We start from the raw sequence: 57671 nt of genomic DNA, 5'->3' as shown, positions 1-57671 counted from the left end.
ACATTGCGAGCGACGCGCCCCCGAGGACAGAGGTCGGAATCAAAGTCGTAATAGCAGCAATTTTCGGCAGAAAACCCAGCACTACCAATATGGAGCCTGCTGCAAAAACCGCTTGTTTCGTTTTGACACCTGTGAGCTGTACCAGACCGACGTTCTGTGAATAAGCAGTATATGGAAAAGCATTGAAGATACCGCCTAACACAATTGCAAGTCCTTCCGCCCTGTATCCTTTTTCCAGGTCCTCTCCGCTGACTTCGCGCTGGGTTATATCGCCAAGCGCCAAATAAACACCAGTCGATTCGATCAAACTGACAATCGCCACCAAGGTCATCGTCAGGATGGCTGAAATATTGAAAGTCGGGGCACCAAAGTAAAATGGGTGGATAGAATGAAACCAGGAAGCATCCCCAACCTCTGAAAAATCGACCATTCCCATCAAAGCGGCTGCAAACGTACCGGCTACCAAACCGATAAGAATCGAAATCGTGCGCAGAAATCCTTTCGCAAATTTATTCAACAATAAAATGAATACAAGAACACCGAATGCTAACAACAGATTGGCAGGATTGCCGAAATCCGCGCTACCTTCACCACCTGCCATGTCATTGAATGCGACCGGGATGAGTGTCAAACCGATGATCATCACAACAGAACCGGTGACAACCGGCGGGAAAAACCGGACCAACTTACTGAAGTACTTCGAAATCAACACGACGAACAGCCCGGAAACAAGAATCGCTCCGTAAATAGCAGAAATCCCATGCTGACTGCCTATTGCGATCATCGGCCCGACGGCGGTAAAAGTACAACCAAGCATAACGGGCAGGCCGATGCCAAAAAATTTATTTCTCCAAACTTGCAGAAGGGTGGCAATCCCACAGGCAAGCAAATCAATCGAAATCAAATAGGTGAGCTGTTCGAAGGTTAATGCTAATGCCCCTCCCACAATCAACGGAACGACAACAGCTCCTGCGTACATCGCCAATACATGCTGGAAGCCGATCGATAGTGTTTGCAGTTTCTTTTTGTTCATCTGTATTCTCCTCCGCTCGTATTATTGATAAACCGTTTCTTTTGTATCAACAAACCGGACTTCTCTGCCGGCAAGAGATCTGACCCGGGCAAGAGACTCTAAACGATAGCCTTGCTTCCGTATTTCTTCCGCACCTGGCTGAAAGGACTTTTCAATCAAAATGCCAATCCCGGAAACATTCGCTCCCGCTTGCTCGACCAACTTCGCCAACCCAATTGCAGCTTGTCCGTTGGCGAGAAAGTCATCAACGATCAGGACATTGTCTCCTTCTTCAATATACTTATGGGATACGGTAATTTCATTGGTTTCCTGCTTCGTGAAAGAGTACACTTTCGCTGTGTACACATCACTGGTCAATGTCAGTGACTTTCTTTTCCTGGCGAAAATCACCGGAACTTCAAGCTCCAGACCTGTCATGATGGCCGGCGCAATTCCTGATGATTCGATGGTCAATACTTTGGTGATTTCCTCCTCTTTAAAAAGACGGGCAAATTCCTCCCCAATTTCCTTCATCAGCTTAGGATCCATTTGATGATTGATAAAAGAGTCCACTTTCAGAACGTTCTCATTCAACACAATGCCGTCTGTCTTGATTTTCTCTTTTAATAGTCTCATAGCTGTTTCCGCTCCCTTCATCTTTATAAAAATGCCACTAAAAAAAGCAGCTTACCAGAGTAAGCTGCTTTCACAATAAAAAACACATAAACGTCCTAGACTGAAAGGACGCTATACGCTAAATGAACTGTTCGGCTTACTCGTAGTCAGGCAATTTACGGTTACCCGGTAGAAACTTGCAGGCCATATCCCTGCTATTATACGAGTTTCATCAGTACGTATATATTTTTCGATACATTGAATTATAACGAATTTTGTCAGATATGCAAATGTTTTTTTAATGGCAATTTTCTAAAAGGACGCTTTTTGGACATATGGCTGGTACTGACATAACGTCGTCCAAACCTGGTCTATCAGGATACCCTGCGCTTTCATGGATTACTGGCGAGCCGAAAAGGACCCTCTAATGGTTATTTTCTAGTCGTGACGAATCACGATTTTCCCGAAAAACTTCTGACTGGCTAAATAGTCAAATGCTTCTCTTGCTTGATCAAATGAAAACACGCTGTCGATGACTGGAGTCATCTTCTTATCTGCAATCAGCTTGTTCATGTTTTCGAAATCTTCCCGGCTGCCTACCCCAATGGTCCTGGTAGATGCCCTGCCAAAAATATCGAAGTAATCAAGCTTGTCACCTTCCTTCGTCAGAACGCCGATCATGGCCACTTCTTCTCCATTTGCCACAGCCTGCAGGGATTGTTTAATCGTAGCCGGACCGCCTACTTCGACGACCCGTTGGACACCTCCCGTCCGTTCCTTGACCACTTCTCCCCAATTAGGAGTAGATTGATAGTTAATCACGTCTTCTGCTCCGAGTTCTTTCAATTTTTCTGCCTTTTTATCGCTGGAAGTCGTGGCGATAACACGTAAGCCTAGCAGCTTAGCCAATTGAATGGCAAAAACGGACACCCCTCCGCTTCCCAGCGTAAGAACCGTGTCACCGGCAGCTAATGGGCTTGGACCGTGAAGCGCCGACCATGCCGTGACTGCAGCGCATGGAAGAGTCGCCGCCTGTTCGTACGTAAGATGATCGGGAACCGAGACCAGCAGCTCGGGGTTCAATACCTTATATTCCGTCAACCACCCATCACTATGCGAGCCATAAGGTTCCGTGTACCCAGGCCGTTTCCCACCGAACCATTCTTTTGTGAAGTTTCCCGCGACCCTGTCTCCTACCTGGAAGCGGCGGACACCTTCACCGACTGCCACGATTTCCCCAGCACCATCCGATAGCGGAATCAGGTTGTCTGCGACCCCACCCGGATAATCATTTTGGACCATCGCTAAATCGCGATAATTCAAAGAAGTCGCTTTTACTTTCACCAGCACTTCTCCCCTTTGAACCTGGGGTATTTCCTCCTGTATCCTTTCAAGTTCATCAAGAGAACCTGCCTGCTTCAGCCGATAGGACTGCATGTTACCGCTTATTTGCTGATTGGTCATTGAAAAGCCTCCTTCATTTTCCATATCTTCCTTCCTCCTTTTTATCAAGAATGGAGCACTCTGAAAAGCAATGTGTTTGGCGTGCTCGATGGGGATTTGAAACGTGAGTCAAATTTCACTAGCAAAAAACCGAACGATTCTGATACATCGTTCGGTTTTTGCCTTGGCTAAAATCTAATCTTCTTTTCCCGGCTATCAAGTAAATCGTTTTTTTCTGTGAAAATAAATGAACAAGCTCGCACCTGTGACGAACAGCAAGAAGCCAAATACCAACAGGTTGTACAAATTGGTTGCTGTATCAGCAAGCTTCCCGCCCAATAGTGTTGGAGATTCATTGGCAGGTGGTTCACTTTTGCCCTCTTTCGGATCTTCCTTACTGCCTTTATTCTTATCTTCCGGCTGGTTCTCTGGTGGAGTTTCCTCGTCTTTCCCTGGGTCCACAGGATCTGCCGGCTTATCGTCCTTGTCTCCCCCGCTGTCTGAAGGAGGCACTGGGTTTTCACCTGTACCAGGGGGTTCCGGGTCATCTACTGGATCCTCTTCGTCTTGAGGAGGTTCCGGCTCCGGTTCCTCTTTTCCTTTGACAAAGGACCAAATGTCCGACCTTGTTTCACCAGTGTACTGGTCGGTAACCAGTGTATACCAAGAGTAGGTCTCCCCTTCTTCCAGTCCGGTCCACGTTACCTCTGCTGTTTCTCCACTTGGAACATCTTCGACTGTTCCGATTTCCTTATTGGTGTAGACATTGACGGCAAACGAATCGGTTGCCACACGCTTTTGCTTCGCTTCCAAATCCAATTCCAGCGTAAATTCGTCTTTATCTGGATAAGCGTCCGTATCATAATAATTATAATCATCCAGATACGGAGAATACGTATTGACGAAGATACGGTTATTGGCGGTATCAAAATGGAGCAGGCGCATATAACCTTGGCCGCCTTCAGGTCCTGCCTGGTAATCAGCCAGCATTTGATATACCGTACGGTCTGTTGCCCCGTCTCCGTCGTCATCGAGTTCATCCACAAGCAGTTGTGCTTCGTGATAGTGCCCTGACAGAACGGCAATGACATTTTCATTCGGAACGACTACTTCGTTATACAGCTTCTCTCCCAAGGGATGCCTAGTTCCTGTCGCCTGTAAATATTCGTGGAAATTGAGAATTGCCTGTCGGTCTGGATAAGCAGCCAGCACTTCATTCATCCAGGCAATGCCTTCCTCTTCGACTCCCCAGCCAAGATACACCATGATATAATCGTTTCCGTTGGCGGAAATCAAGTCATAATGACCGCGGTTGTTCAAATAAGAGCCGCCGTAATGCGGTTTGTCCTGGAACCTGTCTGCTCCGAAATACTTATAGTACTCGGTATAGTCATTGGTTTTCTGGGCGACATCATGGTTTCCGGCCAGGACGCCATAAGGTATATCCGCATCATCAAGGGTCTTCATATAATCATCGGCATGAAGCCATTGGTATTCCTTGTCCGATTCATCAACCAGGTCGCCAGTATGCATGACGTACTGGATATTCATCGCATCTCTGTTTTCCACAATCCATTTTGTTTGTTCATCGTAGATGTATGGGTAACTTTCCGAATAATATTGCGTATCGGACATCCAGACAAACGTATAATCATATGCCTCCGGCCCGCTGGGAATTTCATCCTGTACAATGACATTGATCTTGCTGTCCTTGACAAAATCTTTTACAGAAACAGTTCCAGTCAATTCAAAATCTTCGTCACCCGCTATACGGAAGTCGACTATTTCCCACTTCGCTTCAGGATGGTTCCAGGCATACATTGTCACTTTCCTGCCTGCCAGTGAATTGCCGTTCCAGACAAGCTCGATCAAGTCATCCTCTTCCACCTGTTCATCAACGGTGACATCGAATCGATGATAAGGAAACTGTCCAGTAGAGTCCGTCACCATATACTTTCCATCCTTTTCAGAAGCAAGACCGATATCTCCCTTGCTGAATGCTGTTTCTCCATCGGGAATCGGAGTTGCCGGCGGTTCCATATCGGCTTTGTTGCTATAAGAGACGACATGGTCAAGATCAGCTGGTGTATATTGATAGGCCTGATAAAAACCCACATCCATGGCGTCGCCCATCGGATCTTCCACTTTGACACGCAAGGTGGGATCACCGTTAATTGGTTGGTTCAAATCAGCCTGCGGAGTTTGATTGACCGGACTGGATGGATGCTCGTCGACCACGGAAAACTCCAGCATTTTTTCGGATTGATTGCCGACAGTATCGATAGCTTCGATCCGTAACTCATGGTTTCCTGCCGCCAACATTCCAGAAGAAGCTGCAAAAGGAACATCGATTTCTTCTCCGTCAAGCCAGATTTTCTGTTCGTCGACACCGGCAATTTCATCGGAAACGGATACGTCAATAGAAAATTCACCCTTATATTCGTGTTCTTCCTTTATATTTGTTTCGATCTGGGGAGCTGTATTGTCGACATACACTTCGGTGTCCAATCGTTCATCCTGATCTTCTGCACTAATGATATGCCTTCCGTCCTGTACCTGCTCTGTGTCCCATAGATATGCTTTGGATGGAGCAAGTTCTTCTTCGATCGTAAAGGTGAAGTCTTCCGAAATGCGCATCGCCCCATCATCGCCCATATCCAGCACCGTTTCGGCATCGGCATGTAACGGGTCGGTCAGCACCGTGCCATCCGACAGTACCAGCCGGACATTCCGCAGGTTGTAATCATCCCGGTTTTCTCCCGGATCACCTTCCCAAGGTGTTGCTTTATTACCCGCCCGTATGGTAATCGTATTGGCGCCAACCTTCAGCTTTTCCGGCTCTATCGGGATTGTGATCGTCTGCCATTGCGCGATCCAGTCATCGAAAATATGCACAATTTCATCCCCGATGGTTACTCCGTTCTGGAAATACGTATTGACACCGCTCACTTCAAAAGCGAAATAGGCGGGATGCTCGACCGCGCGTGAAGTTTTCTCCCCTGCTTCAGTGCCGTCAATCAACAGCTTCAGCGATTCCGGCCCATCCTCTCGCGATGTCGCTTTGATGACTTTTTCGCCGGTTAAAACAGAACCGTCCTGCACATTCAATCTCAGACTGGAATCATCCAATGTGCTGGTCACTTGAATGCGATAGGTGTCGCTAATCGTTTGATTCGTTCCGTCGGATGCTGTGAAATAATATTCGACATATTCTTTCGCAATTATATCCGGCGAGTAAATACGGAAATGGAACAGCATATCATCGTAATCTTCTTGAAGAAGTGCGGATTGATACGCTTCCTGTTCATTCGTGCGATAGTGTACCCGAACGGTCTTCACTGCGATATCGTCTGTTACATCGGCGGTCAAATCGATGTCGTCCGTCTGGTTCACTTCGGTTACCTCTGTCACGTTTTCTATGGACGGAGGGGCGTCATCCACCGGCACCGTAACCGGGCTTCCAGGAACCTGATAATCTTCTACCGAACCAGGGGTTGCTTGCATCAGACCTGCGCTCACCTTCTTCATCAAGTTCGAACCGTCCCTCGGGTAAGTGTAGACAATCCCTTTATCTGGCTTGGTATCGTCTACTCCTTCCTCGTCATTATAATAAGCAATCGATAATTCTTCTCCTGCATTGGTCGCAACAATCAGCCCTCTCATACTTCCGTTAGCCATTCCTGCCGTGTGGATACGGACGATGTCCTGGTTTTCCACCAGGCCGGTACCATAGTTGGCATTGAAATCGGCCACGGACCGGCCGCCGTTTTCCCCATTTATAACCCAAAATACTAGCGTTTCACCGGATGGTATGACGACATCATCAGGAACCGACGGCCAGAGAATATCACTTTCCGGATCTGTGCCATAGCGGTATTGAAGCTTGTAATCTTGGAAATTAATGGCTTGATTGGTATTGTTGTAGACTTCGATGAATTCATAACCATCAGCGGATCCAGTGTTGGTTGAATCAGGAACCACCTCTGTCACGAGCAGGGAGGGCAGCTTTTCCGGATCCGCCTCCTGTTTATCCACTTTGACGCTAGCTTCCTTTGTCCGTACAGTATGAGTGCCGTCACTAGCTTCGATATAATAACGAAAATCCTCCCTGACATAGATACCTGGTATCTCGGCTGTGTAAGTGGCTGGATTGGCTCCGGCTGCTGACATCGCAAGCGCTGTATATTCCTCCTCACCTTCTACTTTTACATATAACGTAGCAGTAGGCACGGCCCGATCATCTGTGATAGTCGCTTCGACGGTTAATGAGGAAAAGGCGGTCGCTTCCAAAACGGGCTTATGGTTGATGACGGGCTCTGTGACATCTTCATCTGTTTCCGGTACAGGGACGGGCTGTACCGGTACTTGTTCCAGGTCAATCGCACCTGGTGTAGGTTCTGCCATGGTCCGGTACTTTTTCATGACCGTCCCTTCCCTTGGATATTGGTAATGAATGTCTGCCCCTGTATTATCATTCTCTTCTCCTAGATAATCAGCATAGATTACTTGTTCTCCAAGGTTGTCCTGCAAAATAAGCGCACGGTTTCCTCCATTGGCAAAGCCGGGAAAGCTGGAGTCCGTAACCTCGACAATCTGTTCTTCCGTCAACTCCGTGTCAAAGTTCGCATTAAATTCATCGATTGTTTTCCCGCCATTGTTATACCAGAAAACGCGTGTTTCCTGAGGCTCAAGGATGGTTTCCGGAATCTTGAAAGCTATCTCACTATCAGAATCCGTATAGTAATAAAAAAATCGATAGTTGGTCAACGATAGTGGCTGATCGGTATTGTTATAGAGTTCAAAGTACTCGTAATAGTCCGTTCCGCCTCCTTCTGAATTGGGAGACAATTCCGTAATCAACAAATGGGGATATGAAGAAAAATCCTCCAATTCGGCTTGTTGACTTACTTTCGCTGTAGCCTGTACTTCCTCTTTCTTCTCCGGCTGGATTATCTTCACTTCGACCGGCGCGTCCGCAGGATAAGTAACTTGATCATGGGCAGTTGTCACGGTCATATAATAAGTAAAGGTCTTCCCTTGCAATTGATCCGCAGTTAATTCTGCGGAAAAGCGATTCGTTTCCGTCGGTGTCATTTCGATGGTATCGAAGTATGGCTGATCACCAGTTTGGTAGAAAAGCGTTGCCACCACAGCTTGTCCATCTGTGTCGATTTCTGCTTCGACTTTTACTGCCTTTCCGCTTTCCACTTCTTTTATCACATCGTGATGAATGACAGGTTGCGCCGTATCAGCCAGCATGATTTGCTGCTCTGGAAGCTGGCCATCTTCCGTCAGCGTCGGAGTTGTATCGGAATCTGATTGAAAAAGCCTCATTTCTTTTCCGCTTTCCGGATATTGAAAATGTACTGCTTTTCCTAACTGCCTATCTTCCGTCGTAAAGCTTGCCGAAACGATTTCCTCTCCGTCCGGCATTGCCACGGAAAGCTTTTGTCCGTCAGTAAACACGGGGCCGTTAAATTCAACGATCGATTTTTGAGGTATATCTGCTTGATAGTGGTCGATAAAGTCTTGTGTATTTCGTTGTTTCTCGTTATTCCAGAAAACAAGGGTTTGATCGGGTTGGATGATTCCAGGGGCAACTTCTATGTTTGTCTGTTCTCCATCAGTTGAAATTGAAAAGTTCAGGAAATCAAGGACAAACGGCAAGTTGGAATGGTTATGTAGTTCAAAATAGCTGTAGCCGTCATCCTTCGGTTTGATCTCGGTAATCATTAAAGGTGGTAAAGCATCGATATTTATATCTTCCGCGTGTGGCGCAGGAGATTTTTCTTCTTTTAGCTGTTCCTGTGTATCTTGCTGTCGGTCAGTATCCTTTGGCTGATCAGATGTATTCTTCTGTTCTACATTAGGTGGGTTTTCTTCATTCGTTCGGGCTGTTCCGGTTTCATTCTCAGTTATTTTTTTCTGGCTATCCTCTACTTCTTCATTGGGTTCTTGAGAAGAGTCATCTGTTTCACTAGTATGTTTTTCTCCTTCCGACTTTGCTAGTTCTTCGGTTGTTTCTTCTCCACGTTGTACAGATGATTCTTCCATGGATTTCTCTTCCTTTAATTGGGGCGCAACGTCCGTAGCAGCAGAAACACTTAAACCTCCAGGCAGGGATACAGCTGCGTCCATCAGTAAAACGGTGAAAATGATGCTCAGCGACAAAAATTGACGTACTCTTTTTTGTAACGTCCTCCTCTTCATGGCTACCTCCTTATGATTTTAGTGTCACTATTAGTGTAAGGCGGCAGTATGAAGCAGGCATGAACATTATGTAAATCTATGTAAATTACTAGCAATGTGGTTGCTAGTCAAACCTGCATAGCTAGTTACCTTCAAGTATTCTATCTTTTGTTCAAAGGAAAAATTCACCAATAACGATAAGGGAAAGATTTTCTTACCTTTGCACATTTGCAACCTTGGCTACAGAAGTGTCCATTAATACTTTCCTCATAAAAACTCCTATTAATGATGCACTCTTTTTTCATTAACCACATCGATTAGTAATTAATTTGAAAAAACTATTGACCTGTACGTTAGTATTAGTGTACTATTTAACTAATACAATAATACAATGAAAACAGGAGGAATCTGTATGAATGCATTTACGAGTCTCGCGAAGAAAGAATTGCGGATGGGGATGCCTGTCTTTCTCGTTCCAATTATCATTTTTATTATTGCAGTGGCAGTCGCGGCTTATTTCGGAGGGAGATCCGGATTGGCGGCGGAAGCGATCTCTGCTGTATCGTTAGCAGCAGTCACAATGCAAATCTTTTATCTAATTTACTACATGAATTTCAGCCTGAAAGCAGAAAAGAAAAAGTTACATCTCTGGCTGCATAATCCTCTTCCAGGATCCTCATTGCTTCTGGCAAAAATGAGTGCAGGATTCATTTCCATGCTGGTCACCTTGCTCATCACTGGTGGCACCTTGATTGCTTCAGCGCAAGCATCCGGCACCATAAGCCAGCTGCAAGCCGATTTCAACCTGACTAATATCGGCTTTTTCGGCGGGCTGCATGTTGTTCTGTTTGCAATAGACTTTTCGATTTACTTTGTATTTTTCTATATGGTCTACCTGTTGTTCAACCGCTACTTTGGTGGATTTATCAGTTTTTGCTTCACCTTTGTCCTTTTCGGGACTTCCACCTACCTGTGGGGGAAATTCTCCGAAACAGCGGTTCACCGAAGCTTGACTTCTTGGGGGGAAATAGAACTGAACGGCTTTGTTTTCAATCGTAAGTTTGAGGCCGATGGCGTCGAGTTTTTCACTGAATTCGATACGGTCCATGTATTTCTTGGATCTTACTTGTTAGAAACGATTGTCGTCCTCCTATTGTTTTTTGCTGCAAGCTGGATGCTTGATAGAAAAGTCGAGGTGTAAAAAATGTCCGATACCTTTCACTCATCAACCCCTATATATAGCCAACTGGCTGAACGCATCAACAAGCAAATTTTACGGGGCGAGTTACAACCTGGTGATAAACTGCCTTCCGTCCGGGAAATGGGATTGCAGGTAAACGTCAACCCGAATACGGTACAAAGAACCTATCGTGAACTGGAAGGAATGATGATCGTGGAATCAAGACGAGGACAAGGGACGTTTGTGACCGAAAATCAAAGCATCCTGCAGGACATGAGGGAACGGCTCAAACAAGAAGAAATTTCTCAATTCGTTGCCAGCATGCATGAAATGGGCTATAAAAATGAAGAAATTGAATCAGGATTGCAAAGCTATTTGATCAAGAATAAGGAGGAGGACACCGAATGATCCAATTGGAAAAAGTAAACAAACGTTTTATGAAAAAGAGTGCTTTACAGGACATCTCCCTGGAACTGACCAAAGGAAAAATAATCGGTCTCGTCGGGGAAAACGGAAGCGGGAAATCGACGACATTGAAGTTGATTGCCGGACTTGTCCGTCCTTCCGGTGGTTCCGTGAAAGTGAACGGAAATCCTGTCGATCGCAGAATCGCCAGTCAGGTTTCTTATCTATCAGAGCTTGATGACTATTACAGTTTTTATAATGTAGGCCAGACGATCGATTTTTTTGCCGAACAGTTTGCCGATTTCAATAAGGAGAAAGCGGAGGAAATCCGTGCTTTTATGAAGCTCGACCCCGATGCTAAATTGAAACAGCTTTCCAAAGGAAATCGCGGCCGACTGAAAATTGTCCTGACGCTTGCCAGAGAGGTTCCGGTCATTTTGATGGACGAACCGCTTTCCGGACTTGATCCGATGGTACGTGACTCCATTGTCAAAGGTCTGATTTCGTTTATTGATTTAGAAAGGCAAATCGTGCTTATCACCACCCATGAAATCAAGGAAATCGAAACGATACTTGATGAAGTAATCGCTATCCGGGACGGCCGCATTATCGGCCATCACAATGTCGAACAGCTTCGCATCGAAGAAAATAAGGGCATCGTTGAATGGATGACTTCCATCTACGACAGGAGTATCAATTAAAAATACCAGTTGGCCGGGACAAAAGCATGGCCACCAAAACAAAAACGGAACGAATTCTAAAATGACCATGAATTCGTTCCGTTTTTACTTTTTATTCCTTAGTTATCCTTTGGTTTGATGCGTAGTTCGTATCTTGCCGGAGGGGAAAGACTCAAAAGAAAGGAGCACGGTTTACTTTTTCTTTATTTTGGTCACGCTGCTTTTGTCCCAGGCACATCCCCCTCTGCCCTTTGAAATGAGCAAATATACCCAATTTTATCAATTAAACCAATTTTTTGACATCTAGTGCTAACTTGTTAAAATTGCATTGAATAAAAATACATGGAAAAGAAGGGGAGTATATTGAAAGAAACATGGTATTTCGTCGATTCAGGCCACGGTACCCCATCCTTTAACATGGCATTGGATGAAGCTCTTCTGAATTGGCACAGCCAGGGGGAGATTCCACCGGTCCTCCGTTTTTATGGATGGAAACCAGCCGGGATTTCTGTAGGCTACTTTCAGAAAGTGAATGGCAAAATCGATGTGAAAGGAGCCCGGCAGCATGGTATCGAACTTGTTCGCAGACAGACTGGCGGGAGAGCGGTACTCCACGACCAGGAACTTACATACAGCGTCCTTGTTTCAGAGGACCATGAAGCGATGCCGGCTTCCGTGAAAGGAGCCTATTTGGCAATTTCCCACGGATTGCTGGAAGGTTTCAAAAATCTGGGGATCGAAGCAGAATTCGCTGTACCGGAAGGAAAGCTGGAAACGACCGACTCGGCAGTCTGCTTTGAAGAACCGTCATGGTATGAATTGATTGTAGCCGGTAAAAAAGCGGCAGGAAGCGCTCAAACAAGGAAGAAAGGCGTGATCTTGCAGCATGGTTCGATTCCCTTGCATGTGGATAAAGTTAAACTGTTCGATTTATTCGTTTTTCCAAACGATCACGTAAAAGAACGGGCAAGGCGGGCATTTGGCGACAAAGCAGTCGCCATCAACGAAGTATCCAAGCATCCCATCAATTTTGAAGAAGCCAAACAAGCGTTTAAGACAGGATTTGAGCGCGGTCTCGATATCGAATTGAAGCCGTTTAAGCTTTCGGAGGAACAAGTCGCCGAAGTACATGCACTGGAGTCCAAGTATAAGAGCGAAGAATGGAATTATTCCAGATGAAGGAGTGGTGTTTAAATGCCGAAGCAATATGAACACATACGAAAACCGGAATGGCTCAAAGTGAAAATCAACACGAACAAGTCCTATAACAGATTGAAACGCTTGATGCGCGAGAAGAATCTGCATACAGTATGCGAAGAAGCGAAGTGTCCAAATATTCACGAATGTTGGAGCGAACGTGCAACTGCCACTTTTATGATTTTAGGCGACACCTGTACACGCGGCTGCCGTTTTTGTGCAGTGAAAACCGGACTGCCGAACGAACTGGATTGGGGAGAACCGGAACGTGTCGCCGAATCAGTGGAAATCATGGGGCTCAAGCATGCAGTAGTGACCGCGGTGGCCAGGGATGATTTAAACGACGGTGGTGCCGCTGTATTTGCCGAAACAGTCCGTGCTATCAGAAGGAGAGTCCCTGGCTGCACAGTCGAAGTCCTTCCCTCTGATATGAAAGGGGATTACGAAAGCCTGCACACCTTGATGGACAGCGGACCGGACATCTTCAACCATAATATCGAAACAGTCCGCCGGCTCACAAAACGCGTCCGGGCCATCGCGATGTATGACCGCTCCTTGCAGCTGTTGGAGCGCGTCAAAGAAATAGCTCCTGAAACACCGACAAAGTCGAGCATCATGGTCGGCTTGGGAGAAACAAAAGAAGAAATCATGGAAGCGATGGACGACTTGCTAGCCCATAAGGTCGATATCATGACAATCGGCCAGTACCTCCAGCCGACGAAAAAGCATTTGAACGTCGAGCGGTATTACCATCCGGATGAATTTGAGGAGTTGAAGCAAATCGCACTGGAAAAAGGGTTCAAACATTGCGAAGCCGGTCCGATGGTACGCTCATCCTACCACGCTGACGAACAAGTCAACGAAACATCCGCCCAGCGCCGGATCAAATACATGAAGGGCTATGAATCACAAGGAGAGACGCTTGATAATGTGAAGTTTTGAAACAAGTTTACGAAACGCTCAGAAAGATTCTTCTGAGCGTTTCATGACGTCATGTTGAAACGAAGCTGGCGTAGTAACTAGCCATTGCAAATCATGATGATATTCCCATCCGGATCGCTTATGGTAAAGAAAGCAAAGTCCTCATATTCCACGATATCCGACTCTATTTTATAACCGGAAGTTTGCAGGAATTGATAGGATTGCTCTAGTTCGTCTGTATGAAAATTGAATAACGGATACGGCGATGGAGTAATTTGTTTCGTTTCTCCTGCAGGACCTGCATCCAACGTCAGGCCAGTGTACTGAGCCATAGGGAGATTGTGGACAGGTTTTGAAACGTTTGATAATTCTACTTCTTGATTGAGCAGTTTGCTATACCATTTGACGGATTCCTCTAAATCACTTACGTGCACAAAAATGGTGTTGATTCGGTTTTTAATGCAACTGTTCATTTTTCAGTGTTTCCCTCCCCTCGGGATTAAGTTACTGATTCTTTCCATGCCGGTCATGATCGGCTTGGCCCTTTTGATCAATGTTTGCGTGGTTTCCAAGGAAAGAGATGCCCGATGTGCACTTTCATTGCTCCAAACTTCATATACAAACACAGCGTTGGGTTCGTCATCGGATGTATTTACCATATAGATTTCACACGCATCAAGCTTTTCCATTTCTTTTGCAGCATCCAACAAAATTCCCGCTAAAGTGTCACGCTCCCCATCTTTTACAGTGAATTTACCGTATAAGCCAAATTTGCTCATTTTCTTCCTCCTCCATTTTTTATCAACATCCTTCTCCAAGTTGCGGATAACCAATCCTTGATAATATGATAAATTCCACTCTATGGGCGATTTTCCTTCTACTCTTTCGATATCCATTTTGCTATGTAATAAAAAAGAGGGAATTTGGATAAGCAGGAAACTGCCCGAAAAAACCGAATGCTAAACAGGAGCATTCGGTAGTTTACACAATGGACAACAGAGAAGGTGCAAATGAATATATTTCATTCTGTTGGTATCGTTTTTCTAAATATTTGCTTATGACACCAAGGGGTTATCCGTCAACAGTAATTCGATGCCTTACCTATTGTTCTTCTGCTGCCATGGCCTCTGCTTTTGTCCTATGAACAGTGCCGAATGGATGGTTCGGAGGTGCATAAATGGAATAAAGCTTTAAAGGAGTATTGCCCGTGTTCGTTAAATTATGCCATGTGCCGGCAGGTATCATGATTGCTGAATCATCGAAAACGTTTCTTACAAAACGCAAGTCATCCTTTCGTCGTCCCATTTGGACAACCCCTTGACCCTGTTCTATCCGTAGAAATTGATCCACATGAGGATGTCTTTCCAATCCGATATCCTCGCCAGGGCGGAGACTCATCAACGTAACTTGTAAATGTTCTCCCGTCCACAAAGCAGTGCGGAATGTGTTGTTTTGCTTGGATGCCTCGTTAATGTTCACCACATACGGTTTGCGTCCCTGATCTTTTAATGAATGAACCCCTTGATGAGGAGAACGGAAAGAATGATATTGTTGATTTTGTTCTCTTTCCTGGAATGCTCCTCCTTCATCGTAATAGAACGGTGCTTGCGAATAATAAGGATAATAATAATATGGGTATCTGTAAGGATCATTGTACATATTTCTCCACTCCCTCCCAGTCATAGGATCATTTTATTCATTCAGGAATAAAATGTACCTTGACTAAAAGGGAACTCTTAAACAAGGCCTCCGATATACGAAAAATGGTTTACCTTTGAGTGGGGAAGAATTGATTGAGGAGTTCCATCTAGATGGCCAAACTTTTTCATGCCTTATTTCCCTTTCCCTTCACTTTCTTCATCGCACTATTTAACTTCTATCGGAAAACCATTAATATTAATAGAACTAACGAAATATTTAATTGGCGATCCATTGAATGTGTCTATCTGGAAAATAAATAGCACAATCAAAGCAAAAGAAAATAATGATGACCAATCCTTCCGCTGATGCCTCTCAGGTTAATTGTTTGCCCCTTTCATCATAAAAACAGGTATATAGTCACATTTCGATCGCATTTATTGTCGGAATATTGGTTCTATTTTGGTATAGACAACTATAAAGGAAGCGTTTACGCTTAAGCTGTATTGATTTTTGATGAAAAAGGAGGTGGGAATTTATCGTAATATCTTAGTTCGTCCCCATCCAAGAACTGCTTTCCATAAGGTGTGCTTAGCTATACGTGCTATCAAGCTATTAAAATTTTTGGAGGCGGTTTGATGAGAAAACTAGTATTTTTCTGGCTGGCGGCAACTTTATTCTTCCTGTCACCCACCGTTAGAACCGTTGCCGAAGCAACCTCAAGCGATGAAGCAAGACAAGTTCCTGTCCGCGTCATGACCTACAACATGCATACTGGCATTGGCAGTAATGGCAACTATGACCTTGACCGCATCGTCGATACAATCCAAGCTGCAGATGCCGATGTTATCGGCCTGCAAGAAGTCGATGTACACTGGGCTGCCCGCAGCAATTTTGACGACCAGTTGGCAGAGCTTGCAGATGCATTGAACATGTATTCTTTTTTTGCCCCTATTTACGACCAAGATCCCCTCACCGAAGACGAACCCAGACGGCAATTCGGCGTCGCCGTCCTAAGTAAATATCCCATTACATCCGCAACAAATCGGGAAATCACCAGGCTCTCGACACAGGATGCCAATCCTGAACCTGCATTGGCTCCTGGCTTTGCAGATGTCCGGATCAACGCAAAAGGTGCGCGCTTTTCGTTTTTTGTCACCCATCTGGATTATCGCACCGATCCCTTTGTCAGGGAAATGCAGGTGGAAGATATGCTGCGCATCATTCCGGAAACAGGCACCTCTATCTTAGCCGGGGATATGAATGCCGGACCGGATGCTTCCGAATTGCAGCCGCTCTTGGACAGATTTCAGGACGCCTGGGGCGGAGACGGTGATGGGAACACATATCCTGCCGTTTCTCCACAAAAGCGGATTGATTTTATCCTGGCTTCGCAAAATGTTGACTTGCTCCACACGGAAGTGATTCACACAGACGCTTCCGACCATTTACCTGTAGTCAGTGACTTACTGTTGAAAAGAGGAAACTAAATTAGAAATAAGGAGTGGGCCTATTGCAAAAACAACGATTGATTGCTGCATTGTCGCTGCTGCTTACGTTACTGTTGGCATTCCCTTTAGCGGGCTTCGCGAAAGGATGGGACGATCCTTCCAAACCGGGATGGGGAAATGGCGGCAAAGCCAAACACGGCTGGATCGTCAGCAAGATGAAGCATATGACGCTGGAAGAAAAAATCGGTCAGCTTTTCATCATCCATATGTATGGACAAACCCCGACAGACTCCGACTATGAACAGACAAACCTCAACAATAATCGGGGGGCAAAGAACTTTGAAGAAGCTATTGAAAAGTACCATATCGGTGGAGTGATTTATTTTAACTGGACCGATAATATCGGCACTCCGGCTGACCTGGAACAAGTGAACGCTTTATCCAACGGTCTGCAGGAAATAGCGATGGACCAGCGCATGCCTATACCATTGTTTATTTCGACCGACCAGGAAGGCGGCATCGTTCAACGGTTGACCAGTCCAGGTACCGTCTTTCCTGGCAACATGGCTTTGGGAGCTACTCGTTCTGCTGATTTGGCAGCAGACTCTGCCTCCATCATCGGTACAGAGCTGAAAAGTCTTGGAATCAACATGAACTTTGCTCCTGTGTTCGATGTCAACGTCAACCCGGCTAACCCGGTAATCGGTGTCAGGTCTTTTGCAGAAAACCCTGACCTTGTTTCCGAACTGGGCGTGGCTCAATCGCAAGCTTATGAAGCGGAAAATGTCATTCCGACAGCCAAGCACTTCCCGGGTCACGGCGACACAGATGTCGATTCCCATTATGGTCTTCCAATCATCAATCATGACCTGGAGACCTTGCAGGAAGTGGATTTAAAACCATTCCAGGCAGGTATTGATGCTGGAATCGACGCAATCATGACCGCCCATATCGTTGTTCCTGCCCTTGATGACTCTGGGTTGCCTGCGACTCTTTCCAAGCCCATTTTGACGGACCTTTTGCGGGAACAAATGGGATTCGAAGGTCTGATTGTCACCGACAGTCTCGGTATGTCCGGTGCTAATGTGTTAGAACCAGAGGAAGTCCCGGTAGAAGCATTTAAAGCTGGAAATGATATCCTGTTGAATCCACCTGACGTAGAACTCGCTTATAATGCCATGCTGGAAGCAGTACAAAGTGGCGAAATCAGCGAAAGACGCGTCGATGAATCGGTTTACCGCATTTTAAAAGCGAAAATGGAAAAAGGACTTTTCGGAGATCCGTTCACAGACGAAGGTGCGATTGACAATATCGGCACCGAAAGTAACTTGGCAAAAGCTGACGAAATCGCCGATAAGAGCATCACCCTTGTCAAAAATGAAGAGAATGTACTGCCGCTTGCCCATGATCAAAGCGTATTCGTTACAGGACCATCGGCTGCAGAACCGGAGTACCTGGCTGAACAGCTCCGGGCACAAGGTTATGACGTAACGGCATACCCAACAAACACCAGTCCTACTCAAGCACAAATCACAGAAGCAACTGAACAGGCAGCCGCTGCAGACAGCGTGATTGCGACTACTTATACCGCAAATACCAACGCAGCACAACAACGGCTGGTGGAAGAATTGCTCGATACAGAGAAACCAGTTATTGCTTCGGCTATACGAAATCCATATGACTTGATGGCTTTCCCAGAGGTGGATGGCTATCTTGCCACCTACGGAAACAGAGACGTTTCGGTTGAAGCTCTTGCCCGTGTAATTAGCGGGGACGTCAATCCGCAGGGAAAACTTCCGGTCACAATACCTGAGTTATACGAGTATGGACACTTTTTAAGTTATTAGTAACAAAAGCACAAAAGCAGGGACAGTCCCCACAAAACGAAGGGGACTGTCCCTTTGTTTAATGAACCTACTATTAATATCTTTTACTGAGCGCTTCCAGGAGGCAACCAGGTTACTTTCCCCTTTCTTGATAATTCTTTGTGACAGTTTTTCAAACTTCTTTTCAGTTCGCTAAAAATATCGGCCAATAAAACAATGCAGCACCTAAAATGGTTAAAATCCAAAGACAAAATGAAGGTAATCCAATCCTCATCAGGTCTCTATCTGTAAAATAACCGTAAGAAAAACTGATCAAATGGACGGGAGATTGGGTAATCAAAAGAAAGCCGGGAACCCCCATTAAAAACACTGTCATGGCTGTGAGAAACGGGGAAAATCCCTCTAGGACTTCTCCGATTTCTATTGCCAAGGGAATCATGATAGTTAAAAAACCTAAAACATTTACAAAAATAATCCTTAGTAGTGCGGTAATCAAAATGAGCAGTACAATAATTAATAACGGGGATTGAAAGGAAATCATCGAAATAAAAGCACCTGCAATCGATTCAATTGTTCCGGTTTTGATTAACATGCCGGAAACCATCAAAGTACTTGAAAAAAACAACATCATATCCCAATTGATCGAATTCCTAGCAGATTGCCAATCCCAGATACCAATCCAAGGTGTCACCGTAAGTACAGCACCCAGTAATCCGATTAATGGAATGGAAAATCCATGATAGGATTGGGTTATCCATAAAAGCAAGGTTAGCCCCATAATCAAAATCACTTTCTTTTCGGCTGTAGTTACTCCGCCTAATTCATCTAGCCCTTCTTCAATCAACTGTATCATTCTTTTTCGATCGTTTTTTTCAGGCGGGAACATTACAGTAAGAAGAGCCCATAATAGCATCATAAAGAAAAGAACAGGCGGGGCAAAATATAATAGCCAGCTTATGTAATTCAATTCAGAATGAACCGACCTGAGCAATTCAAATGTATAAATGGTGGAGCTTGCTCCGGTGGCTACCAATGCTCCTGATATTGATGTTAGATAGCTGACACCGATGAACAAAGCCTTACCGAGATTCTCTATATCGTTGATTTTCCTTAGATTTTTTAGCAGCCTGTCCAGCACAGAGGCGACGAGGTTTCCCTTCCCGATATTCGAAGGGATAAGAACGGCTAATACAAACATTAATAGGAAAGAAATCAGAATCAAAGCCTTGCCTGAGCCGCCCCCTATTTTCAAAACAGTAAAAGAAATCCTGCTGGCAAGTCCGGTTTCGATAAAGGCATGGGAAATGATAAAAGTAGAAAATAACAGCCAGACTACTTCGGTGCTGAAGTAAGCAAGCGTTTCTTCATAAGCGAAAAAATGAAACGACAGCAATAGCATAAATAGCAGGGAGCTATGTGCCAGTGGAAATATTCTGCCGATCCAAAGCATCTGGATAATAACCAGGGCTGCAATTGCCTTGATCTTGATACTCCAATCGAAAACTGGAAGGAAAAAAGATAAATACAGCAACAGTGCCAACAATAAAAGAATCTTTTTGTTCATCGCTCTGATCTGCTCCTACTCATATGAAAATACGAAAAACCTGGCTGCCACATCATGAAGGACATTTCTATTTGAGGTTGTTCCCTCTTCATCCGCCTTCCCAAGTCGGAAGAGGATCAAAAAAGCAAAAGCCACCGGGATAGTGGCTTTGCTGCATAGGTGGATTAATGGACCGTTCTCGCGGCTTGAATATAGCTCACAGCTGTGTTTCCGGATAGCTTGCCGAATACCGCTCCCGACATCAGTCCAGAACCGCCGGGATAATTTCCATAAAAGATGCCGCCAACCATTTCACCAGCAGCGAACAAACCTGGAATCGGCTGTTCGTTTTCATCTAATACTTCAGCATTTGGACTTACCTTTAGTCCACCAAAAGAAAAAGTGATGCCACAGGTTACAGGAAATGCAAAGAATGGCCCTTTTTCAATCGGCAAAGCCCAGTTTGACTTCGGCGGAGTGATGCCTTGGGTTCCTTTATTATCCTTAACGGTCGGATTATAGTTCCCTTCCATCACGGCTCCATTATATTCCTCGATTGTTTCCAAAAACTGCTGTTTATTCACTGGAAGCTGATCGGCCAGTTTTCCCAGTGTATCAGCCTTATGATAAGTTGCCTCCTCCAAATTGTATTCCTTACGCAGCATCGGTCTTACTTGCTGGTCGTAAATCTGATAGGCGACATGTCCCGGCTGTTTGAGTATTTCTTTTCCATACTTAGCATACGTATAATTACGGAAATCCGCCCCCTCATCAACAAACCGATGGCCTTCTTGATTCACCATAATACTTAAAGGATAGGAATGCTTTTTAAAAATGTCTCCGGGTTTAGAAAAGTCTCCTACTCTAGGAGCCTGATAATCGGTACCGATGGCATGGCAGCCGGACCATTCACCAAAAGGCTGCGCTCCAGCAGCCAACGCCATCGTCAGTCCATCACCGGTGTTATACTCAGTCCCCCGGACAATGGCTGCTCCCCATTCTTCCCCGATATATTTTTTACGCATTCCTTCATTCGCTTCAAAGCTTCCGCAAGCCAGTACAACGGCTGACGTATTTACCTCTATCGTCTGTTCCAGCATCTCGACAATGACAGAAGAAATGCGCTGATCCTCTTTCTTCAATTCGATGGCACGGGCTTCATAGACAATATCGATTCCTATCTCTTCTGCCCTGGAGAATAAAGCAGCCATAAGGCCCATCCCAATATTTTTCGTTTTAACAGGCAGGCCACCCCAAAATTGATATTTCCCATCTTTTTCGAATGATTGGTTACTATAATTCAGTTCAAATTCGACTCCCTGTTCCTTTACCCACCGAATCGTCTGGTAGGAGAGGTTCACCAGCTGTTCTGCCAATTCAGGCTTGCTTTCACCTCCGGTCACCCTCATTAAGTCCTGATAATAATCCTCTGTTCCATACGTCGGCATGACAATTTTTCCAGCTTGTTCACCCGTTAATTCTGGTATAAGTTTTCGTATGTCATCTAAATCATTGTAGGCAAAACGGATCGCCCCGTCTGTAAAATACGAATTACCGCCACGTTTATGTTTTGGTGCTCGTTCAAGCACCAGTACCTCGGCTCCTGACTCTCTTGCAGAGATTGCCGCACAAAGAGCCGCATTTCCAGCTCCTACGACCACTACATCATAACTTTTCATCTCGCTCCTCCTTTTATAAAATAAAATCTGTACAGATGTTTAGGAAGATTTATACATCTGATCCTCGTGCTTGTTTTGGGATTTTCTTTTCATCCAATGGACTACCAGCGGATACAGCAACGAAAGCATAGTCAAGACAATCAACGCTATGCTGACGCCGGAAGAAAAAAAGATGCCGAAGCTTCCATTAGAAGACGTAAGAGCCATCCGGAAATTTTGCTCCATGTCGGATCCTACAATCAACGCCAGCACCAACGGAGCAATCGGAAAATCAAGCACTTTCATAAACAACCCGATTACGCCGAATAAAAGCAAAAAGTAAAAATCAAACGTGGCATAGCTCAATGTGTACGTTCCAATAAAGGCAAGCACCACAATCATCGGATAAAGTACTTTTGGCGGTGTGTCTAAAACTTTAACAAGCGCACCAACCAGTAAAATATTTATGATGACAAGGGCAATGTTTCCGATAAACATACTATTGATTAATGCCCAAGCCGTTTCAGGCTGCTGTTCAAATAAGAGAGGACCAGGCTGCAAACCTAGCATGATCAGGGCGCCGAGCATGACTGCGGTCGTGCCGGACCCTGGTATTCCCATTGTCAGCAGGGGGATCATGGCACCTACCGAAGCAGAGTTATTTGCTGATTCAGGAGCCGCAAGCCCTTCCACAGCTCCCTTTCCAAATTCAGAGGACCTTTTCGAAAGCTGTCTTTCCGTCGTATAGCTGATCATAGAGGCAATCGAACCGCCAGCACCAGGCAGGACACCGATGATGAAGCCCAGCGGACCACTCCGTAAAATCGGCCATTTCGAACGCCGCCATTGTTCTTTTGAAAACCAAACCTTGCCTACCTTTTTCTTTTCCTTCCGCTGCTCGTCAATCGATAATAGATTGTAGAGCACTTCGCCGATAGCATAGACACCGATAATCACGATGAGAAAGTCGATTCCTTCACTTAAATGCGAAGAACCGAATGTAAATCGGTATATGCCCGTCTGGGTATCGATTCCCACCGTACTCAAAGCCAGTCCAATTGACATTGCCAAAAAGCCTTTCACCATTTTTCCTATTGATAACGAGACAATTGCCGACAAAGTAAGCAACATCAATAAAAAATATTCGGCCGGTCCAAATTCCAAAGCAAAAGCGGCCAACGGCTCTGCAAGAAAAATGAACCCAATGACCGCAATCAAACCGCCAATAAAGGAAGCAACCGCGGATATTGCCAGTGCCTGTCCAGCCATTCCTTCCCTGGCCATTGGATAACCGTCAAAGGTTGCTGCGATAGCAGAACCATCCCCCGGTGTATTTAACAGAATCGAACTGCGCGATCCGCCATACATCGCTCCGTAGTAAATGGCCGCCATTAAAATGATGGCACTTACGGGATTCATGCCAAAAGTCATCGGGATCAATACTGCGACAGCCGTAGCAGGCCCGAGTCCAGGGAGCATTCCGACAATAGTACCAAGGAAACCACCTATGATTATCCAAACAATATTGATCGGTTCTATTGCAATCGATAAACCTTCCATGAAGCTGTTAACATCCATGCTGTAATCACCTCCTTAAGGTAAGCTCACTCCCAGCAGCTGACTAAATGCATACCATGCCAAAAAGGAAAAACTGACGGCGACGACGCAGTTTATCAGCCATTTTTTCCAACCATTGATGAGGAATAATAAACCGCCTAAGAACCCAATAGTAGAAAGTAAAAATCCAATCCGGTCAAAAACGAGTGCATAGATACCGCCTAAAATTATCGTAAACACAATTAATTTTGGTGTCCTTCCAGAAAACAATTGTCGGACTTCCATATTTTCTTCTGCTACATGCTTTATTTCCTGAAATAAGTACACGATGCTTAACAACAACATTAAAATGCTAAGACCAGCAGGAAAGTACAAGGGGGCATTCGGATTTCCCAGATTCGCTTTTGGCAACTGAAGCGAGCCGATCAAAAACAGACAGCTGAACAGCAGCAAAAATATCGGCACCCCCAGTTTGATTCCTTTCATCATCACCATCGCCTCCCTTATTCTGTATGAAACCTGCCATCGATGTAACAGGTCTCTTTCCTTATCTTTATCATCTTTTTATTGACGTAGTGGTTAACTGCGGCATCATCCCTTACTCACCTGGAGAAAATGGGAGTAATGAAATCCTGATCCCGCAGTGTAGTCACCGGTAAGAAGCAATCTTAGTTATCCAGTAAACCGGAATCATTTATTAATCGTTGATAAAGGTCATGCTGTTCTTGCAAAAACGCTTTTGTTTCTTCACTATTTTTATAAAAATCTTCCCAGTCATTGTTTTCAAGGACTTTCTGCCATTGATTTGTTTCGACCATTTTTTCCAGCTTTTTATCCCAATAAGCAATTTCGTCCTCTGTCATATCAGGCGGGCCCATCAATCCCCTCCAATGCGGGAAAACCATATCCACGCCTTCATCCTGCCAAGTGGGCACATCCTCCAGGTCTTCAAGCGGTTCGTCAGAGGAAACAGCCAATATCTTAAGTTTTCCTGCTAAATGTTGATCTTTTACTTCTGACAGTGAGGTAGTGACCGCATCAACATGTCCACCCAACAATGCGGTTACCACATCTCCCCCACCTTCGTAAACGAGGAAATTAAGCTCTGCGGGATTGATGCCGAACTCACTTGCTGCTTGGACCAGCGATAAATGATCATCATTGCCAAGACCAGGCCCGACGCCAATTTTTACTGCAGTTGGATCCTCTTTAGTAGCCTTTAAAAATTCAGACGCAGATTGATAAGGTGAATCAGCCGGAACAGCAAGTGCTTGCCATTCGGTCGCAAGCGTAGCAATCGGTGTGAATTCTTCATAGGTTAATTCACTTTGCTCCAGTAAATTATTGGTAAGCACAAGGCTAGAATTGACAGCGAGTGAGTGGGAGTCCTTTGACTTTAAATACTTCCAGCCAACTTCTCCCCCACCCCCAGGTTTGTTGACGACATTAATATTTTTATCGACCAACTCTTGTTCTGACAGCACCTTCTCAAGCGAACGGGCTGTCAAATCCCAGCCACCACCTGGCGAAGCAGGTGCGACCATTTCTATATTTTTATTCGGATAGCCATCATTTCCGGAAGCGTTTCCCGCACAAGCGGCTGTTATTAAAATCACGGACATAGTAAGAAGCACTTTGATAATTTTTTTCATAAAAACTCCCTCCTGATACTTGATTTATCTGTATCCTACTAATACAGCCCCTCAATGTAAACGTTTTCAAAATATTGTTTTTTAACGAATTAAAAAACATTTTGTGCATTAAATGCACAAAATGCGAAAAGTGACTTTCTGCAAACTCGTTTCTATTACTTTTTGATAGAATACCGCCGCTCTGGTCGTCCGACAATACCATACATTTGCTCTACAACCGCTTCATTTCTGCCCACTAGGTATTCCAAGTACCTTCGCGCAGTCGTCCGTGAAGCACCAATCTTTCCGGCAGCCTGTTCGGAAGTTATGCCATTTTGTTCGATGATAAGAATTTCTTTGACCTTTTCAAGCGTACGGTGATCGATACCTGTCGGAAGGGTAGCTGTGCTTTTTTGCTCAATTTGTGGAGAACCAAACACTTCCTGCAACAGTTCTTCGTCAACTTCTGCTCTCGATTGGATCTTTTCTTTTTTCTTTTTATATTTCTGCATCGATTGTTGAAACTGTTCCATCGTAACAGGTTTAATCAAGTAGTCCTGAACACCATAGTTTAACGACTTTTCTAAAAACACTTTGTCGGTAGCGGCAGTAATCATGATGATATCTATCTTCGGATAGTTCTCCCGAATACGCTGAAGCAAATCGGTTCCTAATTGATCCGGCATGTATACGTCCAGTAATATCAAGTCGACAGTAAATGCTTCAAGCAATTGCCAGGTTTCCTTAGCGTTGTTGGCCTTACCGACGAGTGTCATTCCCGGTATTTTCTCCAGAAACGCTTCATGAATTTGAGCTACCCGAAAATCATCCTCTGCAATAAGAACCTTTAACATGTTTTCATCCCCCTATTCTTTTGTTATGTTCCTGTATTTCCTTTGGAAGGATCACCGTAAATACCGTTCCGTTACCAGGACTGCTGCTTACTTCAATCGCTCCATTCAATGAATAAACTTCCTCTTTCACGTTCGCTAGACCATATCCTCTATTTGTTCCTTTTTTTGAGTAACCTCGATGAAATATACGGGCTTCCATATCTTTGTCCAAACCATTTCCGTTGTCGGCTATCTCACAGATGATATCGTTACCTAAATCAGTAACAAAAAAAGAAACCTCCGGAGCAACACAACCTTTCACCGCATCAAACGCATTGTTGAGCAAATTGCCTAGTATCACAATCAAGGGGGACAAAGGAATATGTTCCGGTAGAGGCGCAAGCGAGCTCTCTTCATCCACAGTAAACCGAATCTTTTTTTCTGATGCTTTTGCGTATTTTCCCAGTAATATTGCCTGTACCTTTTCATCACGAATTTGCGAAAAGAACATTTCAGAAACCTGTTCCTGTATATTCGCTTCCCTTTGAATCAATTCGATTGCTTCTTTTGTTTTGCCTAGTTGGATGAATCCTAAAATAACATATAATTTGCCGGTAAACTCATGTGCCTGGGCACGAAGATCTTCTGAATACTGCCTGACCTCCGAGAGGGCGTCCACCATTTTTTTTATCTCGGTTTTATCCCGAAAACTTGCGACAGTCCCTGTCTTTCGGCCATTCTCTTTTATCGGTCTTGTATTGACGATAATGATTTTTTCTTTGTACTCCAGTTCCTTATTGACAATTTTAGTTGGTGACTGAATCATTGTGACCAATTCCTCGGATGGGAGAACATCAAGAATATGCTGTTCAATTACCTCCTCTCTTCGAATATCCAGCAAATCTTTGGCTGATATATTCATGGTGGTAATCATCCCATGGTGATCTGTAGCGATAATTCCTTCTTTTACAGACTGCAAGACGGCATCTCGTTCTCTGTACAGAGAGGAAATCTCAAATGGTTCCAAGCCCAATGTATCTTTGCGAATGCTTTTGGCCAACAGAAAGCTTCCGACAATGCCCAGCAGGAAAACCAATCCTGCAGCAAGGATGATTTTATAAATATCGGCCAAAATCTCGCTGTAAATCACGTTCTTCGGAAAATCTACCGTAACGACGCCCTCTACCTTTTTATAATCGTGATAATCGAGCGTTACAGGTGCAACCCCCTTCAGGATACCCTCCTTCCTGCTCCCCGTCTCCATCACGTAACTGCTTCCAAAAACAACTGCTTTATATACCTCATCTCCGGAAGCGGTTACATATTCTTCTTTAGAAGCCGTTTCATCCTGGGCCATTCCGATAATTCTTCCTGAACGGTCAAATATCGTGATGGTTGATGCACCTGCTTCTTCTCTTATTTGTTCTGTCAACTGCTTCATTTCCTCCAAAGTAGCCCTCGAACGGAAGGCATCCTGAACTCCGGGCATGTAAGAAATTGTTTTGGCCGTCTGCAAGGCCAAGCTCTCAGCGTTGGATACGTCCTCCCTTGATTCCATATACCCCACCATAAAAGTAATCAGGCTAATGACGAGCAACAGAAGCGTACCGACCAAACCCAGGATTTTAGTATGAAGTGGCACGGGCCATCGAATCTTCATTTATTCCGCCCCCCCTTCTATGTAAACTGGCTTTTTTAGATTATTGGTTTCCCCTATTAAATCATATTTCTTCTCACTTTCCACCCAGACTTCGGCACTAATTTACATAAACCGCGTTTTTTCTTAGAAGAAGAAGTTTGAAGGAGAAGAAGAAGGGGAACTTCTAAGTAACTTTGAGAAGTGTTCGGTATATAAAACACTTCTCCTACATCGCATCATTAAAAGGGAGAGGACAACAAATGAAAAAGTGGTTGATGATTGTATGCGCCGGCTTGCTGGCTGTTCTGTCTGCCTGCAGCTCCGGAAGCGCGGATAACACGAACGCAGAAGGAAAAGTAGAGCTTGATTTTTGGACATTTTGGGGATCGGAGACAAGGCGACCGATGATCGAAAAACTGATCGAGGATTTCAACAACTCCCAGGATGAAATTGTAGTCAAACATACATATGTACCGTGGGGAGATATTTGGACGAAAAACCTGGCTGCCATCGCTGCAGGTGATCCGCCTGATGTCATCGTCAACGATATCAGAACGGTAAAAATCAGAGCCTCCAACAATCAGGTAGAAGATTTAAGCGAGTGGGTCGATGACGATTTAAAAGACAGTTTCTATCCGCATCTATGGGATGCCGTGACATATAACGACAAAGCATATGCCCTGCCTTTCACTACCGATACCAGAATGCTTTTTTATAACAAGGACGCTTTCCGTGAAGCCGGATTAGATCCAGAAAAACCACCACGCACATGGGAAGAGCTCAAAGAATACTCCGACAAACTGACCGTCAAAAACGATGATGGCGGATATGAACAAGTCGGTTACTACCCGAACTGGGGAAATTTCACTACCCACGATTGGATGATAAACGCCGATAATGGAAAAGGGCTAATGGAAGATGGAAAACCGACTATCAACACTCCCGCCAAAAAGGAAGCAATCCAATGGATGTATGATTGGAAGCAAGAACTAGGGGCGGAAGCTGTGCAAAACATGAAAGCCGAATTCGGCAATGAACAGCAGGATCCTTTCATTTCAGGTAAAGTTGCGATGTGGGCAGAAATCGGCACCTTCTATAAGCAATTACAAGAGTTCGGCGGCGACCTGGACTACGGTGTAGCGACAATGCCTGCTTATAACGAAAATACGGAACCATGGAGCACTGGCGGTGGATTTGTCATGGAAATACCGAAAGGCGCTAAAAATCCAGAGGCTTCCATGAAATTCATCAAATATCTGACAGATGTCGAAGCACAAACCTACTGGGGTGAAAATAACTTCGACAACATCGCCAACAAAAAAGCTACCGAACAAATTACAGAGAATCTTGATGGAAAAGGAGAGGAGATTTTCCAGAAATCAATGGAAAGCCTGGAACATACTTATTTGTCCATCACACCGCCTGAATATCCGGAATATGAAAACCTGGTCAATCCTCTGATCGACGATGCGCTCAATGGAAAAATTTCCGTTGAAGAAGCACTTGATCAGGCTCAAAAAGATGTAGAAAATTCCAAGCAATAGTTGGAAATATCTTGAGGAAAAGCGGTTATGAACCGCTTTTCCATTCTCTTTTCCATAACAGCTCTCTGATGGGGGAAAATCCACAGACTTACTACAACACAAGTTAGGAGGCGAGGAAGTTGAGCGGAATGAAAGAACATCCAATCCAGTTGGGGACAACACAGAAGAATAAGGTACATAATGGCAAGAGTCGCGACAGGGCAATAAGAAAACCGAAAATGAGCAAATTGTCACTAAAAGAGAATATTTGGGGCTATATCTTTATCGCTCCATGGATTATCGGTTTTCTCGGACTTACACTAGGACCTTTGGTGTTTTCGTTAATAACTAGTTTCACTGATTATAACGTCACTTCCCAAATGCATTTTACCGGTTTTGACAATTACAAACGGATGTTCACGATTGACCCGTTATTTTGGACTTCCCTGTACAATACAGTCTACTTTGTCGTTTTCTCTGTTCCATTGACCACGGCAGGGGCTGTAATTGTGGCCATGCTGCTTAATCAAAAAATGAAGGGCATCAAAATATTCCGCACCATATACTACTTGCCCGCCGTTTTGTCAGGAGTTGCCGTTTATTTTTTATGGATGCAGCTGCTCAGTCCTTCTACAGGTCTGGTAAATACCGTTCTTGCCTGGTTCGGGATCGACGGGCCTGCCTGGCTGTTCGAACCGGAATGGACCAAACCGGCGCTCGTCATGATGAAAATGTGGAGTGTCGGCGGCGGCATGCTGCTTTATTTGGCAGTCATGCAAGGCGTGCCAAAAGCTATGTACGAGGCGGCAGAGTTGGATGGGGCCGGCTCGATCCGCAAGTTTTTCCATATCACCCTTCCGATGATTACCCCGATTATTTTCTTCGATATGGTGACATCGACGATCGGCGCTTTCCAAATTTTCCAGGAAGCTTATGTCATGACTGACAGTGGCGAAGGCGGACCTTCCAATTCCTTGTTATTCTATAACCTTCATATGTGGAACAACGCGTTTGAAATCTTTGATATGGGCTATGCATCGGCTATGGCTTGGGTATTGTTTGTAATTGTCATGATTCTGACCTTCCTTCATTTCAAATTGAGCAAGAAGTGGGTTTACTATGAAAGCGGGGATGAAAAGTGAGTAATTCTGTTATTGGCAGCAAGAAAAAATGGATAACCAAGAAAACGTTGATTTATTTGATTTTAATCGGCGGCAGCCTTGTCATCCTGTCGCCAGTATGGTGGATGATTGCGACTTCTTTGAAAACACCTCAGGAAATCGCCCAATATCCCCCCAGCTTCTGGCCGGATAGCTTCAAGTTCAGTAACTACCTGGAAGCATGGCAGACAGCTCCTTTCACCCGTTGGACATTGAATACCCTGCTGATTTCGGGTCTGTCGACAATAGGGAGTGTACTTGCCAATGCGTTTATCGCTTATGGATTTGCCGTGATAAAATTCAAAGGGAAAAATTTGTTGTTTGGCATCGTCATGGCAACGATGCTGATCCCCGGCTTTGTCACATTGGTTCCGCAATATATCATTTTCGCTAAAATCGGCTGGGTAAACACCTACCTGCCGCTGATCGTGCCGTCTTTCCTGGGTAGCGCATTCTTCATTTTCCTGATCAGGCAATTTATGCGCACCATCCCGAAGGATATGGTGGAAGCAGCAAAAATGGATGGCGCCAACCATTTTCAAATTTGGTGGCGGATTATCCTGCCGCAAATCAAACCGGCGTTAATTACCGTAGCCATTTTTTCCTTCAATGGTTCCTGGAATGATTTACTTGGTCCGCTGCTCTACCTTAATGATGAAAATTTGTACACCCTGCAAATTGGTCTGCAAACATTCAAAGGTACAGTCTCTACCCAGTGGAACTACTTGATGGCGATGTCGACCACCGTGTTATTGCCGATCATTCTATTGTTCTTTTATTTTCAACGGTATTTTATAGAAGGCTCGAATCTTACCGGTGGGCAGAAGTTTTAATACGGAACATTGTCAGTAATTGGTGTTGATGACTTCCAAAGAAATTGCGCCTCCACGATAAAGCAGTGAAATCTCGATCAACTGCTCCAATTGACATACTAAATAACAGTACGGTTGGATAAGATAATAACCAAGCGTACTGTTATTTATTGTTATTAAACTGACAGACAACCTCTATAATTATTGATTGTACGAATAATACTATTTGGGTTATGTTATATCTTAATTGTGCAAGATTCTGATTACATCTTATGATTCATTTACTTCTTTATAATATAATTTCATTAAATACTCTTCCGTGATTACTAAGTCGCTTTCTAAAAACTTACTTTTTTCTATTATCCACTTGTTTTTCTTACTATCTAAGCTTATGTTATATACTTGATTATCACCGGAATGTTTTTTCCTTACTAATACGCCTTCTGAGTGATTAACAAATGCAACAGGCATTACATCGCCATTCTCCCCATCATCGTAAATTTTATTGAAACTTTCCTCATCATATTCAAGTTCATCATACATATAGGCGCTATATCCAACTAAGTTTCTACTACTAGTTAATTTTAGATCCCTCTTTACTTCATTCTTTAAAATATCCATATAAATTTCATAATTGATTTCGTCGCTTTCTTTGTTTATATCTTCTGTTGTTTTTTTGGAATTTGCCGAACAACCTACAATAAAAAATAATATTAGTAATACGTACCATATTCTAGCCAACTATATTCTCACCCCTTCTATGTACGTACTAAATCAGTCAATATATGTAATTTTATTTTTAAATAAGAAGGCAGCCACAAGGCTGCCTTCTTATTTAAGAGATGACAAATTAATGATAGGCACGTACATACATTTGAGCACTGTCTTGATCCGATTCGTTTCCACCGTAATTAAAGTAAGCAGTTCCGAAAGAAACCATTTTCCATAATGTAGAGGTATTTGAATACTCATAATTACTTAAAGTAGCTGAATATGTTGAAGAATTCGTAGTTCCTTCTTTTTTACCTTTTTCTATTCCTTTTCGATATAATGTAAACCTATATTTCACTTTGTCTACTTCATCTGCCCTTCCCCCTACAAATCCACCACTCCCTCTTACACCTGTATCACCACCGGCATTAAAAGTCGTAATAGAAGCATTAGCCGTAGGTGCTGCACTAGTTTCTATCGTACTAAATCCCATCAAGCTTATTAGTACTACCGAAAAAGTAATCAAAACCTTCTTCATTTTCATAATTTTCCCTCCCTTGTAAAATTATCTTAATAATATTTGTAGTTAGTATATAAGTCAATAGTTTATTACATATTTACAAAATATTTACATATTATATCAAAAAGCGACATTACTATCTTAGAATAAACATAGTTTCCCGAAAACTTGCATACTTTGAGCTTTATTTTTGATTGGAGAGCATACTGCATCCTCAGTCAAAAGAAGACAGCCGTAATAAATTTACGACTGTCTGTGTGAAAGTGAATTTTTATCCTCTTATATATAGTTGTAGTTACTTTTATACTTCCTGTTTTTAAGAACGCAAATTGATATGTTCCGTTGCGTCGTCTATTCTTTCTTCCAACTATATGCCCCCAAGATACTACACAAATAACAAAATCAAAAAGAGACTGGGACAAAAGCATGGTCACCAAAACAAAAGCCGAGTGAATTGGAATCGTTCGGTTTTTGTTGCTTTTATTCCAGTCTCTTCCGTTATCTATAACTTTACCCGATCAGAATATTTACCAATCAAGTGCTGATTATGCGCATCTGCTCCTTCTATGTTACCGCTTAAAAAGACGGGCGGCTGAAAACCAGCTTCCGCCATCAGTTTAATGGCTTGCGCAAAGATTCCATTAATGATTGCGGCTCCGATTACGGTCGAACTCGGCGCAAAGCTCACCTGTACTTCCGGATGGCTAAGCAGCGCATCTCCGACCGGTGCATGATTATCGACCACGAGATCAACTGCATCAAACAAATGCATCCCGCTTGAATGTCGTGATGACTGGCTTTGTGAATATTGAATCGAGGTTATCCCGATGACAAAGGCGCCTTTTTCTTTGGCAATCCGCGCCACATCGACAGGTACCGGGTTACGTCCAGATGTAGACAACACCACCATGATATCCCCTTGGCGAATATCCTGATCTTCCATAAATTGTCCAGCATAGTCATTCTTTCTTTCCAAAGTCGAAGAACGGACCGCTCCTTCATGCAACATCAATGGTTCATGAAGAATCGGGTGCACAGGGACTAATCCGCCTGCACGATAATAAACCTCTTCCGTCAAAATATGTGAATGGCCGCAGCCAAACAAGTGGATCACTCCGTCATTTTGCAGCGAGGCAGAAATTTTTCCAGCAGCCTCGCGCAAAGCAGGAAACTCTTTTTCTTCGATAACGCGGAGCAACGCATGCACCTTCTCAAAGTAGTTCGTTAACATCCAAACCCTCCTAGTTTTGTTCTGTCTCTTGTTTAGCGGCTTCTATTAATTGAACCATGTTTTTTAATGCAATATCAATTATATAAATGCCCTTATCCTCTGTCGCCAGGGTGGCGTCCCCTAAAACAGCGGTTTCCGTGAATTCCTCCCAAGGGGTAGGTGTGACATCCGCACTCAATGGAATATCAGGAATATCATTGATCGCCTTCTCCATTTCCACCAACTCCGGCGCAAGATACAGCATATAGGAAGTCTCTATTTCACAGGCATGAAAATAGGTGGCATGGGTAGATGGCGTTTCCCTCACTTCTTCTGCCGCCTTATTCATGCCAGGATAAAATAAATACAGCACTTTCATTTTCGGACATGTTTCATACAATTCACGCGCAGCTTCCTTCAAAGCTGTTCCATTGCCCAAATGCCCGTTCACCATGGCGAATACTTCGATACCCTGGCGATAAAGACTCTCGCCGATATCGACAATATAACTGATCAGGGAACGATTGCTGACGGTGATGCTTCCAGGAAAATGCCGCAAGCTCCATACCTGTCCGTAGGGCAACGTCGGCAATACCAAACCATCGACCATTTCAGCAAGCTTGTCCGACAACCGTTCAGCCAGGAAGTTATCTGTACCGAGGGGCAAATGCGGACCGTGTGCTTCCACTGCTCCCACAGGAAGAATTGCGACTTTGGAACGCTGGATTTCTTCTTTAATATTATAGGAGTTTTGATATTGAAACTTCACAACAGCACCCCTTCTCTATTTTTTGAAAGTAAAACACCGGGCCGGATTTTCCACGAAAAATTTAGTTATCAGTTTCTCCCCGTCAAACCCGAGACTGTCTGCCTCTGCTTTGAAGCGGGGAACCCACTTGGCAATGATGTTTTCCAGCCCGAGTCCGTAATCATAGTGTTTATAATAAGACTTTCTGGCAGTGTCTCCACTGACTAAAATTTGGTCCTCATAGCCTTTGCGCACCAGCTCCAAAATACAGTGAATCCGGGTGCTTTCTGGTGCATACTTAATTTTGGAAATACCATCAAACGAAAGAAAAGCGCCAGTTTTCGCCACTTGTTCGTGATAGAAAGGATCCGGATTTCGATCCATATGCCCGAAACTGACATGCTCCAGGTTGATCCCTTCTTCCTTTAGCAGCTCGATTTGTTCCAGTACCATCGTGCCGGCTTCTGTATGCGTATGAATCGGGGCTTTCGTTTCATGATGTGCCCTCGCAACCGCCCGCAGCGTTTTTTCCTCTAATGGAGTGATCCGGTTATAACCCGTTCCAAACTTCACCTGCCCGCCTCTCCACTTTGTTCCTTCCAACCCTTGTTCTACTTCCTGAATGACGAAATCTGCAAGCTGGTTGGCCGTTTTATCTTCAATCCATTGGTGATATGTTTCGTAGTCACCGACAATTTTTTTTACGTTGTCCCGCATCGGCGCATCCCACAAAAAGCTTTTGTTAAAACCGGCTGTTCCGATGATGGTGATCCCGGTCTCTTCGGATATTTGCTGAACGGCGGCCACGTCCCTGCCATAATCCACAGCGGTGGCATCGACAATCGTTCGGCCGCCGCGCCTTTTAAAATCCAGCACATCTAATTGCGATTTTTCCTTGTCGTCCAACAAAAGATCATCAGCCCCCTGTTCCACCCAATAAGGCGGACGGCAGACAATGTGCTCATGTGAATAGGTGAAACCCAATTTGTCAGGGGAAACATCCCCCGCGAAGGTGCGTACAAAACTCATTTTATCCCCTCCAGAGTAAGTGGAAAAAGGGCAAAACTGCTGCCCTTTTCCTCCTTTGTATTTTCATTAGAACAGTAATTGCGCAAGAAACCGGATGATCGGGCCGAGGATGAACATGTCAGAATCGGCAGCCCACATGGCTGTATCCGGTATCGTATCTGCCAAAAGCATTTTCACCGTGATATATTGTCCCCAGGCAACGACCGTGGAGGTGATGAATCCGGCAATCAACGCACCGCGTACACCACCAGTGACATTACCAAACACACCTGCTGTCGCTGAATGGAAAAACAAGACAATCATGGTAGGGACAAAAATATACCCCACTGTGTTTCCAAGTATGAACAACCATAGCAAAGCGCCGACGAATGAACCTAAGAATCCGAGAATTACGGCGTTCGGCGCATAGGGGAAGACGACCGGACTGTCCAGTGCAGGTTTGGCCCCCGGCACAATTCTTGTCGCAATCCCTTTGAAGGCTGGAACCATTTCCCCGATAAACATACGGACCCCCATTAAAACAACTGCGATACCGGCAGTGAATGTAAACGACTGGATGATCGCATAGATGACGAAATTTTGACTGCCCGCACTTGCCACAAGCTCTTCTGCGCCCGGCGTGTCTTTAAAGGAAATAATGACCGCACCGACCAGGAACAGCAGACCCATGGTCAAGGCTGTGATGACGTTAGAATCGCGAAGGAATTCCAACCCTTTTGGAAGTTTGATTTTTTCCGAATCATTGTCTTTGTTACCGAGCACCTTTCCTGCCAGTGCTCCAAGCAAAGCAACAGACGCTGACGTATGACCCAGAGCGATGTTGTCGTTCCCCGTGATTTTTCTCATGAATGGCTGTGTCAAAGCAGGCTGTACCGTCCAATAAATCCCCATGATGACAGCAAGGAAAATAACCAGTTTACCAAAGGAAACATCCCCGACTGCATGCACGACAATCCCGGCAAAAATGGTCGTCGTCCAAAACATCATATGACCGGTTAAATAAATGTATTTTAATTTTGTAAACCTGGCCAGCAAAACGTTGATCAAAAAACCAATCGTCATGGCCAGCGTGACTGCGCTTCCATATTCGGCGTTAAAGGCATTCTGGCCCATAAATTCGCCAAGTGGCTGCTCCGATAGATTGAAAACCTCTTTCCATAATGGTTCAAATACCGTCAGGGCGCTGACAATGATGTCCGAACCAGCACTGATGATCAAAAAACCGATGATTGCTTTAAATGTACCACTGACTCGCTGACTTGCGGTCTTATCCTGCAACAGTAAACCGACCAGTACGATAAAACCTAATAAAATCGCAGGTGTTCCAAAGACATTGTCGGCTATCCAATAAATGACTTCCACTTTGTTTCCCCCTTCGTCTGCTTTCTATATTGTTTCGACAATCTTTATGCCTTGGCTATATGTTCGTCAATCGCCTGGTTGATCTCATCCATATCAAAATAGTTGTTGACGATGATCACCTTGGCGCTATGTCCCTCCAATCCTTCTGCCAGTTCGTTGCTTGTGATAATATAATCGGCACTCATGCTTGATGCCGAAGATACATCGGTATGCTCGACATCAGCCCGGATTCCTTTCTCGCTGAGTGCCTGCTCCACATTCATCTTCAAAATCAAACTGGTTCCCTGTCCTAGTCCACAAACCGATAGTACTTTAATCATTTGCTTTCCCCCGTTTCAATGATTGTTTTAATATCGCGGTAACTTGCTGCCGTTCTCAACTGATTAACGTTTTCTTCCTTGTTGAGAAGCATCGTCAGCTTCTTTAATAAATCAACATGTTCTTCACTTGATGAAGCCCCAAGTCCGAAAATCAATTGGACAGGGTCATTGGATGAATGCCCGAACGTGACAGGATCCTTCAATTGCAACAGGGAAACAGATGCTTCCTTCACCCCGTCCTCCGGTCTTGCATGGGGAATGGCTATGTGTGGCGCGAGGACGAAATATGGTCCATTGTCTTGAAAAGACTGTACCATCGCCTCGATATACACATCCTCCACCGCCTCCGCGTCTGCCAGTAAAACGCCCGCCTGTTTGATGGCATCCTCCGCATCAGCAGCTTTTGCTCCGACTTTGACTAATCCCTCTTCTAAAAACTTCATGATCAAACTCCTTATCTTGATGAATAGGTTGTAATGATTTTGCAGATTTGCTCCTTGTTTTTTGCATCCAGTATTGCACGTTTGTCATGGGAAAACATTTTGGTTAGCTGAGCCAAAGCTTTTAAGTGCTTTTCGTTATTTTCCGGAGCCAAAACCATGAAGATTCTGACTTTTTTGCCCAGCATTTCTACTGGTTCCTGCAAATGCAACAAGCTGATTCCCAATTGATTCACACCATCTTCCGCACGACCATGCGGCATCGCAACCAAGGGAGAAATCACGACATACGGACCTTGCTCCTCGATATTGTCGACCATCGATTCGATATAATCTTCCGTGATGCATCCTTTTTCCAAAAGAGGTCTGGCTGCCAGCTCTACCGCTTCCTGCCAGCTACCCGCGTCAGCTGCAAACAGAATGTTGTCCTCGTTCACTAACTCTTTCAATGCAGGCTTCAATCTGGCTTCTGATGTCACTGCGGGATGGTAAAGATACTTTCTCAATTCCTGCTGTAGCTCTCCTTCTTCCTTCACATCTGCATAACGTCTCACAATGTCCATAAGAGTATCGACCGAGTATGGTTGATAACCATTATTTTCTGTGAACAACGCATTTACCTGCTTCAACAGTTTTTCCTTGTCATGGTTATCAAGCAACGGATTGACTAAACAAACGGGAATTCCCCGATCCGGCAAAGGAACCGTCGAGACGATGAAATCGACCGCTAGTTCCATCTCGCGATACTCACGCAAAGAAGCAATCCCGGTGATAACGACTTCAGAAAACAATCCTTCGAGCTGGCTCTTCAGTAAACGGGAAGTACCGAGTCCATTAGTACAAACAATCAGCATTTTTCGGCGTGTCTGGATGGACAGTCCTTCTTTATGCAGCCATCCACTAAAATGGATTGCAATATAGGCTATCTCGCTTTGGTTGATTTTTTTCCCGACAAAACGCTCAAAATGATGGACCACTTTTTTGGTCAATTGATAGATTTCCGGGAAATTGTCTTCCACAGAGTCATAGGGCAACTCTCCCATATCAATGCCATACTTGATTCGGTAGTATGCTGGTTTTAAGTGTAAAAGCAAGTTGGTTTCCATTCCTGCCCGATCTGTAAAAGAAACCACTGCAACCAACTGAAAATCTTCAATCATCTGTTTGACTACTTCCCGCAATCCGATAATTTCCCCGTTTTCATCCTCGAAGCTTGGATGATAATTCACTTTGGAACCCAATAAATGCTTGGCAAGGTAATACCCTTCTGTTGCCGGTATTTCTTCCTGCCATCTACTTTCCACTTCGGTGATAAAATCTTTTGCTGCGTTAAATTCTCCAGTTTGTTCAATGACATTCTGTTCAACCGGATCAATATCTGCATACTGCTTTTGCTTGACTCGCTGCAAAAACAAGTAAAAACGAATGACAAGAATGTTGAGGACATCATCCGTAAACTGAATGCCCAAACGCTGCTCACAGCGGCTCAATTCGCGATAAATCCTTTTTAATTCAGATTGGTTGAAAATCACATAGTTGCTGTCCTCTTCTTTATCCGCTTCAAAAGCCTGCTCATGAATCAAAGAGTACCAGCCGTGTTGCGGTTTGATCATGGCTATATAGTTGACCAGCGCTCTCCTGATGTCTGTCTCCTTGCCGACAACCTGATATCCAAGTTTTCTCCGGGAAGTAAGCTCCAATCGATAGCTGGCGAGTTCTTCCCGCAAACCTTTCAAATCCTCCAGGACTGTGTTCCTGCTAACCCTGGTAATTGCTATCAAATCTTTCAGGAATAGATGCTTTGCACTGGCCAGAAAGTAAGTGACCAGCCATGCTTTTCTTTCTTCAGGGGACAGTTCGTAATAATAAACCGGGAACACGAGCAGCCTGCTCCTGATTTCCTGTTTCGCCTGCTTTTCCAAGTATAACCCTGCTGCTCTGACTTGCTGTATTTCACTTATCCTGTTTTCCTTCAGCCAAAAGTTGATCTTATCCAGGTCGTTATAGACCGTCCTTCTAGAAACATTAAATTGCTCGGCTAGTTTTTCGACAGGAATATATAGCTCACTATGAACAATTTGAGTTAACATGGCAGTACTGCGCTTATCCAAACTCATTGTTTTCCCCCCTTGGGCAAAACTTTTTATCGGCCTTAATTTAACTATATGCCAAGCCCGCCGGAATCAAAAGACCAAATCATTCACAGACTTTTGTGCAAAAACAAATGGTTCAAATTCCCAACCCAAAAAAACTCGCCGAGTGGCGAGCCATACATTGTGGCACTATTGTCACAGAGATCTTCTTTTTACCAAAAACAAAATACATGACTATCTTATCGGGTTATTTGATGAAACTTCAAACGTTCGCAAAAAGAAATTCAACTAATAAAAATGGATTGGATTGATGAAATAACAAGGAGTTCATGCTCTAAAAGTGGGTTGACGAAGTATGTCTTTGAAATGATTCATTTCAAATAATCATGCTCCCAAAAAATCCAGGACGTTTTCGGGAGTGTTAAAAGATTACTTATCTGTAACCTTAACAAAAACTCTTTATTTGATTTTCCGTGATCCCTTTAATTAATCTCAGTTCACTAATTAAAAATCCATGTGCGTTATCCAGCATTTTTTTCTCACTTGTATTAAGTGCCTTCTCTTTCTTTATACGCAATAAATCACGTACAACTTCCGCACCTTCTTGTATGTTGCCTGTTTTTATTTTGTCTGTGTTGACTTTATACCTTTGTTTCCAGGGTAATAATTTTTCCGATTCTCCATACTGAAAAATGTGTATGATGTGTTTTAATGCAATTATGTCAGTAACCGGCCGTATACTCGAACTCAATATTTTACCCGTAGGAATCATGACTTGCATATTACTGATTAACATTTTTATGACGTAATATTGTTGTTTTTTCCCTAAGATTTCCTTTTCTTCTATGGCTTTAATTATACCTGCTCCATGCATTGGATAAACAATGCTATCGCCAATTTCAAACAAATCGTCCACCTCCATATATGGTAACCTTCTTCAGTTTAACACATATATGTTTTTTATCAAAATTTCCATGATATCATAATTTATTTTTTATAGTCAACTACTTTTTTCTTTCCTCTTCTTTGACCATGGGGGTCCTTTATTATTTGGAAATTGGACTATCGCATAAAAAGGATAAAGAAGTACTCCTGGTTTCCATGCGGGCTTCGCTTTCTATCCGTAATGACAATAACGAAAAACACACCCAAAGAGAAGGTATCTCCATCTAACGGAGGCAAGGTATGCAGACTCCAGCGGGAAGAGCGCAGACTGAAGATCCACATGACAAAGCGGTATCCTTTGCCAAGTTAGCTGAAGCAGTGCCCGCGGAAAGCGAAGTACCTTGCCGGAGTGGAAAGTTGCATTTTTCATAGGATTGAACGTTTGCTTTTACAACACAGAGGGTGGAATTAAGACCCGAGAGGATAGGCGCTGGAGCTGGCCGTGGCTGTTTCTGCCAATATTTTTCCACAGACAGTTAAATTTGTCATTTTCTATACAAAAATAAAGCGCCATCCCTTATTAAAGGATAACGCCCGATTATGAAAATCGTTTGTTTGTATAAATAACCGCACTCTCAACGACCCTTACTCTTTTCCCATTCCATCAAAAATTCTTCCTCAGAAGTCTGTTCATCTACTGTTTCTTCTTTTATTACAAAGCCATTTTTTAAATAGAAATCAACGGCTTTTTTATTTTTCTTGTACACCTTCAATTGTATATTTTCCCTTTTCGTTTTTATAAAATCCAATAATCCCTTTCCATATCCCTCACCCTGATGCTTGACATCGATAAATAACGCAGCTAAATAATTATCCATCATGGATACGAAACCGACAACAGCTTTCTCGTTACTTACAACATAGGTTTCAGACATCGGGATATACTTTTCTGCCATCTCCCTTTGCTGTGAGGTCCAATAATTCTTATCAATAAAATCGTGTGCTATTAAAGAACCTTTATACCATATCTCTACTAATCTATCGACCTCTGTATTCTCGTTTGGTCTAATATTCACCTTGCCACCCCCAGAAATGTTTCACTGCTTTTTATCCAATTGAACAGCCCAATTTTGATGTTATCTAACAATCAATACTGATCCCCCGATACGCCCTCTCTGTTTTGTAGATCATCCAAGTGACAGGGACTGCGTTTATGGGCAAAAGAGATAGTTAAATCATCCGTCTTTAAACCCCTTATCCAATATTCCTCAACTCTGGCCAGCCTGCGCCTTCTTTTCTTTTATAGAGAAAACATGTTTCCAACTGATCATAGCGGCAATAATTACTAGTACCAGATAACCAAGCACTCCGTAAGGCAACAGGGTGGCCAGGTAATGAATCCCTCCAAACAGGCCGACGATGATCATTAAAATGATATTTTTGGCGGTGTCCATATCGGAAGCAAATTCAAAGGACCGGGAAAAAGGATATGTCTGATTGTTTAATAGTTTATAAGATAACAAGGCATGCAGTACGCCTGTCACTAAAATCACAAGCAAATCCGGTACAATCCGGAACGAAAACATGGACAAAAAGAAAACACTAAGGACGAGCATGAGCGGTAAATAAAGTTTGGTCAAAAAAGCTTTTAAAGCCGCCCGGTAGAAAATGGATTCATCACGCATCGGTGTTGCCCTGAAGATCCATGCCCCCTTATAATTGCTGGAAAACTTGAGCATGTGAACGACAGCGGGAATCATGATGTTTCCAAAATAAATGGTCAGGAAATACTTGCTTCCCGGCAACCCGCCGAACCCATTCCTGCTTATTTCGTTGAACAAAAAAATAAACGGAAACACAAAAGCAAATCCAAGCGAAGGATAAACTTTCAACTTAAACTCTCGCTCCTGCTTCATCATCAGCGCTGAAAAACGATAGAATGTCCGCTCTTCCTTGCTCTTACAAACGATTTTAGCAAAGAAGCGATCGACTCGGTGCGCCCTTCGCTTGTTGTCCCCACTATATTGCAGCAGCTTTTGCAAATTTTGTTCAAATGACGGGACGAGTCTGCTGTAGATAATAATGGCCACAATCGGCACCACGACGGACAGGATGGAATAGGCAACAATGTAGCCCGCAGGATTGCCGTTCAATATCCATTCGAATGGCGCACTATACCAAATCGGCGGAAGCAGTAGATGCCACCATTGAAAGGTAAACTCGATGTTCAAACCGGAAAAATCGAATACCCGCACCAACACCTGGTAACCCGCTACGATACCGACCGAAAGCAGGATCTGCACATAATTGATGACATCTTTCAGGCGTTCCCCATCGAAAAATCGCAAAATAAATATGTAAATGAGTGCCGTCAACACAACAATCAGCATGCCAGTCAACAAAATTTCAATTAAAAATATAACAGTAAACAGAACTCCGTTGACAAACAAACCGACAAGCAGCGGGACTACGGCAAAGGCACCGGTCACCTGGGTCATATAGATGCAGACGTGAACCACCTTGGCCATACTTACTGTCCGCTGGTTGACAGGTTTTGTATTGAGAATGTTTTTGTCTCTTACATCAAGCAGGACTGCAGAGAAATCGGCGATCATCGTTGTCATGAGAATAAACATCATCATGGAGAAAACGAGACTCATCTGAAACAGATAGTAATCACCAAATACAATGAACGGTATGAGGATCAATCCATAAAAAGCGTAAAGGCCGAGCGATTTGATGAATTGATTGCCTTCCTTGGTTTTCGACTGTTCAAAGATTGTCGGAACACGCCGCTGGTCCATCGTCAGTTTCACCTGCAAAATCCGCCGCATTACCGGATAATCAACACCCAGCATGGCAAACAAACGCCGGAAATAATCCAGCATCCGCAAGGAAAAGAAATTTTTCATCAGCTTCCACCTTCCCGGACGATCGACACAAACGATTCAGCAATTTCACGGTGTTCGTTAAAGCCTGTCAGTTGGTTGAAGATTTCTTCCAATGTCCCTTCCTCATTTTTTGCCTGCAATTCAGCAAAGGTCCCATCGGCAACGATTTTGCCGTCTGCCAACAGAACGATCCGGCTGCTGATTTTTTCCACGACTTCCATGATATGAGACGAATAAAAGATCGTTTTCCCTTCTGCAGCAAGCTGGGCAAGGATTTCTTTGATAATCATGACGCTGTTTGCATCCAACCCGCTAAGCGGTTCGTCGAGGAACAGCAAATCAGGGTCATGCAGTAAACTGGAGATGATCAGTACTTTTTGTCTCATCCCCTTGGAAAAAGACGAGATTTTCGTGTGGAATACACCGCGCATCTCAAATTTGTCTAGCAGAAGCAAGGCTTTTCGTTCCGCTTCGTCGGCATCCATCCCATACATTTCGCCCGTGAATGTAAGGTATTCGCAGGCAGTCAAGTTGTCATAAATCTCGGCGTTCTCCGGGACATAACCGATCTTCCGCTTATAGGAAGGATCTCCATTTGCGATGTCCTGTCCGAAAACTTCCACCGTTCCGTTATAGCCGTCCAAAAGTCCGAGCATGATTTTCACTGTGGTGCTTTTCCCCGCACCATTCGGTCCTATGTATCCGATGATTTGGCCAGGATACACGTCCAAATCGATCCATTTGAGTACCGGATCCCCACCGTAACTCATCGATAAATTATTCAGGGAAAGGATTTTTTCATCCTGATTTACCACCTTTTCATCACCTTCTTCATTAGTATGTACTCTTACCTTAACATAATTTTCCTTTCTGTGAGGTAGTGATTTTCAAGAGAAAAAGTGTAAGTATCTTGCCATGACTGCACTTAATAAAAACCAAACCATAGAAGGACAGAAAGCAGGAAAGAGCCAACATTAAAAGAATAGTAAGGGCTTTTGGCCTTGGTGTTAGATGCGGGCTTCGTATCGCTGCGGCAAGATTTTCATGTTCTGAATTCCAGTGATCAAGACAGCATGAATATAATATTCTCTTCTATTGGCTGGGAGGCTATTTACAAAGTAATATAAACAGCGGTGACAGACTTTTTTTGACGAATAAGAAAAAACAGAAGGGGGAGTTCCTTTCTTATTCAGCAATTGAAGTAAGCAAAAGCCGACAGTACAAATAAAGTAGCACTCCCGGTTTCCATATGGCTTGCACTACTACTAAGAGAAAGTTAGAATAATTTACTTTTTCCTGAGTTAATTCGGAGGTTATTGAAAATATAAAAACCGAACGAATCGTTCGGTTTTTGTTGTGGTCGCTTTGCTTCTGCTCCAGTCCCGCCTGTTTGTAATATTGCCGTCTCTTGCTCTGGAAAGGAGGTAAAAATCTTTATAAATTATATCCCAGCTAACAGCTTCTCCTATCAAACATGTTTCACAAAGCTCGCTTTTGTTTCTTCCAGCACTTCTTCACCTGGGCGATCCCAAATGGCCTGGTTGATGATTTCCACTTCGATCGGTCCATGGTAGCCGGCCGCTTCGACTGCATGGCGGATCCGGTTGATTTCAATCACTCCTTCGCCCATCATCCTCCTACCTTTGAACATGTCAGGCATGGGCACGGCCCAGTCAGAAACGTGAAAACCGAAAATACGACCAGACGCGCGATCTATCTGTTGATAAAGTTCGGGATCCCACCAGACGTGAAAGACATCGACAATCACACCTACCTCGTCAGGCCGGAACTGCTCGGCGATTGTATTCGCCTGATTCAGAGTCGAAATGACCGATCGATCTGCCGCGTACATGGGATGCAATGGTTCAATACCCAGCTTTATCCCATAGGATCGGGCAAACGGAACCAGCTTAACGATCCCTTCTTCCACATGCCTTCTGGCCGTAGCAATATCGCGGTCAGGTCCCGGTCCGCACACGAGCACAAGTGTATCCGTCCCGAGCTCGGCAGCTTGCTCCACAGCCCGACGGTTATCATCGAGACGCCGCTCTCTTTCCGTTGCAGTCGATGCAGGAAACATGCCGCCACGGCAGAGACTCGACACATGCAAGCCAGCATTGCGAATCAAGTTCCTGCTTGCCTGCAAGCCTGTTTCTTCCACTTTGTGCCGCCACAAAGCAATATGTCCGATTTCCGCTTCTGCACAGCCACGGGCGACTTCTTCCAAGCTCCATTTTCCCGTTGTAATTTGGTTCAAACTCAGCCTGTTTAACCATGCAGCTTGTGTCATCCTCTTCCCCCCTGGGCGATTCCTGCCTGTTCCAGCATAAGCTTCATCCTAAATGCGGCAAGCTCCGGGCTTTCCAATAATCCCGCCTGATCGGCCAAGATAAATAAATCGGCCAGATGCGTAATCGACCGGGCACTTTCTTTTCCGCCAAGCAGTCGGAAATGCGTTTGATGCCCATTCAAATACGCCATGAAAACCACACCGGTTTTATAAGAAAACGTCGGTTTTTGAAAAATATGCCGGGCAAGCGGTACCGTTTTTTCAAATATCGCATCATAAGTAACTTCATCCCCTTCATCCAGGGCGTGTAAAGCTGCTGCTGCTGCAGGAGCGATCGCATCAAAGATGCCGAGCAATGCATGGCTGTATCCTTGCCCGTCCCCCTTTATCAAATCCGGGTAATGGAAATCATCGCCGGTGTACATCCGCACACTGTCCGGAAGGAGCCGGCGCATTTTGATTTCCCGCTCAGCATCCAGCAAGGAAACTTTTATCCCATCCACTTTGCTTTCATTATCCTGGATAATCGCCAAGCAGACATCCATCGCTTCGTCAATGGATTCATGTCCCCAGTATCCTTGTAGTGCCGGATCGAACATATCGCCAAGCCAGTGCAAAATCACCGGCTCGGAAACATTTTCAAGGAGACGGTTGTAAACGTGCCTATAATCATCCGGTCCTGCGGCACAAGCAGCTAGAGCCCTGCTGGCCATCAGAATGATCTGGCTTCCTTCCCCTTCGATAAATGCACATTGTTCCAGATAGGCGTTTTCCACCTCGTCCAATGTTACAGACAGGCGTGGTGCGAGTTGATCGGTCCCTGCTCCACTGGCGATTCTGCCGCCGACCGCTTTCGCTTCTTTCGCCGATCGACGGATCAATTGTTTGGCATTATCCCAATTCAATCCCATGCCGCGTTGGGCGGTATCCATTGCTTCTGCTACGGCCAATCCGAGTGACCATAAGTGATGTCGGTATGCAAGCGTCGCATTCCAATCGACACTGGCATCGAAAACTGGTTCAGCATCTGCCAACGGATCGGCAACAACATGGGCAGCGGAAAAAGCCGTCCGACTGGAAAAGCTGTTTCCCGACGGAACGGAAAACGGGGAATAACCCTTCATTTGGTAGGTGTAGAGCTTTCGGTCTTTAGCAGGTAAAATCAATTCAATGCTCATTTCTTCCCCTCCTATACAGTCAGTTCCGGGACATCCATCCAGCATCTTTCTTTCCATGACTTCAATGCTAAATCGGATAACTGGGTTCCTTTTGCCCCCTCAAGCAGGTCCCATGGGAAAGGTTCATCGACAGCAACATGTTTCAGGAATAATTCCCATTGCACTTTGAAGCCATTGTCGAACGCTTGGTTATCGGGCACCTTTTCCCATTGGGAGAGAAAATCATGTTGGTTGGGGATATCCGGATTCCAAACCGGCTTTGGAGTGTTGACGCGATGCTGCGTTTTGCAATCCCGAAGTCCTGCCACTGCACTGCCTTCCGTCCCGTCGACCTGGATGGTCAGTAAGTCGTCCCGATTCACCCGGACTGCCCAAGAAGAATTAGCCTGTACAATCATGCCATTTTCCAGCTCGAACGTGCCATAAGCTGCATCGTCAGCCGTACATCTGTATTTCTCTCCACGTTCGTCCAGCCGTTCCGGGATATGGGTTGCGCCAACACAAGTAACCGAACGGATACCGCCGAACAGGTTGTCGATCACATAGCGCCAGTGGGCAAACATATCGACAATGATCCCGCCACCAGCTTCTTCCCGGTAATTCCAGGACGGCCGCTGCCCCTCCTGCCAGTCTCCTTCAAACACCCAGTAACCAAATTCGATACGGGCAGACAACATCTTCCCGAAAAAATCAGCACTGATCAACCTTTGGAGCTTCAACAAACCGGGCAGAAACAATTTATCCTGTACGACACCATTTTTCACCCCCGCCTGTTTGGCGAGTCTGGCCAATTCGAGCGATTCCTCCAAATTCGTTGCAGTCGGTTTTTCACAATAAATATGTTTGCCGGCATTTATTGCCATGCGGATACTATCTGCCCTCTTCACCGTTGTCTGGGAATCAAAATATATTTCATTCTGTTCATCGGCAAGCGTCTCTTCGAGATTTGTGCTCCAACGCTTGATGTTATGCTGTTCAGCCAATTTTTCCAGCTTTTCCTGGTTTCTTCCTACTAAAATGGGATCAGGCATCAAGGTGTCGCCATTGCTTAAAACTACGCCGCCTTGATTTCTGATGGCGGCAATAGAGCGAATCAGGTGCTGGTTTGTTCCCATCCGACCCGTTACTCCGTTCATAATGATCCCGATTTTTCGCTGCATGTATGTAACCCCTTTCCTCGTTATGAATCTATCATAAGGGCATGAAAAAAATCCGTCTTACTAATCTAAGAACGGATTTCTAAAAATCGGAAACAGAATTCGAACGGCTGCTTTATTTTTGAAGTAACTCCTGGTTATAGGCGGTACGGTATTTCTTCGGGGATATTTCCACAGCATTTTTAAAGGTTCGATAGAAGGTGGATAGCGACTCAAAACCAGCTTCAAAGCAAATCGATGCAATATCTTTGTTTGTGCTTGCCAACAGTTTTTTTGCGAGATCGATCCGTACCTCGGTCAAATATTGCATCGGAGTGACCTGATAGCGTTCTTTGAAAATATTGTTCAGATGGCGGGTACTTATTCCCAATTTATTCGACAGGTCCGCCGAACTCAGAATTTCGAAATAATGGGTATCGATATATTGCTGTAAGCGCTCTGCGCGTAACACGTTGGCATCGAAAACGTCTGTATCCTTCTGTGACCTGGCAAATTTCAACAGCAGTTCAGAGAGAAAAATCCGCATTGCCACGTAATTGAGCTTTCTGCCTTGGGACTGCTCATACAGCATTTTACGAAGCAGTTGCCTGACGTTGCTTCCTTCAAATGGATTCAGTTCGACAAACTGCGTTTCAGCAAACGATCGCTCAAGCAATTCCTTTTTTACGGAGTTCTCCAATATCGTTTGCTCAAACGCAAGAACAAGTACCGTCAGCTTGGAATCGGAAATGATGGAATGATTGGAATAAGGGGAAATGACAGCCACATTATCCTGTATAAAGGAATAACTCCTTCCGTTCAGCACAATCCGGCCGTCTCCTTCCAGAGCATATAAAATTTCGTAAACCTGGTGATAATGCTCGCTGACTGAGTCCCCTGTCAGATGATTGCTTTCATAAAGCCGAATCCCTTCCTCGGATAAATGCAGATCCACATGGTTTATTTTCACCAGCTCCCCGTTCTATTATTTCGATTCTATTAGTTATATATTAGCATAGGAAAGGTTTCATGACTCCGACAGCCGGTCATGTTTTACGCATGAAATTTCCGCTGTCTTTGATAAGTCCATTTCCATTCGTATTGTTGACCTTGTAGCGGACAGGTTGTTTCGGGTTGAGCGGGATTTTGTGGTGTTGCTCAAGCTTTTCTGTATTGATTTCTCCCCGGACTTTCCCTGAGTCAGCCTGAACTACGGTGTCCTCCTTTCCTAGGAGATCACCCATCGTTAGAAGGTCTTCAGGGAGATAACCAGAGCTTTTTTCTGCTTGTAACTTTTCAACCTGCACTTTTTTTGGCATTTCATGTGGAAAAGAGGTTATACCATCATCTTCAAATGCGCATATTCCATTGTTTTCCGTTTTAATATCGGATTTTGGTTGACCTGCCGCTCTTTCTGATTTTTCATCTTTTCCCTCTGGTATTTGAGATGGATTTTGATAAGCTGGTTGTTCCATGACGTTTGTTTGATTTTGCTCGTTCAGATTAACAGGTTCCTTCCTTTCTTTTTCCTCAGGAAAATCAGGCAACAGGGAATAACCCATGATTTGCTGGGCATTTATATAGGTCCTCCGTTTATACCTATCCTCTCCGAACAAACAATGGGCAGAAGAATGTTTTATATTTTTCAAAAACATGGAATTGCCATGTGTGAAAATGATCTGAAACACCTGTGAAGGATGCGGATTTTCCCCGTTTAATTTGGAGAGCAGTTTTTTCATCGGCCGTCCCTCCTTATAACCTTACCTTCCATTCTCCGGATCTTTAGAAGAAACCGATTGTATCACTTCTTCAAACATTCTCCGATTCTCACTGGTATGCTCATTCAGTTTGCTCAAGATATCTTCTAAATCAATATCTGTTTTATATTGCTCTGCCATAAAATGATAGAAAAACAATGCCAGTGCATATGCGATGCCAGTGTTGTCTACATACACGATGCCATTTCCGCTTTGTTTCACACTGGAATTTCCATTTTCATTCGTCATTTCCGTCGAGTAATGTTTCGCGATATCAGCCAAGTGATTTTTCATGTAGGATTCCACTTCTTCCTGGATGATCGAGCGCAGTTTTACATCGTTCCCCATTTTTCTTCCTCCATTCTAGTAGTAGTAAGTAAGGGAAAAGAGGACCCTTTGGGGCTCCTCTCCTCCCTCTAGTTGTTACATTCCAAGGCTGCTGGTCTTTAAGCAAAGTCTCCGAACAGAAGTACGAATATAAGAAAAACTAATTCGGCCTCCGATTCGCTTCTGCTATTCCCGCTATTTTTCACATAGGAATTTCCGTTAAAAACTTTGAACTTTGCTTCCTGCTCCTGATCGTTTTCCTGATCGTTTTCCTGGTCTAATCTCTGCTTGTTTTCATTTTCCAATCGTTGATCTTGCAATACTGCCGCAAGTGCCTTTGCTTTAGATGCAGCCTCTGGACTCAAAATATCCAGCAATGCATCGGTGTTATTTCCATTGCTCATTTTCATTCCTCCTTTTTTTGTGATCACTAACAAGATATTGAAAAGCTCCTTGGAGAGAATGTACACTTTCATTAATCTATGACTAAATGTGCCAGGAAACTAGAAAAAGACAATAAACACACTAAAAAAAGCCTGGTTTTAACCCAAGCTCCTTTTCCCGCAAATACTTCTATTAAGTTAACTTTTATCATTTTGAAACGTGAAAATTCCCCATCAACGCCGTGGCGTCCTCTCGAGATTCAAGGAATAGATAATTCAGGATTGCACAAATTTACACGGGATTAAATGTTTCAACCGCCATTTACCTTTCTCATTTGCTCTTTTATGTACTGATGGTAATTTTCTTCTTCTACATTTAAATTGGTAGATTTCTTCTTAAGAATAATCACGAAGACATCTGACACATATAAAAAGAAGTACTCGTCATCTTCTGAAATTTTTTCAAAAGTATTCCAATCAAAATAATCATGGAAGTTATCAGTATTTCGTTCCACTCCTAAGTCCGTGATGTTCACGCTGTTAGAGCCTAACATTGGATGCTGCTTGGCTCCTCTGTATACTCGTCTGATACTTAACAATGTCAGTTTGTCGTAAACATGGTTGAAAATCAAAAAATAACTGAGCGTCAGGACAATCGCCAGCAGGAGTTCATTGACAAGGGGAGCCCTCCCTAACGATAACAGCATGAAAACAAAGATACAGATAGACGTTATAACTCTTGCATATTTTTCTCCTGTTATGCAGCTTTGTATGGGTTAGAGAGTTCTTTTGCAAAGCCATTACATCTTCAAGTGTTAACCGATACCTCACCTCTACCATAACCTTTTCCTTTCTGGTGGTTTTCTCCTCTTATACTTTTATCAGATGTCTTATTCAAACGTTTCCAAGTTTTCTATTTTCCATCTCGTTTTTTCAAAGTCCGGTTCATTCCACAAGTGAGCGTAAAACATGAAATCATCTTCAATGGAAACCACTTCGAATGTTACCTGGAGATAAGCATTTTCTTCCGGTTCCAATTCCAAATTCGAAGTGTTCATGTTGGGAAGCAATTCCCCTTCATAAGATACGCCTGTTTTTTCATTCCGCAATTCAAAACCGATCGTTCCAGCGTTCAACGTCTTATCCTCCGTCACATTTCTCACCCGTACAACTGCTTGCACAACATAAGGCTTAGCGGTCTGAGAATCTCTAAACGCATTCATTTCCGAATAAGCGGTATTCAATGTGATACCATACTCCCCACTTTTTTGCCCTTCTCCGTAAAGAAGGATTCCGCTCTCTATCCTTTTTGCACGCTCTTCCGGACTTTCCTCTGTTTGATTTTCCTTTTTCTTCGCTTCCGCCTGGTTCTGTCCTTTCTCCGATTCATCGCTTTGACAAGCCGATAGAGAAAGCACAAGAAGAATGACTACTATTATGAAGATAGAATCTCCTTTTTTCATACAACCCCTCTTCCTGTTCTATTACAATATTCCATAATATGTTATTATGTTGGTGAATTTTTTTCTTGCTTCTACATTCTTCCACTTTCCACAACATCCCTTCTCCTGGACTGAAATAAATCTATTAAAAGGCTGCCCCAAAAGTTTCAAATACTTATGGGACAGCCTCTTTCACACCATACACTTAATCTCCATCAAATGGTAGGAAGGTTAATTTATAGTATTGTTCTGGTACAGTTGTTCCACTTCCCCCCCGCTCAATACCTCCTTATATATTTTCACTTCGTCGATGCTGCCTTTCATTTGTAAAGAGCTAGGATTCCATGGAGCGCCTCCAATGATCAGGTCATTTTCATTGTTAGCAACTGGACTGTTTCCAGCTGTCGATTCCGCCGTTTTTTCTCCATTTATATAGGCGGTTAACTGCTCGTTTTTTTCCCAGGTCAGTACAAGATGGGTCCATTCCTGCGATGGAATCGAGCCTTCTTTCAGAGATAGTCTTCCTGTCTCCGTCCACAACTCCGGATAAATTCCTTCTTCGACGCCGACCACGTAACCGTCGCCGATCGAGGTTTTCCCGATAATTTTCTGGTCCATGCCAGCATCATCAAGCTTTACCCACAAACTGATCGACAACCGGTCACCTCCATTCAGCAATGCAGAATGAGGAATTTCTGCCCAACCGCCATCCAAGCGTAAAGCTTGGCCGGATTTCCCTTCTGTAACAGAGGCATTTCCCCCGACAGACGCTTCATGGCCATAGGCTGATCCATCCGCGATACTGTCGATATTGTCCTCCTCGAATCCCAATTCCAGAACAGGCTTTCCAGCATAAAGAACATGAAGGTCTGCAGACAAGCCGTTGATTTCAACTTTGTGGATACCCGCTGGTACACCCGAAATCGTAAAGGTGACCGTTTCGGTTTCCTCTGGCGCCAGATTTACCGTTTTTGATTCGAGCAGTTCGCCATCAAAGGAAAGGCCGATTTGTTTTTCTCCTTCCATCAACCCGATATTTTTCACCTTGACGGATACCTCTGCATCTTCTCCCGGTTCGACAGCATTCGCTTTCAAGTTGTCAAACTCGAAAATCGGTGTCTGTTCGACCTCCCCGCGATATTTCCATTTCCCCTTGCCAGGCGCGGGTTCATGATCTACAAAGTTTGAGACCGTTTCTTTAAGGACGGTAGCGTCCGCTTTCAGTTGTTGTTTTGCTTCCTTTGTAATATCGGACGATTTTTTATTCAACTTTTTAATAAAATCATCCAGCTTCTTGAGCGACTGCTTTATGTGGTATTTATCAAACTGGCTGCGGGACTGATCGAGCTTTTTCTGTAGTTGTTTTTCCAGCTTTTTCGCAATATCTCCTGATGCGGCAAAGTCGCTTACTTCCTTGGCGGCATCAGCGAATTTTGCTCCTGTATCCCCATAACCGAGCAGCTCCAGTTCTCCAATCGCCGTCTCATCTGCTCCTGCATTATCTTTGATGATAAGGCGGTAAAATTGATAGTTCCCTGGATTTTCGATCGAGAACGGACGAGTATAGTTGCGCCATTGAAAACGTTCATCTTCCCTTCGATCCAGCACGGTCCAATTTTTTCCGTCATTCGAACCGATCAGCGTCCACTTCTCCGGATCCTGTGGCTGATTGGAACCGGAGGTAACCGTGTACATGAGCGCATGTTTTGCACCGTCGGCAAAATTGTATTGTACCCAAGGTTCTTCGTTCTCAAGTGTCAGCTCTGTGGTCGAAGTATTGTCGAACAGCTTATCAGCCGTTCCCTGGTCCGAATGATACGTGGTTCCTTCATCGTCATCCGTTAAATCGTGAAGGGAATCAACCGATAACTCGGAACCATCGGTTTTTGGATCCGTAATCGAATCCGGAAGTGCCTCTTCCCCTGTTCCCCAATCCGATGGAGAATCTCCCATTTCAAAGTCGAGAACAGCCCCATCGGCTATTGTCTCATGATCGATGGTGAGTTTTTCATACGGTTTTCCATTTACTTTCAGGCTTTGCACATACTTGTTGTTGTCACTCACATCAGGGGCGTTGATGACAATGTCCTTTCCGTTCTCCAGATGAATGGTCATCTTTTCGAAATAGGGAGCACCAACCGCATATTCCGGCGACCCCATTTGCAATGGATAGAAACCGGCAGCACTGAATAAGTACCAGGCAGACATTTCCCCATTATCCTCATCGCCTGGGTAGCCCTGACCAATTTCACTTCCTAAATACAGACGTGATAATACTTCACGGACTTTTTCCTGTGTTTTATCCGGCTGGCCGGCATAGTTGTACATATATGGAATGTGATGTGCCGGTTGATTGCTGTGACCGTACATCCCCATACGTACATCCCTGGCCTCCCGCATTTCATGAATCAATCCGCCGTAGTGTCCCGGATGCTCGGCAGTTTCCGGGGTGGCGAAAAATTCGTCCAATTTCTCAGCAAGTCCGTCTCTTCCTCCATAAAGGTTCGCCAATCCCTGTCCGTCTTGAGGCACATGGAAGGCCATATTCCAGGCATTCGTTTCTGTGTAGTCACCGCCCCACTCAGCCGGATTGAACGATTCCGCATCGGTCCGCCAGTCACCTGATGGGTTGCGGCCCATAAAGAAACCGGCCTCTTGATTGAACATTTCTTCATAATTGCCGGCCCGCTCTTTATAGTAGGCGGCATCTGTTTCATAGCTTTCCTTCCCAGTTTCCTCTGCCAGTTTATCGGCAATGTTGGCAATGGCATAGTCGTTGATATACCCATCCATCGCCCAGGACATGCCCTCGCCGGTAGTCGTATTGGTATAGCGGTCAAAAATTGACGAAGCCAGCCCTTTACGGCCGACACTGTCGTCATCGCTTCGGACGGCTGCATTTTTAATCGCCGATTCATAGAAGGCATCGACATCAAAATTGGTTACCCCTTTTAGATAGGCATCAGCAAAAGCTACGTCAGAGCTGGTTCCGACCATCAAGTTCGCATAACCTGGAGACGACCACCTGGAAATCCAGCCGCCATCTTTATACTGCTGAACGAAGCCGTCGATCATTTCTCCAGCCTGGGTCGGCGTCAATAAGGAGTATGCCGGCCAAGAAGTCCGGTATGTGTCCCAAAAGCCATTGTTGACATATACCTTGCCATTGACGATGTTCGCCCCTGTTTCTGTTGCCGTATTGTCTCCTGCCGGGTCGGAAAAAGAACTGGCATATTGATATCTCGGTTCTTCTGTAGTGCCTGTATTTTCATATCCGACATTTGGATACAGGAACAGACGATACATGTTGGAGTACAACGTAGTCAACTCATCTTTGCTGGCACCTTCCACTTCGATGATATCGAGCTTGTCTTCCCATGCCTGCTTGGCAGACCGTTGTAAGCTGTCAAAGGTATCATCCGGCTGAATGTCCTGTTCCAGGTTCTTTTTGGCCTGGTCTACGCTCAGTAAAGAGGTCGCAACTTTCATGGTCACCGTTTTGCCAGCGGATGTATCGAACGTGTAGTACCCTGCTACATTATCTCGACCTTCGCCTGTCAACTTCCCGCTGTCGATGACATCCTGATCAAATTCCGCATAGACGAACATACGGGTTGCACCTGTCGAAAGACCACTCTTCACATCGGTATAACCGCTGAGTGTTTGTTCCTCCGGATTCAGTGTCAGCCCTCCATTATTATTGACGTTGTCAAAAATCAGCTTGCTGCTGTCTCCGGTAAAGGTAAAACGAAGCATGGCTGCCCGGTTTGTCGGCGTCATTTCGGTGTGAATACCATTTTCAAATTGTACGCTGTAATAATGCGGCTTGGCAATTTCATTTTCATGCCTGAAAGCAAGCGCCCGCTCTTCACGCTCTGCACTTGGCTCTTCGGCAGCGGACGGCATTACTTGGAACGTCTGGCGGTCACCCATCCATGGACTTGTCTCATGACTGAGTGAAAAAGCCTCCAACTCGGGCAGATTATCATCGTTATTTGCCTGTTGATACGTGTACAGCCAGCTGGTCGATCCGGCATCAGTGACCGGTGCCCAAAAGTTAAAACCGTGTGGTACAGCGACTGCAGGGAAATTGTTGCCCCGTGAAAAGGTGGAATTGGAATTCGTTCCTCGCAAAATATTTACATAATCAACCGGACTGTCATAGACAGGCTCTTCCGGGTTACGCTCAATATGGATATCATCAATGCTTCCTTTAAACACGCCCGGGCCCTCCGGATTGTCGTAAGCTACAAGGATACGGTCGATCGTTTTTCCTTCCGCCACTTCACCAATATCAGATGATTTGAAGTTCCACTGATTGGCATAAAGTGTTTTGGATTCTCCCTGAGCTTGCGGAGTCAACTCTACGCCATGCTGGTCTTTCGCTCCGAGTTCGCTTAAATACGTCCCATCAGTAAAAGCTAGATCCACGGAGACATAGGTACTGGAATAATCCAAGTGTTCTTCGTCCGCGAACTGCGGATGCAAATAATAGGAGAGCTTGGTTTCAGCTGTTACTGCTATATCTACATCAAACACTTTGTTATAAGAATATCCCCTGTCTTCTGCTGTGTGGGTCCCTTGATAAGTCAACGCACTTTGCCCTGACCATCCGACATTTGTTTTTCCAGTGTAACTGCTATTCGGTCCATCCCCTACCAAGGTCTTCATGCCGCCTGTCGTTTCTACAGGCGGGGCATCTTCACCGTTGGAAAGGGCGATCTCCGCTAACTGTGTCAGTCCTTCACCGGCATTTGAGGTGATTTCAAACCGATAATATTGATAGGCTTGATCATTGCTGAACTCATAAATTTTCCGCTGATAACGTTCATCGAATTCCTGATCGGACTGTTGATCGAGCTCCGTCCAATCCTGTTTATCATTGGAACCATAAAGCGTCCAATTTTTCGGGTCTCTTCCAGGTGCATCGTTGGCCGACGTGAACGCATATTTTATCACTTGCTCTGGTTCGGAAAAATCGAGTTCTATCCAAGCGTTCGGCTCAAATGCCAGCCATTTCGACTGACTTGTCTGATCTATGAGCTTATCTGCGACTTCATTAGGAGGATTCTCAGCGCTGGCCGTTATCGTTTCAACGCGTTGGGTGATATCTCCCTGAATCCCTTCATAGAGAATCTGTCCCTGAACACCAGAGGTTTTTTCCTTTCCATCTGCCGTTTCAACGGTATTCTCCCAATCCGGCAATCGATCTTCCGCTTCGAAAGATGTTGAAAAATCGATTTCATCCCCTGCTTCTGCATAGGTCCGATGGACTCCCAATACCGACAAAGTTTGCAGGATCAATAGTAAAATAAGTAAAACGGAAGTATTTCTCGATATAACATTTCTTTTCACAAACTTCCCTCCCCATGGTTTAAAAGTGTCTTGTTGGCACAGACTGTCATTCCGGGTTACCCACCTCCTCTTTTAAAGCGCTTACATATAACGTGTCCATTATAAAAGACTCGACAAAACTTCCTCAACTTTTGTTATACGAATTTTCAGAAAACAGTAAAAAGGTAGCACGTCAAGGAGATAAATGTATGGGGGGCAGGACTTATCGCCTACTGCTCAGAGGGATTTAAATGGAAGAAAAATAACCAAAAGCGGCCGGCACAAAAACACAACCACCAAAGCAAGAATCGAACGGATTTGAAATATAAATCAAATTCGTTTGGTTTCCAAATTTTCTGTGCCTTGGATTGACTTCTTTATCCTGTTGTTCGATGTTTGCTTCGCATCGCTACGGCAAGATACTACACGTTCCACGGACACGGCTTCCACTTCCTCCGAAAGCACCAACCGCTTTCCTGCGGAATTTTCAGCTCGTGCTGTTCCCGTAGGAGTCTCGGTATCTTGCCTCCGCTACGTTTTCGTGGCCGATTTCTACTTTACCAAGACAAGATGAACAGAACGGTATTCTTATATTGGCTGATAGGTATCTAAACAGAGAAGAAGACAAAAAACAAGCACGGAGATTCCTTTATTCTTTGGAAATGGGACAATAGCATAATAAGGATAAAGAAGTACTCCTGG

Annotated in this window: 47 protein-coding genes and 1 riboswitch (1 of these 48 only partly in view); of the genes, 10 read left to right on the top strand and 37 right to left on the bottom strand. The window is 44.4% G+C overall.

The genetic code is table 11. The annotated features are described in order from the left end of the window. The 4 genes from ABVF09_RS08700 to ABVF09_RS08685 form a co-directional block, all read right to left on the bottom strand. Positions 1–1033, bottom strand: the 5' portion of a protein-coding gene (locus ABVF09_RS08700) for a nucleobase:cation symporter-2 family protein (protein WP_026572068.1). The gene continues 281 nt to the left of window position 1, outside the view; only the first 1033 of its 1314 coding nucleotides appear in the window; it begins with the start codon at positions 1031–1033; its stop codon lies beyond the left edge, outside the window. A 21-nt stretch (positions 1034–1054) separates the two neighbouring features. Next, positions 1055–1648 carry a xanthine phosphoribosyltransferase gene (locus ABVF09_RS08695; RefSeq protein WP_026572067.1) on the bottom strand — a complete coding sequence of 198 codons (594 nt, stop codon included), beginning with the start codon at positions 1646–1648 and terminating at the stop codon, positions 1055–1057. A 123-nt stretch (positions 1649–1771) separates the two neighbouring features. After that, positions 1772–1873: riboswitch (purine riboswitch) on the bottom strand. A gap of 192 nt (positions 1874–2065) precedes the next feature. Further along, on the bottom strand, positions 2066–3091 hold the full coding sequence (locus ABVF09_RS08690; protein ID WP_371069008.1) for a zinc-dependent alcohol dehydrogenase family protein: 1026 nt from the start codon (positions 3089–3091) through the stop codon (positions 2066–2068). Between the two features lie 195 nt (positions 3092–3286). Beyond that, complete coding sequence (locus tag ABVF09_RS08685; protein WP_371069007.1) at positions 3287–9280, bottom strand: lamin tail domain-containing metallophosphoesterase family protein; 5994 nt, start codon at positions 9278–9280, stop codon at positions 3287–3289. Positions 9281–9671: 391 nt separating this feature from the next. Between ABVF09_RS08685 and ABVF09_RS08680 the strand changes: the two genes are divergently transcribed. The 5 genes from ABVF09_RS08680 to lipA all read left to right on the top strand — a co-directional run bounded on the left by ABVF09_RS08680 (position 9672) and on the right by lipA (position 13663). Further along, on the top strand, positions 9672–10460 hold the full coding sequence (locus ABVF09_RS08680) for a hypothetical protein (RefSeq protein ID WP_026572064.1): 789 nt from the start codon (positions 9672–9674) through the stop codon (positions 10458–10460). Positions 10461–10463: 3 nt separating this feature from the next. Next, a complete protein-coding gene (locus ABVF09_RS08675; protein ID WP_371069006.1) occupies positions 10464–10847 on the top strand; it encodes a GntR family transcriptional regulator in 384 nt (127 codons plus the stop codon). After that, positions 10844–11545 (top strand): ABC transporter ATP-binding protein, encoded by a 702-nt coding sequence (locus tag ABVF09_RS08670; protein WP_026572062.1) that lies wholly within the window; start codon positions 10844–10846, stop codon positions 11543–11545. Before ABVF09_RS08675 ends, ABVF09_RS08670 begins: the two co-directional genes overlap by 4 nt. Positions 11546–11884: 339 nt before the next feature. Then, complete coding sequence (locus tag ABVF09_RS08665) at positions 11885–12703, top strand: lipoate--protein ligase family protein (RefSeq protein WP_153463323.1); 819 nt, start codon at positions 11885–11887, stop codon at positions 12701–12703. Between the two features lie 15 nt (positions 12704–12718). Beyond that, positions 12719–13663 carry a lipoyl synthase gene (gene lipA / locus ABVF09_RS08660; RefSeq protein ID WP_026572060.1) on the top strand — a complete coding sequence of 315 codons (945 nt, stop codon included), beginning with the start codon at positions 12719–12721 and terminating at the stop codon, positions 13661–13663. 77 nt (positions 13664–13740) lie between these two features. Here lipA and ABVF09_RS08655 read toward each other — a convergent pair whose 3' ends face one another. From ABVF09_RS08655 to ABVF09_RS08645, 3 genes are all read right to left on the bottom strand, one after another. Continuing rightward, positions 13741–14115 (bottom strand): VOC family protein, encoded by a 375-nt coding sequence (locus ABVF09_RS08655; protein ID WP_026572059.1) that lies wholly within the window; start codon positions 14113–14115, stop codon positions 13741–13743. A gap of 3 nt (positions 14116–14118) precedes the next feature. Continuing rightward, positions 14119–14421, bottom strand: coding sequence for a putative quinol monooxygenase (locus ABVF09_RS08650; protein WP_026572058.1), 303 nt, complete (start codon positions 14419–14421; stop codon positions 14119–14121). Positions 14422–14743: 322 nt separating this feature from the next. Continuing rightward, the gene (locus ABVF09_RS08645; protein ID WP_153462924.1) at positions 14744–15301 is read right to left on the bottom strand and encodes a cupin domain-containing protein; all 558 of its coding nucleotides are present in this window, start codon (positions 15299–15301) and stop codon (positions 14744–14746) included. A gap of 617 nt (positions 15302–15918) precedes the next feature. On the opposite strand from ABVF09_RS08645, the gene ABVF09_RS08640 reads away from it, so the two are divergent. Continuing rightward, positions 15919–16770, top strand: coding sequence for an endonuclease/exonuclease/phosphatase family protein (locus ABVF09_RS08640; RefSeq protein WP_081704634.1), 852 nt, complete (start codon positions 15919–15921; stop codon positions 16768–16770). A 14-nt stretch (positions 16771–16784) separates the two neighbouring features. Continuing rightward, the gene (locus ABVF09_RS08635) at positions 16785–18578 is read left to right on the top strand and encodes a glycoside hydrolase family 3 protein (protein ID WP_371069005.1); all 1794 of its coding nucleotides are present in this window, start codon (positions 16785–16787) and stop codon (positions 18576–18578) included. 163 nt (positions 18579–18741) lie between these two features. Here ABVF09_RS08635 and ABVF09_RS08630 read toward each other — a convergent pair whose 3' ends face one another. The 7 genes from ABVF09_RS08630 to ABVF09_RS08600 form a co-directional block, all read right to left on the bottom strand. Continuing rightward, positions 18742–20121 carry an SLC13 family permease gene (locus tag ABVF09_RS08630; RefSeq protein ID WP_371069004.1) on the bottom strand — a complete coding sequence of 460 codons (1380 nt, stop codon included), beginning with the start codon at positions 20119–20121 and terminating at the stop codon, positions 18742–18744. A 164-nt stretch (positions 20122–20285) separates the two neighbouring features. Beyond that, complete coding sequence (gene tcuA, locus ABVF09_RS08625) at positions 20286–21779, bottom strand: FAD-dependent tricarballylate dehydrogenase TcuA (RefSeq protein ID WP_371069003.1); 1494 nt, start codon at positions 21777–21779, stop codon at positions 20286–20288. Between the two features lie 39 nt (positions 21780–21818). Beyond that, positions 21819–23336: a tripartite tricarboxylate transporter permease gene (locus ABVF09_RS08620; protein ID WP_371069002.1), complete on the bottom strand. Its 1518-nt coding sequence runs from the start codon at positions 23334–23336 to the stop codon at positions 21819–21821. 15 nt (positions 23337–23351) lie between these two features. Continuing rightward, entirely contained in the window at positions 23352–23804 is a 453-nt protein-coding gene (locus tag ABVF09_RS08615; protein WP_337189827.1) for a tripartite tricarboxylate transporter TctB family protein, read from the bottom strand. 179 nt (positions 23805–23983) lie between these two features. After that, the gene (locus ABVF09_RS08610; protein WP_026572049.1) at positions 23984–24967 is read right to left on the bottom strand and encodes a tripartite tricarboxylate transporter substrate binding protein; all 984 of its coding nucleotides are present in this window, start codon (positions 24965–24967) and stop codon (positions 23984–23986) included. A 155-nt stretch (positions 24968–25122) separates the two neighbouring features. Next, positions 25123–25800: a response regulator gene (locus ABVF09_RS08605; RefSeq protein WP_153462916.1), complete on the bottom strand. Its 678-nt coding sequence runs from the start codon at positions 25798–25800 to the stop codon at positions 25123–25125. A 4-nt stretch (positions 25801–25804) separates the two neighbouring features. Continuing rightward, positions 25805–27439 carry a sensor histidine kinase gene (locus tag ABVF09_RS08600; RefSeq protein ID WP_371069001.1) on the bottom strand — a complete coding sequence of 545 codons (1635 nt, stop codon included), beginning with the start codon at positions 27437–27439 and terminating at the stop codon, positions 25805–25807. A 239-nt stretch (positions 27440–27678) separates the two neighbouring features. Here ABVF09_RS08600 and ABVF09_RS08595 point away from each other — a divergent pair, with 239 nt between their 5' ends. From ABVF09_RS08595 to ABVF09_RS08585, 3 genes are all read left to right on the top strand, one after another. Beyond that, positions 27679–28962, top strand: a complete 1284-nt coding sequence (locus ABVF09_RS08595; RefSeq protein WP_371069000.1) for an ABC transporter substrate-binding protein — start codon at positions 27679–27681, stop codon at positions 28960–28962. A gap of 218 nt (positions 28963–29180) precedes the next feature. Then, positions 29181–30083 carry a carbohydrate ABC transporter permease gene (locus ABVF09_RS08590; protein WP_026572047.1) on the top strand — a complete coding sequence of 301 codons (903 nt, stop codon included), beginning with the start codon at positions 29181–29183 and terminating at the stop codon, positions 30081–30083. Further along, the gene (locus ABVF09_RS08585; protein WP_202616127.1) at positions 30080–30934 is read left to right on the top strand and encodes a carbohydrate ABC transporter permease; all 855 of its coding nucleotides are present in this window, start codon (positions 30080–30082) and stop codon (positions 30932–30934) included. Before ABVF09_RS08590 ends, ABVF09_RS08585 begins: the two co-directional genes overlap by 4 nt. A 249-nt stretch (positions 30935–31183) precedes the next feature. On the opposite strand, the gene ABVF09_RS08580 is transcribed toward ABVF09_RS08585, so the two are convergent. From ABVF09_RS08580 to ABVF09_RS08470, 23 genes are all read right to left on the bottom strand, one after another. After that, positions 31184–31654 (bottom strand): hypothetical protein, encoded by a 471-nt coding sequence (locus tag ABVF09_RS08580; RefSeq protein ID WP_371068999.1) that lies wholly within the window; start codon positions 31652–31654, stop codon positions 31184–31186. A 109-nt stretch (positions 31655–31763) separates the two neighbouring features. Then, complete coding sequence (locus ABVF09_RS08575; RefSeq protein ID WP_026572044.1) at positions 31764–32168, bottom strand: hypothetical protein; 405 nt, start codon at positions 32166–32168, stop codon at positions 31764–31766. Between the two features lie 478 nt (positions 32169–32646). After that, positions 32647–33375, bottom strand: coding sequence for an SIS domain-containing protein (locus ABVF09_RS08570; RefSeq protein ID WP_371068998.1), 729 nt, complete (start codon positions 33373–33375; stop codon positions 32647–32649). A gap of 10 nt (positions 33376–33385) precedes the next feature. Then, on the bottom strand, positions 33386–34123 hold the full coding sequence (locus ABVF09_RS08565; RefSeq protein ID WP_026572042.1) for a creatininase family protein: 738 nt from the start codon (positions 34121–34123) through the stop codon (positions 33386–33388). 15 nt (positions 34124–34138) lie between these two features. Beyond that, positions 34139–35131, bottom strand: a complete 993-nt coding sequence (locus ABVF09_RS08560) for a phosphotriesterase family protein (RefSeq protein WP_371068997.1) — start codon at positions 35129–35131, stop codon at positions 34139–34141. Between the two features lie 66 nt (positions 35132–35197). Beyond that, on the bottom strand, positions 35198–36493 hold the full coding sequence (locus tag ABVF09_RS08555; protein WP_371068996.1) for a PTS ascorbate transporter subunit IIC: 1296 nt from the start codon (positions 36491–36493) through the stop codon (positions 35198–35200). A gap of 44 nt (positions 36494–36537) precedes the next feature. Continuing rightward, positions 36538–36810: a PTS sugar transporter subunit IIB gene (locus tag ABVF09_RS08550; protein ID WP_026572039.1), complete on the bottom strand. Its 273-nt coding sequence runs from the start codon at positions 36808–36810 to the stop codon at positions 36538–36540. Then, positions 36810–37256 carry a PTS sugar transporter subunit IIA gene (locus ABVF09_RS08545; protein ID WP_026572038.1) on the bottom strand — a complete coding sequence of 149 codons (447 nt, stop codon included), beginning with the start codon at positions 37254–37256 and terminating at the stop codon, positions 36810–36812. The genes ABVF09_RS08550 and ABVF09_RS08545 overlap by 1 nt, the downstream gene beginning before the upstream one ends. 11 nt (positions 37257–37267) lie before the next feature. After that, a complete protein-coding gene (locus tag ABVF09_RS08540; RefSeq protein ID WP_371068995.1) occupies positions 37268–39370 on the bottom strand; it encodes a BglG family transcription antiterminator in 2103 nt (700 codons plus the stop codon). Positions 39371–39791: 421 nt separating this feature from the next. Continuing rightward, positions 39792–40268 (bottom strand): CarD family transcriptional regulator, encoded by a 477-nt coding sequence (locus ABVF09_RS08535; RefSeq protein WP_153462898.1) that lies wholly within the window; start codon positions 40266–40268, stop codon positions 39792–39794. Between the two features lie 598 nt (positions 40269–40866). After that, positions 40867–41307: an N-acetyltransferase gene (locus ABVF09_RS08530; RefSeq protein WP_371068994.1), complete on the bottom strand. Its 441-nt coding sequence runs from the start codon at positions 41305–41307 to the stop codon at positions 40867–40869. Positions 41308–41499: 192 nt separating this feature from the next. Continuing rightward, positions 41500–43143: a hypothetical protein gene (locus ABVF09_RS08525; RefSeq protein ID WP_371068993.1), complete on the bottom strand. Its 1644-nt coding sequence runs from the start codon at positions 43141–43143 to the stop codon at positions 41500–41502. Beyond that, positions 43143–43892 carry an ABC transporter ATP-binding protein gene (locus tag ABVF09_RS08520; protein WP_051382228.1) on the bottom strand — a complete coding sequence of 250 codons (750 nt, stop codon included), beginning with the start codon at positions 43890–43892 and terminating at the stop codon, positions 43143–43145. The genes ABVF09_RS08525 and ABVF09_RS08520 overlap by 1 nt, the downstream gene beginning before the upstream one ends. A 698-nt stretch (positions 43893–44590) precedes the next feature. Beyond that, entirely contained in the window at positions 44591–45412 is an 822-nt protein-coding gene (locus ABVF09_RS08515) for a sugar phosphate isomerase/epimerase family protein (RefSeq protein WP_371068992.1), read from the bottom strand. Further along, complete coding sequence (locus ABVF09_RS08510; RefSeq protein WP_371068991.1) at positions 45409–46590, bottom strand: dihydrodipicolinate synthase family protein; 1182 nt, start codon at positions 46588–46590, stop codon at positions 45409–45411. The genes ABVF09_RS08515 and ABVF09_RS08510 overlap by 4 nt, the downstream gene beginning before the upstream one ends. Before the next feature lie 11 nt (positions 46591–46601). After that, positions 46602–47750 (bottom strand): Gfo/Idh/MocA family protein, encoded by a 1149-nt coding sequence (locus tag ABVF09_RS08505; protein WP_371068990.1) that lies wholly within the window; start codon positions 47748–47750, stop codon positions 46602–46604. A gap of 112 nt (positions 47751–47862) precedes the next feature. Further along, a complete protein-coding gene (locus ABVF09_RS08500) occupies positions 47863–48696 on the bottom strand; it encodes a helix-turn-helix domain-containing protein (RefSeq protein ID WP_371068989.1) in 834 nt (277 codons plus the stop codon). Positions 48697–48772: 76 nt separating this feature from the next. After that, on the bottom strand, positions 48773–49465 hold the full coding sequence (locus ABVF09_RS08495; RefSeq protein WP_371068988.1) for a hypothetical protein: 693 nt from the start codon (positions 49463–49465) through the stop codon (positions 48773–48775). Between the two features lie 21 nt (positions 49466–49486). After that, entirely contained in the window at positions 49487–49831 is a 345-nt protein-coding gene (locus tag ABVF09_RS08490; protein WP_026572028.1) for a hypothetical protein, read from the bottom strand. 98 nt (positions 49832–49929) lie between these two features. Further along, positions 49930–50214, bottom strand: a complete 285-nt coding sequence (locus tag ABVF09_RS08485) for a hypothetical protein (protein WP_371068987.1) — start codon at positions 50212–50214, stop codon at positions 49930–49932. A gap of 290 nt (positions 50215–50504) precedes the next feature. Then, positions 50505–50900, bottom strand: coding sequence for a YcxB family protein (locus ABVF09_RS08480; protein ID WP_371068986.1), 396 nt, complete (start codon positions 50898–50900; stop codon positions 50505–50507). A gap of 183 nt (positions 50901–51083) precedes the next feature. Continuing rightward, positions 51084–51656, bottom strand: coding sequence for a hypothetical protein (locus ABVF09_RS08475; protein WP_371068985.1), 573 nt, complete (start codon positions 51654–51656; stop codon positions 51084–51086). A gap of 210 nt (positions 51657–51866) precedes the next feature. Then, positions 51867–56990: a GH92 family glycosyl hydrolase gene (locus ABVF09_RS08470; protein ID WP_371068984.1), complete on the bottom strand. Its 5124-nt coding sequence runs from the start codon at positions 56988–56990 to the stop codon at positions 51867–51869. Positions 56991–57671: the final 681 nt, after the last annotated feature.

It is taken from the genome of Sediminibacillus sp. JSM 1682029, from assembly GCF_041366435.1.
GTDB lineage: Bacteria > Bacillota > Bacilli > Bacillales > Amphibacillaceae > Sediminibacillus > Sediminibacillus terrae.
The sequence above is the reverse complement of the archived record's forward strand: the minus strand, read 5'-3'. Positions and strand labels throughout refer to the sequence as shown.

Excerpts from the sequence above, each read along its gene's own strand:
- ABVF09_RS08685 (WP_371069007.1), bottom strand. The coding sequence starts at position 9,280 with ATGAAGAGGAGGACGTTACAAAAAAGAGTACGTCAATTTTTGTCGCTG.
- tcuA (WP_371069003.1), bottom strand. The coding sequence starts at position 21,779 with ATGAAAAGTTATGATGTAGTGGTCGTAGGAGCTGGAAATGCGGCTCTT.
- ABVF09_RS08540 (WP_371068995.1), bottom strand. The coding sequence starts at position 39,370 with ATGAGTTTGGATAAGCGCAGTACTGCCATGTTAACTCAAATTGTTCAT.
- ABVF09_RS08545 (WP_026572038.1), bottom strand. The coding sequence starts at position 37,256 with ATGAAGTTTTTAGAAGAGGGATTAGTCAAAGTCGGAGCAAAAGCTGCT.
- ABVF09_RS08680 (WP_026572064.1), top strand. The coding sequence starts at position 9,672 with ATGAATGCATTTACGAGTCTCGCGAAGAAAGAATTGCGGATGGGGATG.
- ABVF09_RS08480 (WP_371068986.1), bottom strand. The coding sequence starts at position 50,900 with ATGCTGTTATCGTTAGGGAGGGCTCCCCTTGTCAATGAACTCCTGCTG.
- ABVF09_RS08485 (WP_371068987.1), bottom strand. The coding sequence starts at position 50,214 with ATGAGCAATGGAAATAACACCGATGCATTGCTGGATATTTTGAGTCCA.
- ABVF09_RS08640 (WP_081704634.1), top strand. The coding sequence starts at position 15,919 with ATGAGAAAACTAGTATTTTTCTGGCTGGCGGCAACTTTATTCTTCCTG.
- ABVF09_RS08475 (WP_371068985.1), bottom strand. The coding sequence starts at position 51,656 with ATGAAAAAAGGAGATTCTATCTTCATAATAGTAGTCATTCTTCTTGTG.
- ABVF09_RS08520 (WP_051382228.1), bottom strand. The coding sequence starts at position 43,892 with ATGAGTTACGGTGGGGATCCGGTACTCAAATGGATCGATTTGGACGTG.
- ABVF09_RS08570 (WP_371068998.1), bottom strand. The coding sequence starts at position 33,375 with ATGTTAACGAACTACTTTGAGAAGGTGCATGCGTTGCTCCGCGTTATC.
- ABVF09_RS08490 (WP_026572028.1), bottom strand. The coding sequence starts at position 49,831 with ATGGGGAACGATGTAAAACTGCGCTCGATCATCCAGGAAGAAGTGGAA.
- ABVF09_RS08650 (WP_026572058.1), bottom strand. The coding sequence starts at position 14,421 with ATGAGCAAATTTGGCTTATACGGTAAATTCACTGTAAAAGATGGGGAG.
- ABVF09_RS08590 (WP_026572047.1), top strand. The coding sequence starts at position 29,181 with ATGAGCAAATTGTCACTAAAAGAGAATATTTGGGGCTATATCTTTATC.
- lipA (WP_026572060.1), top strand. The coding sequence starts at position 12,719 with ATGCCGAAGCAATATGAACACATACGAAAACCGGAATGGCTCAAAGTG.
- ABVF09_RS08495 (WP_371068988.1), bottom strand. The coding sequence starts at position 49,465 with ATGAAAAAACTGCTCTCCAAATTAAACGGGGAAAATCCGCATCCTTCA.
- ABVF09_RS08560 (WP_371068997.1), bottom strand. The coding sequence starts at position 35,131 with ATGAGTTTTGTACGCACCTTCGCGGGGGATGTTTCCCCTGACAAATTG.
- ABVF09_RS08620 (WP_371069002.1), bottom strand. The coding sequence starts at position 23,336 with ATGGATGTTAACAGCTTCATGGAAGGTTTATCGATTGCAATAGAACCG.
- ABVF09_RS08525 (WP_371068993.1), bottom strand. The coding sequence starts at position 43,143 with ATGAAAAATTTCTTTTCCTTGCGGATGCTGGATTATTTCCGGCGTTTG.
- ABVF09_RS08535 (WP_153462898.1), bottom strand. The coding sequence starts at position 40,268 with ATGGAGGTGGACGATTTGTTTGAAATTGGCGATAGCATTGTTTATCCA.
- ABVF09_RS08690 (WP_371069008.1), bottom strand. The coding sequence starts at position 3,091 with ATGACCAATCAGCAAATAAGCGGTAACATGCAGTCCTATCGGCTGAAG.
- ABVF09_RS08515 (WP_371068992.1), bottom strand. The coding sequence starts at position 45,412 with ATGACACAAGCTGCATGGTTAAACAGGCTGAGTTTGAACCAAATTACA.
- ABVF09_RS08655 (WP_026572059.1), bottom strand. The coding sequence starts at position 14,115 with ATGAACAGTTGCATTAAAAACCGAATCAACACCATTTTTGTGCACGTA.
- ABVF09_RS08595 (WP_371069000.1), top strand. The coding sequence starts at position 27,679 with ATGAAAAAGTGGTTGATGATTGTATGCGCCGGCTTGCTGGCTGTTCTG.
- ABVF09_RS08630 (WP_371069004.1), bottom strand. The coding sequence starts at position 20,121 with ATGAACAAAAAGATTCTTTTATTGTTGGCACTGTTGCTGTATTTATCT.
- ABVF09_RS08505 (WP_371068990.1), bottom strand. The coding sequence starts at position 47,750 with ATGCAGCGAAAAATCGGGATCATTATGAACGGAGTAACGGGTCGGATG.
- ABVF09_RS08645 (WP_153462924.1), bottom strand. The coding sequence starts at position 15,301 with ATGTACAATGATCCTTACAGATACCCATATTATTATTATCCTTATTAT.
- ABVF09_RS08600 (WP_371069001.1), bottom strand. The coding sequence starts at position 27,439 with ATGAAGATTCGATGGCCCGTGCCACTTCATACTAAAATCCTGGGTTTG.
- ABVF09_RS08605 (WP_153462916.1), bottom strand. The coding sequence starts at position 25,800 with ATGTTAAAGGTTCTTATTGCAGAGGATGATTTTCGGGTAGCTCAAATT.
- ABVF09_RS08695 (WP_026572067.1), bottom strand. The coding sequence starts at position 1,648 with ATGAGACTATTAAAAGAGAAAATCAAGACAGACGGCATTGTGTTGAAT.
- ABVF09_RS08510 (WP_371068991.1), bottom strand. The coding sequence starts at position 46,590 with ATGAGCATTGAATTGATTTTACCTGCTAAAGACCGAAAGCTCTACACC.
- ABVF09_RS08675 (WP_371069006.1), top strand. The coding sequence starts at position 10,464 with ATGTCCGATACCTTTCACTCATCAACCCCTATATATAGCCAACTGGCT.
- ABVF09_RS08670 (WP_026572062.1), top strand. The coding sequence starts at position 10,844 with ATGATCCAATTGGAAAAAGTAAACAAACGTTTTATGAAAAAGAGTGCT.
- ABVF09_RS08610 (WP_026572049.1), bottom strand. The coding sequence starts at position 24,967 with ATGAAAAAAATTATCAAAGTGCTTCTTACTATGTCCGTGATTTTAATA.
- ABVF09_RS08575 (WP_026572044.1), bottom strand. The coding sequence starts at position 32,168 with ATGAAAATGAAGAAGGTTTTGATTACTTTTTCGGTAGTACTAATAAGC.
- ABVF09_RS08615 (WP_337189827.1), bottom strand. The coding sequence starts at position 23,804 with ATGATGAAAGGAATCAAACTGGGGGTGCCGATATTTTTGCTGCTGTTC.